We start from the raw sequence: 57,671 nt of genomic DNA on the forward strand, positions 1-57,671 counted from the left end.
GGAACCACTAGCACAGCTAGTGGTTTTCGTGAGACAAGAAAAAAAGATAGGATTTTCATCCTACCTTTTCAAGTTTCTTTTATTGTATCACATCTTAAAGCTGTTCTGCTACTGCTGAAAGAAGATCTTGGATACCATTGGCATCGCTACCACCGGCCATGGCCATATCTGGTTTACCACCACCACGACCTGATACGATTGGTGCAAGAACCTTGATGACATTACCTGCGTGAACATCCTTAGACTTGCTTGCTACAAGGACATTAACTTTTTCGCCAATGTGAGCTGCAAGGACAAGGACGTCAGAGTAGTCTGCTTGTTTCCATTGGTCAGCAAATGTACGAAGGGCACCTGCGTCAGATACTTCCACTTGGCTAGCGATGTAACGAACACCATTAGCTTCTTTAACGTCTTTGAAGACATCACCAGCTGCTGCTGCTGCTGCTTTTTCTTTAAGAGCAGCATTTTCTTTTTGAAGGGCATGCAACTGCTCTTGAAGGCTAGCAACCTTGTTAGGTACTTCTTTCAATTGTGGTGCCTTAAGTGTTGCTGCGATTGCTTTGAGGGCATCTTCTTCTTCACGGTAAGCAAGGTAAGCTTCACGTGATGTCACTGCCAAGATACGACGTGTTCCTGAACCGATACCTTCTTCTTTGACAATCTTGAACATACCGATTTCAGCAGTGTTGGCAACGTGTGTACCACCACAAAGCTCAACAGAGTAATCACCGATTGAAACGACACGAACATTCTTACCATATTTTTCACCAAAGAGGGCCATAGCTCCCATTGATTTAGCAGTGTCAATGTCTGTTTCAATAGTTGTTACTGGAGTGGCTTTCCAGATTTCTTCGTTGACTTGTTCTTCAATAGCACGCAATTCTTCTGGAGTTACAGCCTCAAAGTGAGTGAAGTCGAAACGCAAGAATTCTTGTTCATTAAGAGAACCCGCTTGGACAGCATGATCACCAACAATATTATGAAGGGCAGCATGCAAGAGGTGAGTCGCTGTGTGGTTTTTCATAACACGGTGACGACGTGTGTGGTCAATTTCAAGTTTGTAGTTAGCACCTACAACAAGTTCACCTTCAACCTCAACAGTGTGAAGCGCTTGTCCATTTGGTGCACGTTGAACGTCAACAACACGCGCAACGACTGTACCAGCTGCATCTGAGATCGTACCGTGGTCTGCTACTTGTCCGCCCATTTCAGCGTAGAATGGTGTTTGTTCAAAGACAAGGAGTGCTTGACCAGAATTTACACTATCATGACGAGCATCGTCAGCAACGATTACGCTCAAACGGCTTTCTGCAGTCTCTGCTTCATACAAGAACTCAGATGGTTCAGTGATGTTTGCGAGGGTTTCATTTTGCATACCCATAGAACCACCTTTAACTACGCTAGCACGCGCACGTTCTTGTTGTTCTTTCATGGCTGCTTTAAAACCTTCATGGTCAATCTTGAAGCCTTCATCTTCAGCCAACTCTTCTGTCAATTCCACTGGGAATCCGTAAGTATCATAAAGTTTGAAGATGTCTTTACCTTCAAGCATATCTTTACCAGATTTCTTAAGGTTAGCAAGAAGCTCGTCAAGCATGCTTGAACCTGCATCGATAGTACGTGCAAAGGTTTCTTCTTCACGTTTAACGATTTTTTCGATAAAGTCTTTCTTCTCAAGAACTTCTGGGTAATAGCTTTCCATGATTTGACCAACAGTTGGAACAAGTTTGTACAAGAAAGCATCAGAAATGCCGAGACGACGGCCGTGCATTACGGCACGACGGAGAAGACGACGAAGGACATAACCACGACCTTCATTACCTGGAAGGGCACCATCACCAATGGCAAATGCCAATGAACGGATGTGGTCAGCGATGACCTTGAAGCTCATTGTGTCACCATCTGGATCATAAGTTTTACCAGACATTTTTTCGATTTCACGAATGATAGGCATGAAGAGGTCTGTTTCAAAGTTTGTTTTAGCCCCTTGCATTACGGCTACAAGACGTTCAAGACCCGCGCCCGTATCAATGTTTTTATTAGGAAGTTCCTTATATTCTGAACGTGGAACAGCTGGATCTGCGTTGAATTGTGACAAAACGATGTTCCAAATTTCAATGTAACGGTCGTTTTCAATATCTTCTTCAAGCAAACGGATACCAATATTGTCAGGGTCAAAGTCTTCGCCACGGTCAAAGAAAATCTCAGTGTCTGGTCCTGAAGGGCCAGCACCGATTTCCCAGAAGTTATCTTCAATTGGAATCAAATGACTAGGTTCAACACCGCAAGCAATCCAACGGTTGTATGAATCTTTATCATCTGGATAGTAAGTCATGTAAAGTTTGTCTTTTGGAAAATCAAACCACTCTGGGCTTGTCAAAAGCTCATAACCCCATTCGATGGCTTCATCACGGAAGTAGTCACCAACTGAGAAGTTACCAAGCATTTCAAACATTGTGTGGTGACGAGCTGTCTTACCAACATTTTCGATATCGTTGGTACGGATAGCCTTTTGTGAGTTAGTGATACGTGGATTTTCAGGAATCACAGAGCCATCAAAGTATTTTTTCAAAGTGGCAACCCCTGAGTTAATCCAAAGAAGGGTTGGATCGTTAACTGGAACCAAGTTAGCTGATGGTTCAACAGCGTGACCTTTTGATTTCCAGAAATCAAGCCACATTTGACGAATTTGTGCTGAAGTAAGTTGTTTCATTGTTTCTCCTTAATTAATTGTTTTTTATTTTGAGCTATTCTCGAGCATTTCCACATAGTCAATAGCAACACACAGGGAAATGGCTAAATCGGCGTAAGTATTTTCATAAACAGTAACAGTATAGGTCGATGTCAGATGGAAGAGCTCCTTTTGAATCCTAGCAACTACCTGATTTTGACTATTAAGTAGTTGAAAATCCAAGTCCCAAATATTACCCTCTATTCGCAAACCAAGATTATCGACATCATACTTATCACGAAGAAAGGTTAATTTTTTTCGAATGTAAAAACTCGAACCATCCCGCAAGTCTACTGTAAACTTAGGCAAGAGACTAAGCGGCTCCTTGGTGATATGACTAATCTCACGACCATCCTCACCAAAAATCGTAAAGGTCTTTGGAATCTTAAAGAAGGACCCTTCAACCTGATAGGCAACTCTACCTTGATCATCCTTGATATCAAAGCGTTCGCCACCCAATCGAAACTTCTGTTTGACAAAATAGGTTTTCATACGCCACCTCCAATATTGCCACACATTTCATTCAGAAAATACCCAAAGAATAAAAGACAAGTCCACTAAACGAAGGGCGACGTGAACCGCGGTACCACCTTCATTCAATGAACTTGTCATTCTTATTTGTCTTTAATTGTGAACTTTGAGTAGCAAGTAACCAGATTCGTCCATGGCTCGCAGCGACCGCCATTTTTCTGTATCAGAAGCGATGATTACCAATCTCAAAGGGAAGGCTAAAAATGTCATGATATTAGAACTTTCAGCCACTCTCCATTTTAACGTGTTTTAGGTCTTAGGTCAAGCTGATAATAGCATTATCAACTCTATCTTGTGATTTATTTGCTAGAGCTTGATGATGAACTTGATGAAGCCCCAGAACCAGTCACATACTGGTCAAGAATTGCGCTAAAGGCCTTGTCTACAACTTTAACATTATATTTCTTAAGGACCTTAGCAATCACTGAGTTAGTGAAGTTAGTATCAGATTTCTTACCATTGATGATAACCTTAGTCAAATCATCCTTATAGTTTTTCCAATCTGCATTTTTCTCAGATTTTGAAACAGTTTTGACGATGTAGTAAGTCGCAGCACCAGTTGAGCTGTTTGAAACAGTCACTACGTCAGAGACGGCATTAGCATCTTGTTTGAAGGCTGCTGTCAAAACATCTGCTGGGAAGTCTTGAGAAGCTGAGTTAACCGTCTTAGAAGTCACTTCCAAGCTGTTATCTTTAGCTACTTGTGAGAAATCTGCTCCTTCTGCCTTAGCTTCAGAGTCCACCTTATCTGCCACTGCTTTATCAGTAGTTGAAACCACTTGCACCTCTGTATTTGGTGTGTAGTTATCATAGGCAGCCTTGTAATTTGCTTCCGTCAAATCTTTTTGAGCGGCTTGGTTAACAGCGTACTCAACCAATTTTTGTGTACGGATTTGAGTACGGTATGACTCTTCTGTTTGACCATAGGCTGCAAGTACTTGTGAGAATTGATCTCCGTATTGTTCTGAAGCTTGCTTATAAGCTTTGTCAACGTCTTCTTTGCTGACCTTGCTACCATATTCTTTTTCAAGAGCCTTTTGCAAAGTTGCACTCAAAACACTTTGTTGTGTTTGGCTGCTACCTTTAAGTGAATCAAAAACATCACCAACAGTAACAGTATCACCTTTCATAGATACCAAAGTTGTTTCTTCAGTTGTTTTGTTACCTAGAGAAACATACATAGCACCTGCACCAACGAGAGCTGAAACAGCTACAAGGGCAAGACCTCCAAGGAAGCGACCACCTGAGCTTGGTTTACCAGCATCACGTGTCTTTTTAGTTTTAGCACGCTTAGCTTTTTCTTTCGCTTTTTCACTGGCGAGGGCGATGCTTTCCTCTTCTTCTTTTTGGCGATCAAGATGCTCTTGTTCTGCGTCTTTGTCTGCTACAACCTCTTCAACAGTTTCTTCTGTTGACTCAAGGTTTTCATTTTCTTTAGCCATTCTATCTACTCCTTAAATTGTCAATATCTCTGCTATTATACCACACTTACTTAAATAATGCTTAATCTGGCAAGATAATATTTTCAGAATTTTTCCGAAGCATAAGAAGTCCGTCACTCATAGGAACCAAACTAGCAGTCAATCCAGGGTTATCTAAGGTCGCATCAAAAAGACGATGCAAGCCACGGTAAATCGTACGCTGACCACGACGAACCTCCATGATATCTTTGGCAATATCGCCCCCTTGGAAGATATCATCAAAGACGATGACACCTCCTACCTTGAGATGTTTTAGGATTTCAGGCAGAAAGACGATATATTTAGACTTGGCTGAGTCCATAAAGACAAAATCATAATCAGTGTCCAAATCTTGCAAAACTTCTGCTGCATCTCCTTCAACCAAGGTAATTTGTTTGCGACTGTCATACTTGGCTAGATTTTCCTTGGCAAAGCCAATCATTTCTTCATTACGATCAACCGTTGTAATCTGAGCATCAGGTGCATACTCAGCCATAAGAAGGGCTGAAAAACCAATAGCTGTTCCTACCTCAAGGATTTTCTTAGGCTGCAAGGTCTGCAATAAAAATCGGAAATAAGCAACAACTTCGTGCTGGATAATTGGAATATTTTCCTTACGAGCAAAGGCCTCCAGTTCAGCCAAATGCCCTTTATTTTCCTGAAGATGCGTTCGCATGTAGTCCACAATATCCTTGTTGACTACAGGACGTCGCATGTTGTGATTTGCATTTTTACTATATGATTTAACCATGTGTTTTATTATATAAAAAATCCCTAGCGAGTGCCAGAGATTTTTCTTATCTATAAATCAAATCGTCATCATTAAGCTACTTGACGTAACCCCCTCTTTTTCAAGAGGTAGGAAACGACCAAAGCCACCACGTAAAGAGCGATAAAAACAAGCAAGGTCATCTGGTATGATTTTGCCAATTCGTAGGTTACGGATAAGAGCATTGGCCCCACTAAGGCTGCCATCGCCCAGGCAGTCAAAATATAACCATGAAGGGTAGCCAACTCCTTTGCCCCAAAGATATCGCTAAGGTAGGGAGGAATCAAGGAGAATCCTGCCCCGTAGCAAGTCATCAGAACAGCCATCGCAACCACAAAGACAAGTGGAACTTGCAGGACAATTAGGAGGGCGGCCATAACAATATTAACCACAAAGAGGAGGATAAAGGTCTTCGGACGCCCAATATAATCCGACAAACCTGCCCACAGAAGGCGACCAAAACCATTAAAGATTCCCATAACACCTACAACAACTGCCGCTGATTCCGCTGACATCCCAACCATATCTTGAGCCATTGGAGAAATAGCAGAGACAAGGGCTAAGCCACATGAAATATTGATAAACAAAATAAGCCACAACCAGTAGAAAGTTGACGATTTCAGGGCCTCATTAGCCGTAACTCCCTTGCTCAAATCAGCAGCCTGACGGTTTGGACTCTTGTCAGCCAACAGTTGTGCTTCCTCTACACTTGGTCGTTTAATGAATTGTGAGACAAATAGCATAACAACAAAATAAACGACTCCCAAAATATAAAAGGTCTGCTCAACACCACGTGCCTGAATCAGATATTGAGCAATAGGACTGGTTAGCAGCGAGGCAAAGCCAAAGCCCATAATGGCAAGGCCAGTCGCAAGGCCACGCTTATCAGGAAACCACTTAATAATAGTTGAAACAGGCGTAATATAACCCACACCCAGTCCTAGACCACCAAGAATACCATAACCAAGATAAAGCATCCACAGCTCTCCCTGAGCAATGGCAACTCCTGTCAGAATATTTCCCCCAGCATAGAGAACATCCGACATACTTCCAGTCACTCTAGGACCAAATTTTTCAACCAAACGTCCCATGAAAGCTGCAGAAAGCCCTAGACAAAAGATGGCCAATGAAAAGGCAAAAGAAACTGAAGATTGATCCCAGCCAGTCTGGGCCATAATAGGATTACGATAGATACTCCAAGCATAGGTAGACCCCAACATGAGATGGAGTAAGACACCACACGTTGCTACAAGATAACGATTGGTTGTTTTCACAAAAACCTACTTTCTATTTCTGAACATTGTTCACTTATAAAATATAAAACGTTAGGTTTTTAGTCTATCATGAATATAAACCATGGGCTATAAATATGCTCACCAACGTATTTCCATATCAATTAAAACTTCCATTCTAGTAAATGTTCGTTTTTAGACAAAAAAAGAATCATCCTGATTCAGAATGATTCTCTCATAGTGTGACTTCTTTTTAAGAAAGGTGCACACCTTTTTCAACCAAGGCTTCCAATTCAACAAGACGGTCTTCAAAAACTTTGAAGGCAGCATCTAAGTAGTCGGTATTGGTCATATCAACACCAGCTTTCTTGATGACTTCCAAAGGATAGTCTGAGCTTCCTGCCTTAAGGTAAGTAAGGTAAGCTTCTTTATCTTCTTCAGTACCGTGAACAATTTTTTCAGCCAAGTAGCTTGCCGCAGCAAATCCTGTAGCGTATTGGTAGACATAGTAATTCATGTAGAAATGCGGAATACGTTCCCACTCAAACTGAATTTCGTAGTTATCCTCAGCTTTGAGGTTATAGTATTTCTCATTGAGGTCTGCGTAAAGCTTATTCATGAAGTCCGCTGTCAAAATCTGACCGGATGCATCCGCTTCATGGATAGCATGTTCAAACTCAGCAAATTGGGTTTGACGGAAGACAGTTCCCTTGAAGCCATCCAAATAGTGGTTAAGGATAGCAAAGCGTGTCTTGTCATCTTTAACTTCTTTAAGAAGCGTTTCTGTCAAGATATTTTCATTGGTTGTAGACGCAATTTCTGCCAAGAAGATTGAGTAATCTCCGTAAACATATGGTTGAGTCTGACGTGTGAAAGTTGAATGCAAACTGTGACCAGTCTCGTGAACCAAGGTAAAGAGATTATCCAAAGTGTCTTGCCAGTTCAAAAGCATGAAAGCATTGGTATCGTAGGCACCACCTGAGTATGCACCTGAACGTTTTCCTTTGTTAGGGTGAACGTCAATCCAACGTTCCGTAAAGGCTGCATGAACCCCTTTACTATACTCTTCACCAAAGATTGCCAAGACTTCTTCTGCTTTCTTGAGAGATTCTTCATAAGTAAGAGCAGTTTCAGTCTCAGAAAGTGGTGTATAGACGTCATACATCTTAAGCTCATCAAGTCCCAAGACCTTCTTACGCAAATCTAGGTAACGGTGTAAAAGTGGCAAATGCTTGTTCACTGATTCCAAGAGTGAGTCATAAACACTCTCTGGAATAAAGTTAGCCGCAAGTGCTGCATGACGTGCTGAATTATAGTGACGAACTTTGGCTTGGTAATTGTGAACCTTGACAACGCCTTGGAGTGTTTGTGCATAAGTATGTTGGAACTGCTCATAAGTCCCATACATCGCTTCATAAGCTCCCTTACGAATGTCACGGTCCTTAGATTCCATGAGAGTGATAAAGTTACCATGTGTCAACTCAACCACATCCCCTTGACCATCTGATACCCATGGGAAGAGGATATCAGCATTATCCAAGACATTGAAGGTGTCCGTTGGACCGTTGAAAATATCACCGGCTGCTGCCAAGAGCTCTTCAGCTTCTTGGGAAAGAACGTGGTCCTTGTTTGCCAAAAGGCGTTCGAAATAGTGGTCATAAAGTCCAAGACCTGGCTCTTGTTCTTTAAACTCAGCTAATTTCTTATCATCCAAGGTCATAAATTCAGGCTCAAAGTAAGCAAAGGCTTCACTCAACTGTGAGTAAAGGTTTGAGGCCTTAGCTTGGTACTCTTGGTAAAGCCCTACTGTTGTGTCTTGGTCATTTTTCATTGACGCATACACATAGATTTTCTCCAAGCGACGCATAAGGCTCATATAAAGTTCTGTTGCCTCAAGCAAGTTCTTAGCAGAATCCAAAAGATGACCTGCATAAGCACTAGCCTTCTTCAAATCCTGAACAGTGCTTTCATATTCAGTCTCCCAATCTGCATCTGTCGCAAAAATGGTCGTCAAATCCCATGTGTATTTCTCTTCTAAATGAGTACGATTGTCTGACATAATATTCTCCTTAATTGTGTCTATTCTTTACTATTTTAGCATAAAAGGTGGGAGGGTAGAGAGTTTGTCGATAAGAAAAATGCCTTTTTCGATAATATTGCTTAAAAAGCTTTTCAAAACCTTCAAGTGACTGTCTAATTTGTACAAAACCCTGCTTAGATTCTGGAAATCTCACTTGTGGAAAAAAATCCTGATCAGACAGGCATAACAAATTCATTCCCTTAAGATAGGCTTCTTCCTGCCTTCTCATCCACCTTGGATTTTTCCCCATTAATTCTCGTTGAATCACATGTGAGACCTTCTTTCGCTGAGTTACTTTATAAGTCTCAACCTGCTCTGCTTGATAAGGAAAACGTAAAACTGTCATGAGATTTTCGGTTAGTGGCCAGGCCTTAGTTAAATAATAGACTTTCCCAAAAATATCCTCATAGATGAGATACTTAAGTCTAATTTCCTCTCGCTTCCAATCAAGCTCCCATAGGTGAAATCCTATCTTAGCCGTAAAATAGAGAAAGTCCCGCTGTAGGTCTGTTAAACGTCCATTCAACCAGAGTTCCTCACCCAAAAGCCAACGCACTTCGTAACCTGCTTGGTGATAGGCACATGTCCTCTCTCTCAAACGTTGCTGGGATAAACGAGAACACTGAACTTCTAGAGCCAGGGAATCGCCAACAAATAAATCTGCAATTTGCCCCAACTCGGACAAAACCTTTTCAATACTTACTTTTTCACCATGATTAACCAAAGATTTATATAAGGCTGCCTTAAGCGATAAATGTTGAGCCGATTCATTCTCCGAGAAGAACTGACAATCTTGCAAAGATTTATGAGCAAAATGTGGGCACATTACCTGGCCATGCCTCAATAGGACAACTCCCTGGCATCCAGGACAGCTATAGGATTCCTTACGTTTCAAACAGGTTTCTAGAGCTGAAACGAGGTTTCCCTCCTGATTTTTTGCAATTAACATGACTCTCTCCTTCGTGCACTCTCTTACTTATTCGTAAAAGAATTCACAAAATAAAAAAACATCTAGATTACTCTAGATGCATCCCCCATTCAAACTGAAACTTGCTCCCTGCTGTATGGAAACTTAGGTTTATAGGTGTATTGCTTAACCTAGGATACAAGTGCCACTCAGTCCATTCGATCTCTTTTCAACAATCTCGATACCTAAAGGAAAATCCCCCAACTTTCCTTGGTATCAGGATCTTGAAAACAGTTTCTATCCAACATAACCATTAAAAATAGTCAATGTAGCATAGACAGATGCTCTCACAAACATCTGATCAAATTCCGTCACTGAAGCATCATCCCAATATGCTTTTCACCCTTTTATTCCTCAATCCCACTAAAAACTTAATCCTTGAGTTGATAATGAGATAAAACAATTTTTAGACTTTTACAAGTTAAAGTCTCTATTTACTAACATTGAACCACCAATTTCCTAGGTGCAGTTCAGTACCAACAAACTCAAAATTGTGTTGGCTCAAAATGGTTTCTAGTCAAGAGTATCTTGTGATTGATAGTCAGTCAATCTGAGAAGCTTTCCCTCTAGCTTCTTTACACAGAACGTCATACTGCTTACAAGATACTATTTCCTAGAAGAGTATTGCTAAAAACGCCACTCTCAAAACATACCACCTATCAGTCATTAGGTTTAGTCCACCTTCTGATAGGTATATTAGCAGTTACTGCTTTATTTTCTCTCCCTCTTCGCTTTTGAAGATTAGTCTCTACCGATTCTGCTGTTTTTGAATCTGTCGTTAGCTCTACACGGATTAAAAATACCGCTAGCTCCCGCTACGATGATGCTGATGTTTTAAATCGATTAATCTAATTTTTTTGCTGTTTAAATCTTCTCTTTTTAAATCATCACAATGAAACATTGGAATTTGATAACTTAGAATTCCAGATTCTAAGCTAGTCTTTCTTAATCAGGGAGTCACCCTTCCAAAAAACAAACTCTTCCTAACACAATCTATTATACTTTATTATAATTTTTTGTCAATTAATTTATTTCATATTTTTTGAAAATATTTTTAAACACTCTTTTTAGATAGTTAAAACAGTTCAAAAACACTATAATATAGGCATTTGTGTTACTGTTGAAAAATTAGAAAACATCCTTTGTTTTTTAGTCAAGGTCAATAGAATATGTTAGCTATCAGAAAATTTTATTTTTATTATTTTCGACTAACTTGATTTTACTTAACTAGTCAAAACCAACCGTGAAATGACCTACACCCCAAAAGTTAGACAGAAAAAATCTAACTTCTAGGGTGTTTTTATTATGAAATTGACTTATGAGGATAAAGTCCTTATCTATGAACTTAGAAAGGAAGAAATGATTGATAAAATCCTACATGAATACTGTTCTCAAGATAGAGTTTCTCTCGAATATTCTCTCCCAAATCAAGGGATGCTTCCTAACTGGCTCGCACAATACAAGAAAAAGCTAGAAGAAATGACGGAATTAGAACGTCTTCAAGCAGAAAATGCGGTTCTAAAAAAAATGAGAGAACTCCGAATCGTGGTTTTTGGGTCAATCATAAGAGGATTCAGCGTCTGATGAAGGCTCTTGGTTTAAGTGCTCGAATTCGTCGTAAACGTAAGTATTATTCATACCAAGGAGAGGTTGGTATGAAAGCAGAGAATCTCATTCAACGCCAGTTTGAAGCATCAAAACTAATGGAAAAGTGCTACACAGATGTAACAGGGTTTGCCATTCCGGCAAGCAGCCAAAACTCTATTTATCACCAGTTTTAGATGGTTTTAACAGCGAAATTATAGCCTACAATCTTTCTACTTCGCTGAACTTAGCACAAGTAAAAATGATGTTGGAACAAGCCTTCACAGAGGGCAATTACGAGAACACTATTCTCCATAGTGACCAGGGGTGCAATATCGACATGATTTCTATCATCATTTTTTAGAGGATAAAGAGATTCAGCCATCCATGTCACGTAAGGGCAATAGTCCAGACAACGGCATGATGGAGCCCTTCTTTGGCATTCTTAAGTCTGAGATGTTTCATGGTTACGAGAAGACATTTAAGTCGCTTAACCAATTGGAACAAGCTATTGCAGACTACATTGATTACTATAATAATAAGCGCATTAAGGCAAAACTAAAACGAAAAAGACAATCGCAAGTGACTTCAACCAAACCACACACGATTGCCTCTATACATCGTCTCATTAGAACAATGTATTACCTCATAACGCATAACAAACTTTATGATTATACTTCTATCCAAAATCGGTAAAATTGTTTATGCCATATTGTTGTAACGCCTTATCAAAAAAATCATCAGATAAGATGTTGGTTTAGTGTACACTTTTTACACTAAACTTTAGTTCAAAAAAGACAATTTCCTTAGTTTGACTATGGAAGTCAAACTATTTTTCGGCAAATACCTTGATATACTTGACAAATGGTAGAAAAGGACTTAGTCCTGTGCAATACAGAACTAAATCCTTTGCTTAAATTAATTGTCTAACCTTTTGGGGTCAGTACATTATGATTTAATACCCTCAAAATAGCAACCATTCTCACGATTGTTCAATAGATTTAAACCTTTTCAAGGACAGACTGGATTACCCAAGTTTTGCGACTTCCGATTTGGACAAGGACCCCATCACTCGGTGGGTCAATGGCTAGCACTTTGAAGTTACCTGGAATAGTAAAGGTCTCACCAGGATTGAGGTACTGGTCTGAAGTTGGATTGCCTTGTCCATCAACTTCAAGAACAGGTCCAGGATCAACGATATTGTGTTTGGTTGGTGTGCCTCCAGCTAAATCTTGACTAGTGATGTTATTTCCTACTATAGATGTTACACGGAAAGTTCCTGTGAAGCGAACCGTATCACCAACTTTGAAAGAAGAGTTAGTAGGATTTCCATTTTGAGCCCCTGGTTCGAGGTCTTTAAAATGGATATAACCAGACACTTGACTCTTGTGGAAACTACGTTTGTGATATTTCTCAGGCCCTTGACCTGCATCGTAGTTGTACTCCTCAATGGTCACCTGATCACCACGAACTTCCGCAACCCAAGCGACATGTCCCATGTGACCTGCTCCATTGACACCAGCTGAGAACCAGGCGATACTCCCTACGGCAGGGTTCATGTCAACACGGTGACCGTTGGCACGTGCAATACTGCCCCAAGTGATGGCATTTCCATAACCTACAGGCAGAGTGAAACCATTGGTGTTACTGAGGCGATAGGCTGCAAAGGACGTACACTGACGCCAATACATGGTCCAAGGGTCCACGCCGAAACCACCATATTTCCAAGAGGAAGGGTAGTCATCCCCGAGAACAGCCGCCTGAGCAGAGCTGCCACACGAAACCGAAACAGTCGCTAGACAAGCTAGCGGTAAGAGACAATTTAGTAATTTTTTCTTCATTTTTACCTCCACCTATCTATTCGCAGTTTTTCTGGAAAATGGAGGCCTTGAATATACAATATAAGTGCACAAAAAAGCCAGGAAAATTTCCTAGCTTTTGAGGTATTATCTTAGTGTTTACGTTTGTAAGTTGAGATACCGAACAAAGCCAAAGCTGATGTCACCATAGCTGCACCTGCTGCTACAGAAGCTGCTGTTGATTTTTCACCAGTAGCTGGAAGAGTTGGAGCTTCTTCTTTTACAGGTACTGATGTTGGTATTACAGGTACTGATGTTGATGTTACAGGTTTACCTGGAGTTGGTTCTGCTGGAGTTGTTGGTACTTGAGGTTTTGGTTTCTCAGTTGTTTCTTCAACAGATACAAAGTTTTTGTGGTAAGTAACTTTTGCTGAAACAGTATTTGGAAGAACTGGTTTGTTTGGTTCTTCTGGCAATTCAGGAACAATTACAGATGAATCTGTCGCAAACCAATAAGCGATTGGAACATTAAGGTTATTTCCACCTGCGATAAAGTCCATTGGTTCACCCTTGAAGATTGTTGCAGCAGCACCATAGTAGGCATTCTTCGTACGAGGCGTTCCGTCTGAGTTAATCGCATCCCAACCTTCATCTGTGACTTCACCAGTTGTTGGATCCACTGTTGGATCACTGTTAAAGCGTGAACCGTTAGCCACAAATTCGTTATCGTTTGTTGCATAAGCATAACCATCCTCATGCAAAGTGATAGATGAACCAGGAATTTGAACGTATTCATTACCATTCAAACCAACTTTTTCAATGTGGTTTCCAAGCTCAGTGTTCCAGTGGTTAAGTGAAGAGATACTCAAAACTGAACCGTTCTTAGACAAATCAAGTGGTGTCACAGATGACTCAGAATCAAAGAAGTTCAAGTTCATCTTAACGTGAAGTTTTTTATTAGTGTCGTCAGTTTGTGAACCAATGAAAAGTGTCTTAGTTGGATCGTGGTACAACTTAACAATGGCTGAACCATCTGTACTTGGTGTTTCTACCAAAGTGTAAGTTGCAACAATTTTCTTAACTGGAGTACCATTGAATGATGTTCCGTTTAGGTTGTTGTATGTTACAGTCAATGTTTGACCCGTAGCCATCTTCAACCATACATCTTCAGTGTATTCACCGTCAGCATTGATAGTGTATTGTGTACCGTTAGCTGCACTGAAGTCACTTGGAATGTAACGAGATGTGTTGAATTGTTCAAGGATTTCATCTACTGAATGACCTGATTGGATTGTTTTATCCAAGTAGTCAACAGAACCTGCTGAGTTTTCAACAGTCATAGTAGCATCAGATTCTGTTTTATAAATCAAGCCAGTAGCATTTTCAGCCAAGCCTTTTGTCAAAAGACGAGCTGTTGTTCCACCAGTGTACTCTTTGTATGATTTTTCCCAAGCAGCATAAGCAAGAACGTCTTGGTAGTATTTATCCAATTGTGTCTTGTAATCTGCAAGTTTTTGTTTATATTCTGAAACCGCAGTTGTCAAAGCTGTTGTTTGAACTTTGTTGTCATTGTTAGCAGCTTCAACGCTAGTGTGTTTAATACCTGCTTCTTCTGTAGCTGTGAATCCCCCTGTTGCAACAACATTTGCTTTAGCAGATGTAAGAGCTGCATCAGCTTCTTCACGAGTCAATTTATTTTCAGAAACAACTGTATTTGAAGCTTCTTGAGCATCTCTAGCTGCTTGATCTTGGACAGCTTTAACATCAGCAGAATCTTTTGATGCTGCTGCAGTCATTGTTGCAGCTTTAACAGCGTTATCGAAGTCAGGATTTGAAACTTCAGCAATAGCTTTAGTTGTTGTTTTTACAGTAGTATCTGTTTCAGTAGTAGTTTTTTCTTCTGTTCCAGGTACTGTAGTAACAACTGCTGCATCACCTGTTGTCTTAACAAGATTAGCACTTGATTCTGCAGCCGTATTTGATACGGTTGCATCAGCATCAGTAGTTGCTGTTACATCTTTAGCTTCATCTGCAGCTGCTACACTTGTAGCCGCGAGTCCTGCAAGCAATACGCTTGAATACAATGTTGTTTTAAATGGATTGACTTTCATTTACACTTTCTCCTTCTTGGTTAACATTTTTAACCTAATTCTTCACCGCCTAATATACTACCGTGATTTTTTAAATTTAGCAATAGTTTTCTGAAAAAAATATTATATATTTGCTACACGTTTTTAAAATTTGACACACTTTTGTTATATTTTAATCATTTCTTTACAATTTAGTGTAATTCGTAAGGCTTTTAAAGAGTTTTTACTTAATACTTTCTTATAGCTGTTCATTTATTTCTCATAATAAACCGTTTCAACGATAGAATAGGCTTCCTATTAGAAACAGGTCATCAAGAACTGGCCTCTTCATAACTAAAAACACATAAAAAAACACCTTCAAGACCTTGACTTTAAATGTTTTTCGTCGTATGCTTGAAAAAATGTTAAGAAAGTTGGGGGACTTTTCAATGACAAAAAAAGAAATGAGATTGCTGATCCTTCTTGGGATTAGTATTATTTTAGCGAACCTTGTACTGCGTTTGATTCTTAGGCCTCTGCCTGAGAATATTGGTTATCTCATTAAAACGCTTGGCCTTATGTGTCTATACTATTTCCTCGTACAGAGACGCCTTGGATTAAAGATCAAATCGACTAAAAAGATACGTTGGTCTGAAACCTTAGGGGTTTGTTGGTTTCTTCTTTTGGCAGATTTCTTCTATGTTTCTGCGGTTGCTTTGGGGATCAGTAAAGCACCTCATATGATAGGAACTGCCTTGGTTATTGCCTTAGGAGCCGGTTTTTTTGAGGAATATTTTTTTCGTGGACTTTTCCTTAAACTCGCCTTCCAAGATGGTATTAGATCTTCAAAACAGGTTTTAGGAGTCGTTCTCTTGTCTGCCTTATCTTTTGGTTTGGCCCATCTCGGGAATCTCACTCATCAACCCTTGAATGCTACCCTGTTCCAAGTTTATTATGCGACAGCTATAGGAATATTCTTTGCTGCTATTTACCTACGTACTGGTAGCCTCTGGTGGACTATTATTCTGCACTGTTTGGTTGATTTTGCCAGTGTTCTTCTCTCGCAATCAACACAGGCTGCACCAGCTACAAGTATCTGGAATTTCATTTTCTGGCTACCTTTAATTGCCCTAGGACTCTTCCTCATTCGTCCTAAAAAATTGAAAGCCATTAGATATCTTAATGATTAATATTTCAACCTGCATCCCACAAGTTAGATTTTCAGTGTCTAACCTGTGGATGCAGTTTTTCATTTATCAGAACTGCTTTCTTACAACTTATCTCAATTTCCATAATTACTCCTAAAACGATTTAATCATAGAAATTTCATATCAGGTCTTCATCTATTCCTATCAGAATTTTGCTGATTTTAGACTTCTCATTTTGTTATAATATGACCTACAATCATATTTTTTCAAAGGGGATGCTTATGAATTTTCAACAATGTCGCTATGTTCAGACTATCGCTGAAACAGGGTCTTTTAGTAAGGCTGCTAAAAAACTCTTTTTGACTCAGCCTAATCTCTCAGCATCCATCCGTGACTTAGAGGAAGAACTTGGCGTCCAACTCTTTGAGCGTTCCAATACAGGAGCCAAACTAACTGATGACGGTCATGATTTTCTCAAATACGCCAAACGTATTCTTGGAGAGTTAGATCTCCTAGAGGGACGCTACCGTAAATCATTCAAGAAATCATTCACTGTTGCCAGTCACCACTACGATTTCTTATCACTTCCTATGGCTCACATTGCCCAACGTTTTCGTAGTGATTATCAAGAATTTCAACTGATTGAAACAACGACTAGGAAGATTCTCAAAAGCGTTGAAAGCTTCGAAAGTGACCTGGGGATTATTTATCTAGATGAAGACAACGACCATATCCTAGAACGCAGTTTCCAACACATGGATCTGACTTTCACCCCACTCGGAGAGTTTGAAACTAAGATTTTCTTAGGTCGCCAACATCCCCTAGCTCACAAAAAATCCCTCAACCTCAAAGATTTAGAGGGATACCCACAGGTCCGCTTTCGTCAAGAAAGCTCTGGAATCCATTTTGACGAAGATCCTCTCGAGGTTCTGCCTGACCAACAAGTGATTTACAGTAATGACCGAGGCAGTGTCATGAATTTACTCTGTGCCTCAGATAGTTACGCTTCTGGCCTCGGTATTGTTAATAGTTTCATTAAGGACCAAATTGTTTTACTTCCACTGAAGAACAGTCCAAAGCACACCTTGGGTTTTGTGACCAATAATAAACAGAAACAATCCGCAATTATTCAAGCATTTATCGAGGAAATTCAGGATAGCTTACTACCCCACCACTAAGGAGAAGAAAATGGAATTTCAAACACTTAATAATGGCATCAAAATACCTGTGCTTGGTTTTGGTGTCTGGCAAATTTTCGATCAAAAAGAATGTCAAAAAGCCGTTGAAGATGCTCTTTCTGTAGGCTTTCGATTGATTGATACTGCTAGTCTTTATCGAAATGAGGAAGCCGTGGGACGTGCTATTAAGGCATCTGGTATCCCTCGCGAGGATATTTTCCTGACTAGTAAAGCCTGGATTAGCCAGCTTGGCTACGAAGATACCAAATTAGCCCTAAAAGAAACACTTCGCAAACTAGATACTGACTATCTTGATTTATATTTGATTCATCAACCTTTTGGCGACTTACATGGTGCCTGGCGTGCTATGATTGAGCTTAAGCATGAAGAACTTATTAGAGCCATTGGTGTTTCTAACTTCTCAACAGGGCGTTTGACGGATTTTGCCTTGCAGACACCGGTCATTCCAGCAGTCAATCAAATCGAGTTGCATCCCTATAAACAACACAAACTGATTCAGAAAGCTGATAAGGAATTCGGCACCCTAACGCAAGCCTGGGCTCCTTTTCATAGAGGAGAGGATGGTATTTTTCAGGACCCAACTCTGACTGCTATTGCTGAAAAACATGGCAAGACAGTTGCCCAGGTCATCCTCAGATGGCAAACCCAACAAGGGATTTTGACCATTCCTAAAAGTACCCATATCGAACGGATGAAAGAAAACTTTAATAGCTTCGACTTCCACCTAGACCAAGCAGACCTTGACGCTATCAGTAAACTAGACCGATACCCTGATGCCTATGGTCCTGATGAAAGTGTGGAACGCATTAAGCATTTATTGAAATATAGTGTATAAAAAAACGAGTTCGACTGAACTCGTTTTCTTATACACTAGGTCCTCTTAAGACTTCCCTTAAGAGTAGATGATTTCCGGTTTTAAGGAAGCAAAACTTCCAAGCACTCAACAAAGATGTGTTTCAAGCGCTTTACTCACAACCGAAGATTAGTAAAAAACAGTTTCCCAATTCAAAAAATTGATAAACTATTTTTTATGATATTTTACCCAATCACACTTCCGTTTGGAACCGATGAATCTACTGTCAAGACAGTGAGTTTGCCGTCATGTTCTGCGGAAAGAATCATACCTTGGCTGACATATTTCTTCATCATCTTACGTGGTTTGAGATTAGCCACGACTTGAAGTTTCTTGCCGACCAATTCTTGTTCGTTTGGATAGAATTTAGCAATACCTGAGAGGATTTGACGATCTTCACCGTCACCAGCGTCAAGACGGAAGCGAAGCAATTTGTCTGAACCTTCGACTTTTTCTACTTCTTTAACTTCAGCGACACGGATTTCAACCTTGTCAAAGTCATCAAATTTGATTTGGTCTTTTTCAGACTTAAGTTCAACCTCTTCTGGGTTCCATTCCTTCTCTTGAGGTTTGCCTGCGTTCATTTGAGATTGGATGTAGGCAATTTCCTCGTCCATATCCAGACGTGGGAAGATTGGAGTTCCTTTTGAAATGACTGTCACATTTTCTGGGAATCCTGAAAGTTCAAGATTTTCAAGGTCAAACGCTCCTGACAATCCGAGCTGTTCCATAATGGCATTTGAAGTGGTCATCATGAATGGTTGAATGAGGTGGGCAACCACACGAAGACTAGCAGCCAAGTGAGCCATAACAGCTGCCAATTGTTCCTTGTCACCATCTTCTTTTGCAAGGACCCATGGAGCTGTTTCATCAATATACTTATTGGTACGTGAAATGATATTCCAAACGGCGTCCAAGGCACGTGGGAAATCTACAGCGTTCATTTGTTTGTGGAACTCTTCGATATTTTCAGCCACAACCTTAGCCAAATCAGCATCAAAGTCTGTAACGTTCTCAACATAGGCAGGCACTTGACCACCGAAATACTTGTTAATCATGGCAACTGTACGGTTGAGGAGGTTTCCAAGGTCGTTAGCCAATTCGTAGTTAATACGAGCCACATAGTCTTCTGGAGTGAAGGTGCCATCTGAACCGACTGGAAGACTACGCATGAGGTAGTAACGGAGTGGATCAAGACCAAAACGCTCTACCAACATTTCTGGATAAATCACGTTTCCTTTAGACTTAGACATCTTACCATCTTTCATGACGAACCAACCGTGGGCAATCAAACGTTCTGGCAATTTAATGTCCAACATCATGAGGAGGATTGGCCAGTAGATGGAGTGGAAGCGAAGGATGTCTTTTCCGACCATGTGGAAGACAGTTCCGTTCCAGAACTTGTCAAAGTTAGCATGCTCATCCTGACCATAACCAAGAGCAGTCACATAGTTGAGAAGAGCATCCATCCAGACGTAGACCACGTGTTTAGGATTGGATGGGACTTTAACCCCCCAAGTGAAGGTTGTGCGTGACACGGCTAAGTCTTCCAAACCTGGCTCGATGAAGTTTTTAAGCATTTCATTAAGGCGACCATCCGGAGTGATGAAATCAGGATGCGATTTGAAAAATTCTACCAAGCGGTCTTGGTATTTACTGAGACGAAGGAAGTAAGATTCTTCAGATACCCATTCTACTTGGTGTCCTGATGGAGCAATACCTCCCGTTACATTTCCATCTTCATCACGGAAAACTTCCGACAGCTGACTTTCTGTAAAGAATTCCTCATCTGAGACTGAGTACCAACCAGAGTATTCACCCAAGTAAATATCATCTTGAGCAAGTAAGCGCTCAAAAACTTGTGCCACTACTTTTTCATGGTAATCATCAGTCGTACGGATGAATTTATCGTATGAGATATCCAAAAGTTGCCAGAGGTCCTTAACACCAACAGCCATGCCGTCCACATACTCTTGTGGAGTGATTCCTGCTTCTTCAGCCTTTTGTTGAATCTTTTGACCGTGCTCATCAAGCCCAGTAAGGTAGAAGACATCATAGTTCATCATACGTTTGTAACGTGCCAAGACGTCACAAGCAATGGTTGTATAGGCAGAACCAATATGCAATTTACCAGATGGGTAGTAGATAGGTGTTGTGATGTAGAATGTTTTTGTCATTTTAATTTCCTTTCATGTGTTAACAAATGGGCTAACACTGATGATATAACATCTTATTATAGCACGTTTTGGACACTAAAAAAACCAGCTAAGCTGGTTTTAAACATTACTAGTTTTGGAAGCGCTTTTTATCAGCTCTGACATCACGTTCATAGTCATAGTCTAATTTTTTCACGTCATCCTTTGAAAGACGTTTAAAGCTTCTTTCTTCTGTAAGTTTGCCTTTCTTATTATAAGTTGTGACGATCAATTTATCACCCTTAACCTTGTATCGAACGGTTTCTTCAAGAGACTCTTTGTAGGATTTAACGTAAATCTTTTTACTTTCATCGTTATCAGCCTTAGTTCGGTATTCACTTATTTTGTATTGATTATCTACCGCTTGGTCAATGACTTTAGTGTATTCAGATAGTGACATGGTTGGTTTAAGCGTTCCAGACCAAGCATCTGGACGGTATGATTCGTCAGTATCATAGTCTGTAAAGTCAACCAGATTGTTCCCGCCAGCTAAGGTATAAAAATAAAATTTAACATTATTACCTTTGACTTTAACAAAATCATGAGCCTCTAGACCACTTTTCTTGAAAGATTCCATACCATCAACCATTTTCTTCTTATCTTTATGGTAAAAGCGATAAGTTTCAAGCAGATAGGTTCCTTCAGGTATTTTACCACCTTGCAGGTGCATAAACGCATAGCCACCAAATGAAAGCGCCACTAGGACAATCGCCCCCAGTACAGAAGCAATAATAATTTTAGCTTTCTTAGACAAGCCTGTCTTAGCAGGAGCAACTTGTGAAACGGGTTGTGTTACTTGGTCACTCAACTGAGCTTGCTGTGGATTAACATCCTCGTCCCTAGACTCTTGGAAAATAAATTCCCCATTAGCTTTTGCTTGTTGGATTTCTTCCTCTGTCGGCTTACGATTATTGATCGTTTCGAAATAATCTAACCACTCTTTTTCGTTCATAAAAGTCCCCTTTTTCATTGATATTTCCATTCTACCAGAAAAAAGACTCCAAAGCTATTTGACTATTTTCATATAAAGAAAAGCGATACCAGAATGGAGTTTTAGCTCTTCTTCTTGTACCACTTTACTCATTTACATCATTGGCTGATTAAATTTTATCACTAGATTTTTTACTACTATCACTTGAATCTGATTTTGATCCACTATTCTTACCGTCATTATATCCGCCATAGGTGTCACCATAGTCATTACCATTACCATAACCATAGCCGTAATCGTAGCCATAACCATAACCGTAGTCACTATATTCGTCATACTTGTCACTAATCTCTTTTAGGTCTTTCTTGTAATCCTTAACGGCATCATCATAATCATCCTTACGTTCTTCACCATCTTCCCGGCTCATTAGCTTATAGGTAGTAGTCATTTTTAACTTACCCTTTTTATCATAAATATTAAGCGTAAATTCATCGCCATGTTTTACGTAAGTGCGTGTTTCTTTAAGAGTATCTTTATATTCACTAACTGCTGTTTTTACAGTTTTCTTAACATCATCTTTTGAGTAGAAAGAATACTCTTTAGACATTTTTTTCATATAATCAGTGACAATATCTTTAACATCATCTGCACTAAGTACTTGACTTTGAGTTCTGTTCCAAGGATCAAATTTCTGAGGAATCGATTTCTCATTTTGAATTAGACTAATTGAAGATTTCCCATCGCTTTCTAAATAATTGTAATGATTAGATTGATTTTTCTTTACAACTAAAAAATCTAACAATTTTGTGTCTTCATCCTTGTATTCTTTAATGCCGTCGACCATTCTATTCTTATCTTCATTGTAATAAGAAAAACTTACTACCTCATATGTTCCATCCGCAATCTTACCTGATTGGTAGCGCCATAGTGAGTAGCCCCCAACAATAAGTAAAATCGCTGCTAAGGAACCAAAGACTGATGCCAAAATAATCTTAGTTTTCTTAGACATACCTTTTTTAGCAGGTACGACTTGTTGGAAGGTTGCTGTTGTTTGGGCAAACTGAGGCTGCTGCGTCATCGTTATCACAGGTTCAGCTGGCTTAATCGGTCTTTGCTCCGTCACCTGTCCATTTGAGCCAAAGACATTAGGTCGTTCAAGGATAAACTCGCCTGCTGCCTGAGCTTGAGCTAACTCTGCGGGAGTTGGTTTGCGACCGTTGACTAATTCAAAGTACTCAATCCACTCTTGCTGGTTCATAATAATCTCCTTTTTTATTGGTCTACCGTTCTATTGTACCAAAATAAATGGTGAAATAGTATTTGACAATTATCATAAAGACTGTAAGGTTTTTTAATAAAACATTAGGTTATGATTCCCGATAGTAAAGAGGAACTTGCTCGGTAAGCGGTTCAACGCCAGATGGCATAATCCCCATAATGCTCCCTGTATTTATAATGCTTCAAGGCATACTCATAATCCCAATCATAACCACTTTTGACCTCTTTGGCTTCCTCTGAGCTCAATCGTTTAAAAGTTCTACGCGACTCAATATGTCCATCATTAGCATAAACAGTCAGAACGAGACCATTAGGGAGCTTTTCATAAGTTCTTTTTTGCTTCAACATTTTTTTATAATCGTCTATACACCTTTGGACAGATACTTCTTTTACTCTTGAATACTCCTCTCCCTTTTTAGAAATCTTATCAATATGAGACATCACTAGAGCTTTATATTCAGAGACTGTTAAATCCTGTTTTAAAGTCCCTGTACGTGGGTCAAAAGTCTGTGGGAACTTTTCATCGTGCTCAAATGGTGAGACAGAAGGTTCCCCATCCCCATAAAAAACATAATAAAATTGAGATTTCATATTCTCAACTACTATAAAATCCTCATATAAGCTATCATTATTCTCTCCCCGCTTAGTCCGATTTATCAATTCATTGGAATATGCCGATTTAGTCTCGTATTTTATCATCTAATAAGTACCGTCTGGAATATAGTTCTCTTGATACTTCCAAAATCTTCCCTCTCCTATGGCTATCAAGACTGTCGCAACAAATCCAAGCAATACAATGATAGCAATCTTCCATTTTTTTGCTTTAGTCATACCTCTCCCCCCTTACTGGCCTGTTATTCAATACTATTTTACCAAAACTAGGGGAAAAGCTAATGACATGACTGTAAAGGAAAAAGAGGCTGAGAATACCACTCTCAAACCTCTTTTTAGCTATTTATTTTTTAAGATCCTCAGCACCAATAACTGGGTATTCGGTCAATCCTGACGCTGCTTCTTCTTCAACCTTGTTTGCTTCCTCTGTTTTTTCCTCAAAGTCAAGCTTAGGTGCATCTTTTTCATAGGCATTAATGATATCAGCTACAACTGGGTGACGTACGACATCGCTAGCAGAGAAGTGAACAAAATCAATAGCCTTAATTCCCTTCAATTTCTCCATAGCATCGACAAGGCCTGATTTAACACGACGTGGCAAGTCAATCTGACTCATGTCCCCATTGACAATCATCTTAGAATTAAAACCAAGACGGGTCAAGAACATCTTCATTTGCATGATGGTTGTATTTTGTGCCTCATCAAGGATAACAAAGGCATCCTCGAGGGTACGACCACGCATATAAGCGAGGGGGGCAATCTCAATAATTTCACGTTCCATAAGGCGGGTCGTCTGCTCCTTACCGAGAATTTGATAAAGGGCATCATAAACAGGGCGAAGGTACGGATCCACCTTTTCCTTGAGATCACCAGGCAAGAAACCAAGGCTCTCACCCGCCTCAACCGCCGGACGTGTCAGAACAATACGTTTAACTTGACCACGTTTAAGGGCTGTAACCGCAAGGGTAACCGCTAAAAAGGTCTTCCCTGTACCAGCTGGACCAATTCCAAAGACCACATCATGGTTTTTAATGCTATCAACATAAACCTTTTGTCCTAAAGTCTTTACTCGGATAGGCTTACCACTGTTGTCCTTGATAATCTCTTCTTCATATAAAGCAACAAACTTGTCAATCGAACCATCTTGAGCCATGGTTAAGGCTGCGACAACATCTGAAGTGTTGACTAGCATTCCACGCTCCACCAAAACAAGGAGAGCTTGAATGGTCAAGCGAGCCAATTCAACACTTTCCTCGTCATCTCCAAGGATCTGCACACGCTCTGTTCGAGCATGAATGATAACATTTAGGTTTTCTTCAATAAGTTTTAGATGGCGCTCATTGGTCCCAAAAAGTGACAAGACATCATCTGGGTGATTTAGGGTAATTTCAACAGAATACTCTTGCAAATAGAGTTCCTCTTTCTTTCGTCTTTTTCTCCATTATATCAAAAAAATCACGCCAAGCGTGACTTTTTGTAATTCTTAATTATGCGTTAAATGACACGTGAACGTGGTCATAGTGGTTTTCAGTAATGCTACCACGGTCAGGCATTTGGTTCCAAGTGTTTGCTGGTCCGTAGATATTATCTACTGGTGCGTAGAATTGTTGTCTGTAGATGATATATGAGATACCTGCATTTGAGATATTGTCTACTGCATATTGAGCGACTTGATTACCAACTTCTGAACCAACTGGAACCATAACGTCAACGGCAAGTCCTTGACCATGGTCTTGTGGATCACCTTCACGGTAACCACCGATATCAGTAAGACCGAATTGTGCTGCTACATCTTGACGGAAAGCTTCAGCTTGTGGTTGAAGGTGTGGATCCGTTGGAAGTGTATTTGTTGATGCAGGTTGTACTGCTGGTGCCTCTGAAGCTACTGGTGCTTCTGATGCTACTTCTGATGTTGCTGCTGGTTCTACCGCTGGCTGTTCTGCTGGTGCTTCTGAAGCAGCTTCTGATGTTGCTGCTGGTTCTGCCGCTGGCTGTTCTGCTGGCGCTTCTGAAGTCGCTGGTGCTTCTGAAGACGCTTCTGATGTTGCTGCTGGTTCTACCGCTGGAGCTTCTTCTTTTACTTCAGGTTGTGCTGGTGTTTCAGCAGCTGGAGTAGTTTCTGCTTCAGGTGTAGCCTCTGCTGACGCAGTGACATGATCAATAGCATCAGCAACTGGTTGTTCAGTTTCTGCGTATGCTGGTGCTTCTGATGCTGATGCGATAGCTTCTGTTACTTCTGAAACAGCTTGAGTTGACTCTTCTGTAGCAGGTGCTTGAGTAGCTGTTGTGCTTACTGTTTCAACTGGAGCTGTCAAATCCGCTGCAACTACAGATTGACCATTTACAGTCACTTCGTTAGTTGTCAAATTAGCTTCTGCAACCACAGGTGTAGTTGATGTTTCTGAAGCTGGAGTTTCAACTTTAACAGAGACAGCTTGATTATCAGCATTGTATGTTGTTGTCAAGACTGTCCCAGGGTAAATCAAATCAATGTTTGTGATTTGATTGATGTTAGCCAAAACATTCACATCGATACCCATTGCTTCAGCGATACTTCCCAAAGTATCACCGTATTGAACTGTATAAGTTTGTTGGTTATCACTTACAGCGATATCTGCTTTGATTTGATCTACTGAACGTGCCACCCAGTTTGAAGTTTCATCGGCATGTACATGACTTGCAGCAAAAAGTGAAAGTGCTGCGGTCGAGTAAAGAAGTGCCTTTGTTGTTTTAGATTTTGATAACATGTATAATTCATTCCTTTTTTAACAATTTTAACATATACAATAATACCACACTTTTTGTCAAAAGAGGGGTGATTTACTGCACTTTAAAGCAATTACTAACTAGTTGTAACAAGCCTAATTTATTGAAAAAAAGCTGAGATATTTGTAAAAAATTGTAACAATTCATACCAATTCAAATGGTAATTACTTTTTAAAGAAAATGCTAAAAGTCATTATGCTTATCGTAGACTTAGTCGCTATTAATGAGCCAGATAATCTTCCCAAATCTGGTCAAACTGCCCCAAATTAAAGGAAAAACTAGCTTGATCTTCCAAGTAACGACTAACTTCTTCGAAGTCATCAGTATGCTTCGGGAAGGTTGAATCTTCAAAAGCCAAGTCAGCCAAGATTGCTACTGGTTCATTGGATTTCGGATTACGCTGGGCCATCAACCAAGTATAAAAGGATTTTCTCATGCCTTCTCCTAACCGATTAATTCTGTTCCAAACTGGTCTTGTTTGACTTTTTTAGCCTTCATCAGACCACCTAAAGCTTTCTTAAATTGTCCCTTAGAAATACCGAAGGTTGCCTTGATATCTGCTGGTGATGACTTGTCATTAAGCGTCATAAAGCCACCATTGCTCTCTAAATAAGTCAAAATCATCTGAGCATCATTTTCAAGCATTTCAAAAGAACGTGGTTTAAGAGAAAGATTGAGGGTACGGTCAACTTCTCTGAACCCAATCACACGCGCTTCAAGGACCTGACCTAAGCGTGGCTCAGCATAACGTTCTGAGGGATGGATGAAACCAAGCATGTTATTCTCTGGTAGATAAACAAAGGTTCCTGAGAGTTTGAGACGGTAGGCAATGGCTGGCCATTTTTGGTTTTGCATATTATCGTAAGCGGGACCAGCCATACGTTGAAAGACCTCAGGTTCAGCAGGAAGCCCCCAAATACGGTCTTTTTTATCCACATCGAGTTTGATATAGAGCTTGTCACCTTTCTTAGGCCAAAGCTCTTTGAGTTCCGGTAAAACATCAAGAGAGACAACAATCTCCTTATCTGGAATTCCCACATCTACAAAGACACCCAAATCCTTACGAACTTCAGTGACCTCTCCCCAATCGTAAGAATCACGAGTTGCTTTGATTTCCTTTTGAGTCAGACGTGATTTTTGCTTGCTATCTGTATAGGCGAAACCTGTCACCATGTCACCAATGGCGTGTTCCCCTTCTTCTTTAGACAAGGCAAAGGTCACACCGTCCTTTTGAACAAAATAAAATTTGTCATTTTCATCTGTTACTAGGGCAGTAATAATTGTTCCAAGTAATGTATTCATCTTTTTCCTCTAAAAAGAGAGTCGGACAAGGAAGCTAACATAGTCCATGCTCTTTTGCTTCTGTCCCACTCTCCTTATTTTTCTATTGATTAAACAGTAAGGAGTTCTTTTTCCTTTTCTGCTGTCATGCTGTCAATCTTCTTAACAGCGTCATCAGTTGCTTTTTGGATATCTTTTTCCAAAGCTTTCAATTGATCTTCTGTGATTTCTTTGTCTTTTTCTTGCTTCTTAGCTTCATCCATTGCATCACGGCGGATGTTACGGATAGCGATTTTAGCATTTTCACCGACTTTTTTCACTTCTTTAGCTAACTCTTTACGTGTTTCTTCTGTAAGTGCTGGGATAACCAAGCGCACAACAGAACCATCGTTAGCTGGGTTAATACCAAGATCAGATTCGTTGATTGCACGTTCGATATCAGCAATTGAACCTTTATCAAATGGTGAAATCAAAAGAACACGTGCTTCAGGAACAGTGATTGAAGCCAATTGGTTAAGTGGTGTTGGAGCACCATAGTATTCTACAGTGATACGGTCAAGAAGTGATGCATTGGCACGGCCTGCACGGATAGATCCAAATTCACGGGCCAATGACTCGTGTGAGTGGGTGAAACGTTCTTTTGCTTTTTCAATAATTGCGTTTGTCATAAATTCTCTCTTTCTTATTTGTGTGATTCTGCTTTGTTAGATACAGTTGTTCCAATTTGTTCACCAAAGATAACACGTTTGATGTTTCCTGGTTCATTCATATTGAAGACAACAAGGTCAATGTCATTATCCATTGAAAGGGTAGAAGCTGTGGCATCCATAATTTTCAAGCCACGTTTAATAACTTCCACGTGTGTCAATTCGTCAAACTTAACGGCATCAGCGTTTTTACGAGGGTCGTCATTGTAGACACCATCAACACCGTTTTTAGCCATAAGAATAGCATCAGCTTCGATTTCAGCTGCACGGAGAGCCGCTGTTGTATCTGTTGAGAAGTATGGTGAACCAATACCTGCTGCAAAGATAACAATACGACCTTTTTCAAGGTGACGAAGGGCACGACCACGAATATAAGGCTCTGCCACAGATTTCATATCAATCGCTGTTTGAACACGTGTATCAACACCGAGTTGTTTCAAACTATCTGCCATAACAAGGGCATTCATAGTTGTTCCAAGCATTCCAGTGTAGTCTGCTTGAACACGATCCATTCCTGCTTCAGCTGCAGGTTCACCACGCCAAAGGTTACCACCACCGATAACTAGAGCAATTTGAATACCTGAATCCGCTACCTCAGCAATTTCCTTAGCCATAGCCTGGACAGTTGGAAGATCAATCCCAACACCTCGTTCACCAGCTAGAGCTTCACCTGAAAGCTTAATGAGGACACGTTTGTATTTTGGTTCTGCCATGATTTCTCCCTATTAACTATTTTGTTTTATGATTTGATTCTTAGCTGAGATTTATCTTTCCTAAGTCGTCAATTACCAGCCCTTTAAGGTGGTTAAAGGGCTCATTCGAGCATCTCCTTTTTATGATTAGGATAAGAAAATGGTTTCTTTTTTTGCAAAGGAAACACTAAATCTTCATCCTTACTATTTTATCATAAATTAGGGTTTTCACCTAGTCAAATATTTAAAAAAATATCCTTACAAGATGACCGTAAAAGTGATGGTGTCATTTTTATAAGAGGCAAAGATACGACCTTTAAATAATTTGACCATGCTTTGAGCCATAGAGAGGCCAATACCAAAACCTTTATGTTCCTTGTTATTATGGGATTCTTCAATACGATAAAAACGCTCAAAAAACTTACTATAGTCAACAGCCTTACCATCTTTATAGGTGTTCGATACTTCTAGACGAGCCCGTTTTCGTGTCCTTCCAATCTGATGGAGCCTTACGGTTACTGTCCCTTCTGGATCACAATACTTGTTAGCATTATCCACAAGGAGGGTTACAAGTTCAAAGAGAGACTTCTCCTCTGCTTTCACATGAATATCCGGTGTGATGTCCATAACGAAAGATTTACCATCTCGGACAACAGGCCCCTTAAAGTCCTCTGCTGCATCCTCAGTAATATAGGAAAAATCTACATCTTGAAGAACAATATCCGGCTGCTCCTCCAGACGAGATAGGGCTACAAGAGAATTGATTAGAGTGGTCAAACGTGCCACCTGGTCGTTCGTCGACTTGGTCCATTCGTTCTCTCCAGTCATGAGTTCTTGTAACTCCGTATTGGCAGAAATAATGGCCAATGGTGTCTTTAATTCATGACTAGCATTGGTAATAAAACGTCGCTGCTTTTCGTAGTTTCGAATGAAGGGACGAATGACAATTCCTGATAAGGCACTGACAATGATGACAAAAAAGATAAAGCCAAACATTGATAAAAGGATAGAAAGACTTAACAAGGCTTGGGAAGAATTATAATAAGAGGTCGTGTCTAGAAAGACCACAAGGATCTTATTTTTGCTGACTTTACTAACCTGATAACTGAGATTGATATTTTTTTCTCTAATGGTTCCAAGAGTGCTCGTCATTCGGCTAGCTGCACGGGCATAAGTAGCGGCCTCTTCATCATTTATCAAGGAAGTATGACTGGTATCCTGACTGACCACTTCATCACCAGACAAGCTCACGCTGAAAAAACGAAAACTATCTGATGGAATTTCACGCCCTTGATTGATCTCAATTTTTTTAGTTTTTCCAAAACTACCATTATTTTCTGTGAGTGTATTGAGAACCTTACTAATTTCCTGCTCCGTCTGAAAGGACCTCACAGTATTGATGATTCCCACCGTAAAGACCAAGATAAAGAGGATAGCCAGGGAAGCAATCGTAATAAATTGAAGTCGTAAACGTCTAAACATGAGCTACTCCTCTCTAATTGGCGAGAAGGCAAAAGTCGCCGCCTTTTTCACCAAGAATGCTGATGTCAGCCTGGATGGCTTGCAATTTCTGACGCAGATAGGAAATATAGACCCAGACAATCGACTCGTCCACATCTTCCTCATCCTCCCAAATGGTCTTAAAAAGGTGCTCAGTCGTTAATTTCTTGGCAGGATTAAGCATAAAGTGGGCCATTAACTTGGTCTCTCTGCTTGAAAGTCGAATGGCGTTCCCAGCTACCAACTCCTGCTCCTCTTGGTCCAAACGAACAGAACCAAGAGTCAAAATTTTGGCAGTGAAGCTCTCACTCACACGACGCTCTAATGAGCGCAAACGCGCCAAAAGTTCCTTAAGGGAAATAGGCTTGGTCAAGTAATCGTCTGCCCCAGCATCAAGCCCGGTCACACGATCATCAATTTCAGCCATAGCTGTCAACATAATGACATGCGTCCTGTCCCCAGAGGAGCGAATCTCTTTCAGGGCCTCGATACCTGTTTTAATGGGCATCATAATATCCATGATCATCACTTGATAGGCATTTTGTGCAGCTAAATCAACAGCCTCTTGACCGTTAAAGGCCTGATCCACCTCATAACCTTGATGCTCTAGGGCTGCCTTATAAACTCGAGAAAGAGCCTCTTCATCCTCAGCTAGTAGAATTTTCAAAGCCATTCTAGTCCCCTCCTTCTTGAATTAAGTTACGGATGGTCTGCATGGTCAAATCACATGAAGCTAATTCATCCGCACAGCGCTTAAGCTCACGGGTAATCATTTCTGGATTCTTGATGTCGTGCTTGTACTTCATCTGATGCTCCAAACTGGCCCACGAATCCTGAGCGATGGTCCGAAGCTGAACCTCAACAAAATAGGTTCCTCTCTCATTTCCTAGCACATCTGGAAACTCGGTTTCGATTTCCAAAATGAGGTGGTAAGAACGATAGCCATTGGGCTTAGCATTTAAAATATAATCTTTCTCGTTATAGATAGAAACGCCAGGGATAGCCTTGATGACATCGATAGTTTTATAAATATCATCAACAAAGCCACAAACGATTCGAATTCCAATACTGTCACGAATTTCCTTGAGAGCAGATTGGCTGGTTTCAGGCAAATTTTTCCTAAGACACTTTTCACGCATAGAATCGCTTTCTTTGATTCGTGAAATAAAATGTTCATAGAGTTTAAAGCCTGTTTCTTTTTTGCTAGTAATATTAGCCGCAATAATCGGGTCTGTTATTTCTTGTAAAATCTTGGGGAGATACTGAGCATATTCCCCATAAATACTTGGAGTTGACATATAAACCTCCTCTAATAGCGTTTCCTAATTATAGCATAGTTAGACTTAAAAATAAGGAATGAGCCAGACAAGAAGGACTCTAAAGCTAAGAAAAAAATCCAGCCGAAGCCAGATTCATTTTGCTTATCTAAGTTAAATAGCACAAGGCTATGCATCAAGTGATTTGACAAAAGGCCAGTTGCCTAGTTTGTGTGTTTCGTAGGTCAAAACCTTATAACCACATTGTTTGTAGCCATTTTTTTCATAGAAAGGTACATTGTAATCACGATTGGTAATCAAGCCAAGGCTGTGACCTCCTGTACTACGTACAAAAGGTTCAACCCCTTCAAGCAAAAAGAGACTTCCTATCCCTTTTCTTTGATAATATGGAGTCACCGCCAACATCATCAGGTACCAGTCGTATTCTGCAGAATCTTCCAGATGTCTTTCGGACTCTTCAACAAAGTTAAAATACTTGAACAACTTAGTGATGCTTATAAAACTGAAAAGCTTGGTCGCCCCATTTTGAAGATAATTAAGCATAGAAATCGTCTGATGCTGTAAAATAGCTGCCGCAACAATGCGACCGTCCTTTTCAGCCACCAAACATGAGTCCTGTTTAATCGCCAAACGCACCAACACTTCCTGCAAGGCTAAGACAAATTCCTTATATTGTTCAGGATTCTTTAAATTACTGGCAATCATTGAAAGATAGGGGTAATCTTCAAAGGCATCTGCACATACTTGTGCAACTTCCTGAACTTCGTCTAGTCTTGCTTTGCGATATTGCATCATAATCTCCTAATCTGTCTGTTTTTTTCAGTATAACACAAAACGCATGACTGACAGTCATACGTGCTATAGATTTTTGTAAAATCTTATAATTTTATAAGAAAAGTTTAGGCAACTTCTTCTGTAAATTGACTATTATAAAGATCAGCATAGAAACCATCTGCTGCCATGAGCTCATCATGATTGCCCTGTTCAATAATGTTACCATCTTTCATCACAAGGATAAGGTCAGCATTTCGAATGGTTGATAAGCGGTGAGCAATGACAAAGGAAGTCCGACCTTCCATAAGCTTGTCCATGGCTTTTTGAATCAATTCTTCTGTTCGGGTGTCAACTGATGATGTCGCTTCATCCAAGATAAGAAGAGGGGCGTCCTTAAGAAGCGCACGCGCAATGGTCAAGAGCTGTTTCTGACCAACTGATAAGGTCACAGAATCATCCAAATAAGTATCATACCCCTTTGGAAGTGTGGTGATGAAGTGGTGAACACCGACAGCCTTAGCTGCAGCAATAACTTGCTCATCAGAAATATTCTCTTGGTTGTAAATCAAATTATCACGAATAGTACCTTCAAAGAGCCAAGTGTCTTGAAGCACCATAGAGAATTGATCATGAACAGTTTCACGTTTCATGTCGTTAGTATCCACACCGTCAATGGTGATACGACCTTGGTCGATGTTATAGAACTTCATAAGCAGGTTAACAATAGTCGTCTTACCAGCACCCGTTGGACCAACAATCGCAATCTTTTGACCTGGTTTAGCAAGAGCTGAAAAGTCATGAATAATAGTCTTTTCAGGAGTATAACCAAAGGAAACATGGTCAAAGACTACTTGACCTTTAGTATCTGTCAACTCAGCTGTCTTAGCTGACTCGTTGTCCATATCTTTTTCTTCCAAAAATTCAAAGATACGGCCAATGGCTGCAGTGGCTGATTGGAGTTGTGTAATCCCTTGGGCAATTTGAGAAAGAGGTTGGGAGAAGATACGAACATAGGTCATGAAGGCTACCACATCACCAATCGTCAAGCTACCATCAATAACTTTGATGGCACCCACAAGACAGACCATAACATAACCAAAGTTCCCAATGAAAATCATAAGTGGCATCATAATACCTGAGATAAACTGTGATTGCCACATCGATTTATAGAGTTTATCATTAAGTCCCTTGAAAGCTTGACTGCTCTCTTGAGCAGCATTGTAACTCGTTACGACTGCTTGACCTGTGTAGATTTCTTCAATATAACCATTAATATTAGCCAAATTTTCTTGTTGGCGTTTGAAAAGGGGTTGTGAGAAGCCCATGATGAAGGCTACTAGAACAAACCCTATCAAGACTGAACCAATCGCAGTGAAAGCCATAGTGACATTTGAGTAGAACATCATAATAATGGCTGCCACCAAGAGAACACTTGAAGTAATCAAGGTACCTAACCCTTGGCTAAGCGATTGTCCCAAAAGGTCAACGTCATTGGTCACACGAGAGAGGGTATCCCCTTGAGAGTGACTATCGAAATAATTAAGAGGGACACTGTTGATTTTCTTTTGGATAGCTGTACGGAAACGTTGTGAAAAGCGTTGTGTAACTGTCGCAACCGTAAAGCTTTGTAGGTAACCCACAATGGCTGAAATGGCATAGAGAACAGCCAAGGTCATAGCAATACTTGCTACCTTGTCCAAATCAATGCCTGGAATCGTTCCCATTTTAGTAGGTGTAATCCCTTCAGTAATAGTATTGGTAATTTCTTTAAGCTTATCTGGTCCAATAACTGTAATGACCGCTGAAATAATTGCTCCAAAAATCGCAAGGACAAACGGAATTTGGAAACCTTTAATATAGGGTTTTAAGCGTTTATAGGATGATGTTTTTGGCTTATTTTCCATTTTCTAACTCCTCCTTAGACAATTGTGAATAGGCAATTTCTTGGTAAACCTCATTATTTGCCAAGAGTTCCTTGTGAGTTCCTTGACCAACGACCTTACCTTGATCAAGTACCAAGATTTGGTCCGCATCCATAATAGTAGAAATACGTTGGGCAACAATCAACTTGGTCATATCTTGTGTTTTTTCAGCCAATTCTTGACGTAACTTACGATCGGTCTTATAGTCCAAGGCTGAGAAGGAATCATCGAAAATCAAGATTTCAGGCTTACGTGCCAAAGCACGCGCAATAGCCAAACGTTGCTTCTGTCCACCTGAGAAGTTAGACCCAGCTTGGGCAACTTCTGCTTTAAGTTGACCTTCTTTATTTTCAACAAAGTCTTTTCCTTGAGCCAATTCAAGGGCTTCCCAAATCTTAGCATCATCAAGAGGACTGTTATTGCTCGTTCCCATCGTCATATTTGACGTGATATCACCTGAGAAAAGCACAGCCTTCTGTGGAATATAACCGACTATATTGTGCAAGGTTTCATGGTCATAATGTCGCACATCGACACCGTCAACCTTGATCGTTCCTTGCGTGGCATCATAAAAACGTGGGATAAGGTTGACAAGCGTTGATTTACCAGATCCAGTCGAACCAATAAATGCCACCGTGTCACCTTTTTTAGCTTTGAAGCTAACATGCTCCAAAACAGGCTCTGAAGTTTCAGAATAACGGAAGGAAACATCATCAAATTCGACAGCGCCCACTTCTTTAGGTTTTTCAGAACTATTTTCAGGGTAAGAGACTGAAGATTGGGTATCTAGAACTTCATTGATACGACCAGCTGCTACAACTGCACGTGGAAGAAGGAAGAAAACAACAATCATCATCATGAATCCCATAACAACCTGCATGGCATAAGATGAATAAACCACCATGTCTGAAAAGAGATGGACCTTATTTTCCATGGCACCAGCAATCTTAGTTGGATCTGTTGGAATCTTAACATCTTCAATCAAATGCGCACCAATCCAATAAATAGCTAGTGTCAAACCACTTGATACAGCAGTCATCACCGGTGTCAGTAAGGCAAAAGAACGACCGATAAAGAGATTGTTTTGGGTCAAATCAGTATTGGCCTTTTCAAATTTATCCTCTTGATAACTTTCGGCGTTATAGGCACGCACCACACGAATTCCTGTAAGAGATTCACGCGTTACGCTATTCAGTTTATCGGTCAGAGTTTGAATCAAGCGTTGCTTAGGCATAACCATAATCAAGAGGAAAAGCATGAGAATGGCAATCACTGCCACAGCGACAAGCAAGGCAAGGAGCCAATTTCCATTTTTATCGGCAATCTTTGTAATCGCCCAAATGGCCATGATAGGCCCCTGTGTAATAACCTGTAACCCCATGGTAAGTACCATCTGCAATTGGGTAATATCATTTGTCGTACGGGTCAAAAGACTAGGAATTGAGAATTTCTTGATCTCTGCATCCGAAAAATCTAGAACCTGATGGAAGATATCATCACGAATACGGGTGGTAAAACTTGCCGCTGTTCTGGCAGCTAAGAAACCAACCACTACAGAGGCCATAAACCCTGCAAATGACATTAAAAGCATTCGCATCCCTGGGGCATCCGTATTCCAGGCAAAAATATCCGACGCTTTAGTTCCCTTAGTTGATAAGAGTGTCGTAATATCAGACATATAGTCTGGAATTTTCAAGTTTAGATAGACGTTCAAGCAAACAAAAATCACCGCTAAGACAATCATGATTAACTCTTTTGTCGTCAAACGTTTAAAAATTTTAAACATAAGTTACTCCTTATTTTTTTCTAAATTCATACGAATTTGGTGAAAGACACGAAAGGCTGTTTCAGCATCTTCTTTAGAAATACCTTCTAACAGCTGTTCATGGATGGCCTCTCGAAAATGTTTGACATCTCGAGCTTTCTTTTTACCTAAGTCTGTCAGATGAACATACTTGTAGCGTTTATCCTTGTCCGATGTCACCAACTCAACAAAACCATTTTTTTCCATTCGTTTGACCAAATTACTAGCCACTGATTTAGAAATACATAGTCTTTTTTCAATGTCCTTGATAAAAATTTCCTTATCTTGATTATCAGACAAATACTTGACGGCAAATCCTTGTGGGCCAGCTAAATGCTCAACCCCATGGACCTTTCCTAACTCTTGCACGCGAGATTCCATAGTATTGATGAATTCTCTGAATTCACTAAAAGTATCTTTTCCATGCATCACAAGTCCCTCCTTGAATAATTCTCATGGAAACTATTTTAGTTCTTATGAGAACTAATGTCAAGAAAAAAGTTCTTATGAGAACTAAAAAGAGTGAGAAAGAAAATTTCTTTCCACTCTCACTCCCATAACTATGATTATTAAGGCTTTGAACTCAAAAACCTAGCCCACTTGGGCTAGGCTATCTAAATAATAATCCCCTCCAAATGATCCAATTCATGTTGAATAATTTGGGCTGGCATGCCAGAAAAACTTAACTGTTTAGGCATCCATTGTTCATCTAAATAAGCAACCCCAATCGACTCATAACGTTTTGTTGGACGACTTCCCTCTAATGACAAACAAGACTCCTCTGTTTGAAAAGGTGAGGACTTGCTGACTAAAACTGGATTAAACATGACTAGATTAACAAAACCGATATTGACGATAATAACACGCTTTTTAACGCCAATCATATTGGCAGCCATACCCACACAGGCATCCTTATGAAACTCCAGTGTATCACGTAAATCTTTAGCCAAGTAGAGGTCTTCTTTAGTCGCTTCTGTCGATTTTTGTCCAAGGAAAAAGACATCCTTTACGATAGTTTTTATCATCTATTTACTCCCTTTTCTTATCTAAAATATGAAATCATATCTACTTTTTTTATCAAAGACGAAGATTTTCAATTTCATATTAATCACCTTGACCTATTATATCAAAAGGCCTACCCTCTAGTAAAACAGACAAAAAAAGAAACCCGCAGGCTTCTTTTTAGTCATCTTTCTTCACTCTATACAAATAACCAATAAACGCCAAAAGACTAATAGTTGAAACACCCATTGCCAATTTGGCAACTGGGGTATAGCTATAGGTCAAAACGACACCATGCTTACCTGGTGGTAGGACTAGATTAGTTGGATTCTTTTCCTTAGCTAAGTAAGTAGTTACTCGCTTTCCATCAATCCTCGCTTCTTGTCCTTTATAGTAGAAAACTGGTAGTGACAAGACTTTAGCTTCTTTTGACTCGTTGTTTACCTTAAGCATTAGTTCATTTGAGGTACGACTAATCGTTGACTTAATTTCCTGATTATCCAAGAACAGGTGTTTGTCAAAAACAAAGCCAAAGGGCACCTCTTTATTAGTATAATCACCATTTATATTTTTGTAAGTTCCCTTAGCTAGCATTTCTCTCGTGACTTTTGTATTGCTTGGCAATATATTCTTGGCTTTAGTCATCTTATCTTGGACAGTAACAATCTGAAACATATTCAGACAAAGACCCATCAAGACAAGCATCGTCACTGCCTTCATAGACATATTTTCCAAGATATTCGCCAAGGCTAAACTGAAGAAAAGCAAGGCAAAACTCCATAATCTCCAAGGAAATTGAAGGTTGGACACTGGACTCTCCTGTAATAACTGCCAAGGAAAACTATTCAAAGTTAAAAAAGCCAAAACAAGAGAAATAAAAAGGTAAATTCTAGCTTCCTTATCCTTCACAAAACGCTTAGCAAAGATTAGGCTTAGCACTAGACCCAGGAGATAGAGAAGATTTACTGATGGAGTCCTTAAATCACTTTTTAGAATCAACTCCCAGTTGTCTGCCAGACTTAAGGCAGTCTTGGATAGGAGCGGTTTAAAAGTCGTTCGTAGGGTGACATACTTGAATTGCTCTATCATAGGAACAAAGAAAGCTAGAGACATACTAAGAGTGACAAGAGTGGCCTTAAGAAATCCTAGAATACGTTCTTTTTTATTATCCCAAATCCCAAAACTAGCTACCACTGCTATGAAAATCATAAGAGAAGCCAAAAGGACAGACAAGACATGGGAATAGACTAAACCAAGCATGCCAAGAGTCAAAACCCACCATTTCTTATAATCTCCAAATGTTATCAAACGAACGCCAACGAAAACTAGGGGTAAAAAAATCATAGCCAGCGTTTCGCCAACGGCTGCCCGGTAATAAGAATTGTGCAAGAAATAACCCGAAAAAAGATAAAAGGTAGCAAATATCATCACCTGTTTATCAGAATAGTTCAATAAACGTAATCCGTAAAAACTAAGTAAACAGGTTACAAAGCGAACAAGAAATTGAAAACTCATCCAGGCTACAAAGACTGACTGAGTCAGCTTATAGATTATGAAAATAGGATAATAGGTTAACCAGGGATAAAAGGTATTGATTAATTGTCCGGTCCCTCCGTTAGTTGTAAAATTGATAGAACTCTTCCAGACAGTATCCAAGGATAACAGTCGGTTAATGTGAAAGACAATATCATCACCATAAAGCTTGTCCCTAAAAAAGAACATAGGCAGTATCGACACTATGCTGATCAAGAAACTTATTAGAATGACTGTCTGATTAGTATACTTCTTTTCTTTTGCCCCATAGGGATCCTTTCCAAGACTCACGATTATTCCTCTCGTATTCTAATTCATCAAAATCTACTCTAGAAAGAGATTTCTTACTAGCTCATTATACCAAAAAAGGACAAATCTCCTCTTCCTCCTAAGTCTGTCTAAACAAAAAAAGAAACCCGCAGGCTTCTTTTTTTATTTTATCGAGAGGCTATTGGTAATAGTCTATCAATTAAACGATACCTTGTGCTGACATAGCATCTGCAACTTTAAGGAATCCAGCGATGTTGGCACCTACAACAAGGTTACCTTCATGACCAAATTCTTTAGCAGCTGCTGCAGCATTTTCGTAGATACCTTTCATGATATCGTAGAGTTTAGCATCAACTTCTTCGAATGTCCATTGTGTACGTCCGCTGTTTTGTGCCATTTCAAGAGCTGATACAGCAACACCACCAGCGTTAGCAGCTTTGGCAGGACCAAATGATACACCAGCTTTAAGGAAGACATCAATAGCTCCCAAAGTTGAAGGCATGTTAGCACCTTCTGAAACAGCCAATACACCATTTGCTACAAGTGTTTCTGCATCTGTTTCATCCAATTCATTTTGAGTTGCACATGGGAATGCCAAGTCAGCTTTAACTGACCAAACTGTCTTTTCACCACCAGCAGGTGTGAAGGTTGCGTTTGGACGTGCTTCTGCATATTTAACGATACGTTCACGTTTAACTTCTTTGATTTCTTTCAACAAGTCAACGTCGATTCCGTCTGGATCATAAACAAAACCAGATGAGTCAGAACATGTTACCGCTTTAGCACCGAGGCTTTGCAATTTTTCGATAGCGTAGATGGCAACGTTACCAGCACCTGAAACAACTGCTGTTTTACCGTTAAAGTTTTCACCACGTGCATTAAGCATTTGTTCTGCAAAGTAAACAGCACCGTAACCAGTTGCTTCTGTACGAGCAAGTGATCCACCCCAGTTCAAACCTTTACCAGTAAGAACACCTGTGTACTCGTTACGAAGGCGTTTGTATTGGCCGTAGAGGTAACCAATTTCACGCCCACCAACACCGATATCACCTGCAGGTACGTCTGTATCTGCACCAATGTGTTTGCTCAATTCAGTCATGAAGCTTTGGCAGAAACGCATGATTTCGTTATCTGATTTACCTTTAGGATCAAAGTTTGATCCACCTTTACCACCACCGATTGGTTGACCAGTCAATGAGTTTTTAAAGATTTGTTCGAAACCAAGGAATTTGATGATTGATTGGTTTACTGATGGGTGGAAACGAAGACCACCTTTGTAAGGACCAATAGCTGATGAGAATTGTACACGGAAACCACGGTTTACTTGTACTTGTCCTTTATCGTCAACCCATGGCACACGGAATGAAACGATACGTTCTGGTTCAACCAAACGTTCCAAAAGGTTTTCTTCAATATATTTAGGATATTTATCGAAGACAGGAACAAGTGAATCGAAAACTTCTTCAACTGCTTGAAGGAACTCAGCCTCATGGCCATTTTGAGCTTTCACTTTTTCAAAAACGCTAGCAACGTACTCTTTACCTGTTGTCATATCAATGTTTCCTTTCAAATAATTACCTTAGTAATTTAATTACATGAATAGTATAAATTTTCAGAATCTTCTTGTCAAGTATTTTCTGCTATTTTTTTGATTTTTATGTTAGGTTTTATGACATAGCAAGTGACCTCTCTTTTTTAGGCTCATTCTAAAAAGCTATCAATTCAGCAATGTAAGCGGATTCTATTTTTCTAGTTTTTCTCCAAACTTTTTTAAACTTTTTTTGAACTTTAAGGCTAAAATGGGTTAAAAAATAATTTAGTAAATTTACTATTTTTACATTTACAAAGATTCCCAACTATGTTATCATGAATTTAGTAATTTTACTAAATCTCAAAAAGGATCATTTTTATGAAAAGAAAACAATTATCTGGAAAGCGCATCGGCATTGTTTTTGGAACTTTCGCTCCAATGCACGTTGGACACGTTGACCTCATTATCAAGGCAAAACGCGCTAATGACAATGTTCTCGTCATCGTAAGTGGCAGCAACACACAAGAAGATCGTGGGACACGCGCAAGCCTATCACTCAATCGACGTTTCCGTTATGTTCGAGAAGTCTTCTATGATGATGAATTAGTCGTTGTGGATAAACTAGACGAAGCTGGGATGCCAGCCTATCCAGAGGGCTTTAATCGTGTCAAAGAGCTTATCGCTAAGAATACGGATGAGCCTGAAAAGATTACCTTCTATGTTGGAGAACCAGAGTATGTGACTGAGCTCAATCGCTATTACCCTCAAGCCCAGGTAGAACTCATTGAACGTTCTATTATCAATATCTCTGCTACTGAGATTCGCGACAATCCGATGGAAAATTGGCGTTTTATCACCAAGCCTTTCCGTCGCCACTTTACTCGCAAGGTCCTTGTTGTGGGCTCTGCTAGCGGTGGAAAGACTACTCTTGTTAAGGATTTGGCTCGCACTTACAATGCTCCCTGCTCTCTGGAATATGCTAGGGAATATCAAGAAAAGTATAATGTACGAGATGACGAGTTAGATACCAACGACTATGTTCACCTCCTAACAGATCAATATGCCCAGACCTCTGATATCATTGACAAAGGGCAACACTCAGGACTTATCTTTGCGGACACCAATTCCACAGTCACTAAGGTCTATATTGACTACTATTTGAAAGAAAACATCTCCCAAGAAGAGTTCGACATGTTGGATCGCCTCTATCAGGTAACTCAGGCCCGTGAAAAGTGGGATTTGATTTTTGTGATCCTGCCAAAATCAAACTATGTAGATGATGGTTTCCGTGACATGACTATGGCTGATAATCAAACACGTGACTGGTTTACCCAGCACCTCCTAGACCTCCTATCACCATTCAAGGATAAAATCGTTATTTTAGGGGAAAATAGCAATAGCGACAGCTTCTTTTCAGATAACTACCATCACGCCAAGAAGGCAATCAAAGAGCGTTTACACATCGAGATTTAGAAGACTGATGTAAAGCAATCATCATTTGCACTTACAATAAATAAAGGAGGAAACCTATGACTAAAACCTTCGAAAACTCTGGTAGTGAAAAGGAATTTTTGGACATCTATAGGCGAGAGGAAGTGGATAAGTACGTTAAGCCCTCAGTGACCGTTGACTCTGTCATCTTCCGCTATTATGAAGGAAGAGTCCAAACCTTACTTATCAAGCGAAAAAACCATCCCTTCATGGGGAAATACGCCCTCAGTGGTGGCTTCGTTCAGGAGCAAGAAGATCTCAATCTAGCTGTATGTCGCGAAGTACAGGAAGAAACATCTGTTAAACTCAATCCTGACCACATTGAGCAACTCATTACAGTGGGAACACCTTATCGGGATCCTCGAATATGGACCATTACAGTGGCTTATCTCTGTTTTATGACCTTTAATGACATTCAAGTGGAAAAGGCTGCCGACGATGCCGCGTCTACGCATTGGTTAGACATCGCCATGGTAGACGGTCGACTGCAACTTGTTGATGGCGATAAGACACTGTCACATGATGACCTCGCCTTTGACCACTGGGAAATCCTCTTAACAGCTATGGAACGTATCAAGGGACGACTCGAATACTATCCAACTATCCTTTCCATTATGCCCGAAGAAAACACCTTGACCACCTACCGTCAACTTTTTGGTACCTTTAATGAAGACTACCTCAAGATGGATTCCACAAATTTCTTGCGCCGCTTTAAACACCTCTTCCAAAAAACCGGTCGTCAGGTAGCTACGAGAACCAGAAAGGCTGCCACCTACACTTATCACATCAAGCCACTCTAAATTAGGTCTTTGTTTGACAATTTGATACTTACATAGTAGTATTAAGAAAAATTAATAAGAGGTATCCTATGAAAAGTTTTACATTGATTAGTGGAATTCTCATTACACTCTTGGGTGTCTTTTTCTTCGCTAATCCTACAAACCTTCTTGCCATCGTTGGTTGGCTGTTTGCCCTGGTGATGCTCATATCTGGTGTTTCAAGTCTCATGGTTTATTTTAAACGAGATAACGAAAACCGCTCCTTCTTCCAACTGCTTCAGAGTATCATTTCCATTGTTTTTGGGATTATTTTGCTATCAACATCAGCCTGGGTGCTCTCAGGTGTAGCTGTAACCATTATCGCTTGGTGGCTTCTTGTCTCAGCCTTTACACAAGGTTTTCAAGCTCATCGCCAACGTCAATTCGGCTTCTCAGGACAACCTGCCCTGTCAATCGCCTTAATTTGTCTGGTATTTGGGCTCTTGCTCTTTAGTGCTCCGTTTTTCTCAGCCTTTCTTATTGGGCGCTTGGTAGCTTCCTTAATTATCTTTACGGGTGTTTCAGTCCTTTCCTTTTCATTCCGCTTGTGGTAAGAAGAAACCAAACACTACATAAACATAAAAAAGCCTTGCAAATGCAGGGCTTTTGTCATACTTTGATTACTAAAGAGCTTATCCCTCTAGCTCACTCAAATACTCATAGCGTTCATACTTTTCAAGTAGGGTTTCGTTAGCAGCATCCAAATCACGTTGAAGGGTAGCTAACTGTCCATAATCGCTAGCATTTTCAAGCATAGCTGCTTCAATCTCTTCGATCTTAGCTTCAAGGTCAGCAATCTCATCCTCGATGGTCGCCCACTCTTGTTTTTCAAAGTAGCTCATGCGTTTTTTGTCTTCTTTGACTTTCTCGACTTTAACGCTAGCTTGCTCTTTTTCCTTCTCTAGGAGGGCTGATTGCTCTTGTAAGAAGGCTTTTTCATCAAGGTAGTCAGTGTAGTTACCAAAGAACTCTCGCACGCCACCCTCTTCAAAGGCTAGAATCTTATTAGCTACCTTGTCCAAGAAATAGCGGTCGTGACTTACGGTAACGACAGGGCCGCCAAAACCATTAAGGAAGTTTTCCAAAACCGTCAAAGTTGCAATGTCCAAATCATTCGTCGGCTCATCCAAGAGCAGAACGTTAGGCTTTTCAATCAGAATCTTAAGTAGATAAAGACGTTTCTTTTCCCCACCAGAGAGCTTGGCAATCTGTGTCCCATGGGTAGAACGAGGGAAAAGGAATTGCTCCAAGAGCTCTGTAATACTGGTTGTTCCAACCGTTGTCTTAACTTCATCTGCAACTTCTTGCAAGTAGTTAATGACACGCTTGCTCTCATCCATATCTTTAATTTGCTGTGAGAAATAACCAATACGTACCGTCTCACCAATATCTAGGACACCAGCTGTAGGCACAAGGTCACCATTAATCAGATTGAGCAAGGTCGATTTCCCGACACCATTATCCCCAACAATACCGATACGATCACGATTTTGCATGATAAGATTGAAATCACTGAGAATTTGCTTGCCATCTTCATAAGCGAAATCGACATGCTCGAAGTTCACTACCTTCTTACCAATACGGCTGGTCTCAAAGTTAATTTCAAGATCGTCATTATTGACCGTTTGATGAACCTCACCCTTAAGATCCTTAAAGCGATTGATACGAGCCTGTTGTTTGGTTGCACGTGCCTGTGGTTGCGTTCGCATCCATGCCAACTCCTGCTTATAGAGTTGCTTTTTCTTGTGAAGGGCTGCTGCATTTCGTTCATCTTGTTCGGCCTTTAGACGCACATAGTCTTGATAATTCCCTTGATATTCAATCAGATTAGCCTGGTCTAACTCAAAGATACGTGTGGCTACATTGTCCAAGAAATAACGGTCGTGGGTAATAAAGAGTACCGTTTTTTTAGAAGACTTGAGAAAATTCGTCAACCAAGCAATAGTATCAATATCCAAATGGTTGGTTGGCTCATCCAAGAGCAGGAGATCTGCATCATTCAAGAGAACCTGAGCCAACTGCACACGACGACGAAGACCACCTGAGAGGTCCCCGACCTTTTGCGAGAGGTCTGACAATCCCAACTTAGATAAGACTGTCTTGACCTCGCTCTCAATGGACCAAGCATCTAGACTATCCATCTCAGCCATAACCTTCTCCAAGCGAGCCTGATTCTCCTCAGAATAATCTGACATAAGGGTTTCATATTCACGAATCAAAGCCATCTCACGAAGGTCTGATGACAAGACCGTATCAAGCACTGTCTTGCTATCATCAAATTCTGGCTCCTGAGTCAAATAAGCAATCTTATAGCCATTAGCCTTAGTGAAAGGTGACACATCACCATCAAAACCAATACGCTCAGAGACAACATCTAGCAAGGTTGTCTTACCTGTCCCATTGACACCAATAATCCCAATACGATCCAAATCATGGATAATAAATGAAATCTCTTTAAAAACAGTCTTGTCTCCAACGGACTTGGTTAATTTTTCAACAATAAAATCTGACATCTTACTTCCTTCTTACAAATAACACCGCTACGGATCCTACGCATGCTCTGTAGCGGTGTGTCATTTTTATAACGTCCGTAGACTTATTTCATAGCTTGAACAAAGGCCATAATAGCTTCCTTGTCATTAGCTAGTTTCCCATCAACGATGGCATTTTCAATGGCTTTAAGTGCACGTCCAAGGTCCGGACCAGGTTTGAATCCTAGCTCCTTCATCAGCGTGCCACCATTCACAACGATTTCGTGCTTATCATGGATGAGCAACTGACCATCCAAATCGGCAATACGCTCATAATCAACGTCCAAGCCCTGGGCCTGCCTCAAAGTCTCAGCCGCCTCTAAGAGCTCTTTACCATACTGATAAACATCTTGTTTAGTCACGGCTCTCTCCAAACGGAAATTGAAAATCTCAATCAAGGACTGAACTGTCTTTTGGAAATTAACAGACGTCTTCCATTTTTTAAGGAAAGAGCGTGGATTATCATGCTTGAGAGCCAAAAGAGTTGCCGCCCAAGCCTGTTCAGAACTTGTAAATCTAAAGTCCTCCACATAGTCTGCCACAAAAGACTGCCATTCTTCAGCAGTTTCTTGAAAATCCGGAAGGTACTGATAAGCCTTAGTCGCTAGAAGCGCCTTGATTCCTTTTTTCCAATGTGGTGCCAAAAGCAACTTATCGAACTCGATGAAACTTCGCTCAATCGAAATCTTTTCCAGAAGCGGGCCATGGCTGGTCATAGCCTGAAAAGTTTTTTCTTCGATATCAAAGTCTAAACTCGCGGCAAAACGTAGCCCTCGCATGATACGAAGGGCATCCTCGTTAAAGCGTTCCTCAGCCTTACCAACAGCCCTCAAAACACGGTTGTCCAAATCAGCAAGACCATCGAACTTATCGATAATCTCAGCATTTTCATTGAGAGCAAAAGCATTGACTGTAAAATCACGACGTTTGAGGTCTTCTTCCAATGAACGCACAAAGGACACGCTAGACGGACGACGGTAATCTACATAGACGTCCTCTGTTCGGAAGGTCGTCACCTCATACTCACCGCCATTTTCCAAAACCAAAACGGTCCCATGCTCAATACCGATATCCACCGTACGCTCGAAGATCTGCTTGGTCTCCTCAGGATATGAAGATGAAGCGATATCTACATCATGAATGGGACGGTTAAGAAGGGCATCACGTACCGAACCACCAACAAAGTAAGCCTCAAAACCCGCAGCCTTAATCTTCTCTAATATTGGTAAAGCCTTCTGAAACTCAGAAGGCAAATAACTTAATCTCATAGTAAATGTTCCAAACCATAAACAAGCTGAGCACGTTTAACCACTTCTTTAATACCGAGGTTAACGCCACCCATAAAGGAAATACGATCATAAGAATCATGACGCAAGGTCAAGCCTTCTCCTTGGCCACCAAAGATAACCTCTTGGTGAGCCACAAGTCCGGGCAAACGTACACTGTGAATACGGAAACCATCAAACTCAGCACCACGTGCTCCAGCAAGTGTTTCCACCTCATCCTCAGCACCTTGACGTTTTGTTTCGCGAACCTCACGGATAAGTTCAGCTGTTTTCACCGCTGTACCTGAAGGCGCATCTTTTTTCTTGTCATGGTGAAGCTCAATGATTTCAAGATCTGGGAAATATTTACTAGCTTCTGCCGCAAACTTCATAAGAAGGATAGCACCAATAGCAAAGTTAGGTGCAATCAAACCACCAATAGACTTGTCTTTAGAAAGGTCTGTCAATTCCTGAATTTGTGCTTCAGTAAATCCTGTGGTACCCACAACTGGTGCAAAACCATTCTCCAAAGCAAAACGAGTATTTTCATAGGCAACAGCTGGCATAGTGAAATCCACCCAGACATCTGCGTCAAAGCCAACCAAACCCGCTTTATCTGTGAAGACAGGAACACCGTCCACTTCTTTTTCTGTCGCAAATGGGTCAAGCAAGGCAGCCAAAGTCAATTCGTCATCTCCCTTGACCATTTCAACCGCAGTTGAACCCATTCTTCCTTTAAATCCAGCAACAATAACTTTAATAGACATGTTATTTTCCCTCTCTATTGATCTTAATCATAGACAAGCCCATCCCAGATGGATAGTACTTATTTGGTAAATTTAGGTGTTAGACCTAGTACTAGCGCTCCTTCACCCAAGTGTGTCGCAATTACAGCACATAAGGATACCACTGTTGAAACGCTAATTCCCTCTGCTTCTAGCTGCCTTTTAAAATCTTCAGCTTTTTCAGGAGCATTCGTGTGAAGAATACTAAGTTCCATTTCACGATTTTCCTCAGCTAGAGCAACCAAACGTTTCACAGCTTTCTTCTCTGTACGCACCTTTTCAAAAACAACGATTTTTCCTTCGTCATTAAAATTCAAAATAGGTTTGATAGACAAAAGATTTCCTAAAATCGCCGAACCATTCGACAAACGGCCACCCTTAACCAGATGATTAAGATCATCCACAAGAATATAAGCCGTCGTTTGATCAACTTGTTCCTCAAGCTTCTTCAAAATGCTCTCAAAAGACATCCCTTGGGCTGACCAATGCAAAACGTTTCTCACCATGGCTCCCATAGGAGCTGCTGTGATTTTTGTATCAGGAAAAGCAATCTTCAACTTGGCATGGTCCTCAATCAAAATCTGACTATTGGCCCAAAAACCAGAGATTCCTGAAGAAAGGAAAAGCCCAATGACATGGGTATAACCTTTCTCCTCCAACTCCGTAAGCAAGTTATCCAAGTCAGCTAGATTAGGTTGCGACGTCTTGAGCAGTTCCTCAGAGTTTGCCATTTGCGCATAAAACTGATTGACATCCAAGTTTTTTCCTTCAACAAAAGGCTGCCCCTCAATGATGACCGGAATATCTAAAACATAAACATCAGCATGGCCCTGAATTTCAGCAGGGAGATTAACCGATGAATCCGTAATAACTGCAAGAGACATCTTAGAACTCCAAATTGATACCTGGACGATCCAAGGCAATTTCAGTTACTTCATAAGTCAAACGTTGAAGCGTATCCAAGAGCGGTGCAGCCAAGGCTTCTGCTTCTTCTTGTGAGAAGTCTTTTGGTTCATTGACGATACGGTTTTGAATGTGGTCCATTTGAGAAACAATCCCTGAGATAACAAACTCATCACGGACAATCATAAATTGCAAAACAGCTACAACAGACGTATTGTTAGCTTCTTCATCTTTATTGTGCAACTGGAAAGTTACTTCAACATTTGTTTTAGGAACACCATTCTCTTTTTCCCACTCATGGTTACGAACATCATAGTGGTAACGGTTAACAAATACTTTTTCGCGAATTAAATCCATTAGTCATATTCTCCTTGATACAATTACTCTTTATTATAGCATAAATATGCTTTATTATGGGAATATTATTGACAGAAAAATGAGTATTTAGACTGATTTTGACAGCGATAATAATCACTAGAAAAGTAGGAGCTTTGATTTAGGACTAAGACTACTAAAATAAGGCTCCTTCATCAGAAGAGAGCCCTTATATTGCCAGCTAACAGTCTCTTAAAGAATGTTTCTGCTGTCCCTTTTCATCAAAATTCTCAGGAGCTAGCCAATTCTCAAATCGTTTCTTAAGTGCTGGCCACTCACTCTCAATAATCGAGAACCAGTCCGTATCACGGCTACGTCCCTTATAGATAGCATGGTTACGAAAACGCCCCTCATAGGTGAACCCTAAACGCATGGCAGCATTGGCAGAAGGACGGTTAAGACTATCACATTTCCACTCATAACGACGATAGTTAAGATCTTCAAAGACATATTTCATAAGCAGGTATTGAGCTTCTGTGGCTGCTCTAGTCTTTTGTAAAGCAGGTGCCAAAATCACTCGACCCATCTCAACACTACGATTTTTCGGCGTAATAGCCATAAGTGAAAAGGTTCCTAGAACCTTACCTGAAGCCTTATCCCTGATAGCAAAGAAATAAGGATTCTGGGATTGCTCATAATCCTCCAAACACTGACGTACAGCTTCTTCAGATTCAAAAGGATCCGCATACATATAGGTCCAATCAGAAAGAATCTGATTAGTAAAGTAAAAGTCTAAAATGTCCTCATAATGCTCTGCCACCGTCAAATGTTCAACGCTACAATAACGACCTTCTAATAGGGCAACATCTGGCATCTTACCTGGACTAGCATCCGCTAGACTTGGCCCCACTTCTTGTTGGTAGTGATTTAAAGGCATAGGATTCTCCTTTTTTCATAAAGAAAAGCCTACACAAAAGTGCAGACTTTAGCTTAATTATTTAGCAACTGGGTATACAGATACTTGTTTTTTGTCGCGACCTTTACGTTCGAAACGTACAACACCTTCAACTTTAGCGAAGAGTGTATCGTCACCACCACGGCCTACGTTTACACCTGGGTAGATGTGTGTACCGCGTTGACGGTAAAGGATTGATCCACCTGATACAGTTTGTCCATCAGCTGCTTTAGCACCAAGACGTTTAGCTTGTGAATCACGACCATTGGAAGTAGAACCCCCACCTTTTTTGTGGGCGAAAAGTTGCAAGTTTTCAAGAGTTTTCAACATAAGATTGTGTCCTTTCTTAGTGATTAGTCGCTAACTTACGCGTTGATAGCGTTGATAACAACTTTTGTATAAGGTTGACGGTGACCTTGTTTACGGTGGCTACCTTTTTTAGGTTTGTATTTGAAAGTAACAACTTTCTTTTGTTTACCTTGTTTTTCGATAGTTCCGACAACAGTAGCTCCCTCAACAACTGGAGTACCTACTACAGTTTTATCACCACCGACAAGAACAACTTCGTTAAAAGTTACTTCTGATCCTGCTTCAGCGTTGATTTTTTCAACGTAGATTGCTTGACCTACTTCAACTTTAACTTGTTTTCCACCAGTTTTGATGATTGCGTATGTGCTCATGATGCACCTCCTATTAAGATTTTTAATGTGTCTGAGGTTTCCCTCTGTGAAGACTCGCCTAGTACTGCGGGGACGAACCCACTTGCAAACAGTAGTCGTGCGGTTGCACAGGACGTGCATTTAGTCAACGTTACAATTCTATCATTTTTTCCCTCTAATGACAAGAGAAAAAGTTATTTTGATTATTCTTATTCTGCTCATTGATATTTAGCCAAGTAATGATTCCCCTACTCAACCCTTATACCATATTTTCCTAAGAAGGTCTTAGCTAGATCCTGCTCTAAATCAGCTAAACAAAGGCTCCTATCCGTTGTCAAAATTTGATAGCGTTCAGTCCCCTCGAAATAGAAGTGATTCAATAACTGATAGCCATTTCGCTCATAAAATGCCAAACGTTTTAAGCGCTGATTACGATTAGAAGCATCCTTCTCATCCATGGGTTCAATCGTAAGAACACACGGTCGTACCCCTGCTTCTTTCTTAATTTGTGCCAAAATCTGACTGCCATATCCCTGAGATTGTTTACTTTCCTCAACTGCAAGAAAAAGTAGGTAGACCAGGTTGTCAGTATAAATGGCATAGGTCAAGCCAACGAAGACTTCTTGATCAAAATAGGCCAAGAAAGATTGTCCTCTTTTCAAGCTGTTCCAAGACAATTGCCAGAGTGGGAGACGCTCCTCCACAGGAAAAGCCGCTTCATAAAGTGAAGCGACCTTCTTAAATGTTGGTGTCAGAGGATAAATGTTACGAACCTCTAATGTCATTTTCCTAACCAATAACCTTCTTATAATCTTCTGGTGTTGCTACATGAGCGTGCTCACGTTGGCGATCAAGCAAGTGACTAAGGAAGTCACGGTTGCCCAAGGCTTCTTTAAGCGTTTGCTTAAATTGCCCAGCATTCATTGGTGAGAAGATGTTACTTGGCGCGGTATATTCAGGACCATGGCTAGTGTTCGTAAAGGCAAGGATAAGCAAGTTATTTTCAAAGGCAGCACGTGTCGCTGACAAGATTTCATTTTGATGGTTAATATCCAAGTAGAAATCAGCTTCCTTATAAAGACGCTTAACCTGCTCTGTCGTAATATTAGGATAGAGACTAACATTACTATATTTAGCCAAATCCATCAAGCGACTTGACATTTCTGTGATTGCCCCAACATGATAGTGCATTGTAGGCACTTCACTGACAATGCTTTCCAAATGTTCAATCTGGTCTGAGTTGGTCAAGATAAGCGCTTGATTTTGGAAGTTGTTCTGACGGGCAAATGGATACATGAAGCCAAGGAAGGCCACGCGAGAAGCTTGCTCTGGACTAACCAACTTTAGAAGATTCGTATAAGCTGTGTAATCTTGTACAACAATCTTAGTCTGACGATGGTTGCTCTCAAGAAGCAGACGCATATTCCCAGGAACTGAATCAGTGATAGGTTCTTGCCAGAAGAGAACATCTTGACCAGAATTTGGAAGATTCATAGTTGTCAAGAAAGGTGTCGCCAATGAGTTGTATAGAATACGACTCAAATCATAACCAGCTTCTTTAAGATAGAAGACGACAAATTCAGATTTGTTTTTGAAAATGTAGACCTTGTCTTTCCAATTCAAGATAACGTCTTTAGTCAAATGGTTGATGACGATAACTTCCTTGTTGTCTGGAGTGAAATAGCTCGTAATGGTCGCTTCTTGCTTAACATTGTAGGTTGTTTGTGAGAAACGGTAGCCCTTGTTATTGTAGCGTTCAGTCACGCGCAAGCGTCCTGACTCATCATACCAGTCCACTGCTTTAACCAGACGTTGGTGAGCAGGATGCGCATAATGAATATGACCACGTTTCTTATCAAAACGGAAGATTTCCGCATTGCTATTCGTTCCTATAATTTCCCAGTAGTCAGGCACAGGGACCTGATTAAAGTAAAGTGCAGAACCTTGAACCTTGTCAAAACCAGTGAAATAAAGGTAGGGTGAGGTCACATCACTAGGCAGAAAGCCATCATCTGAAAGACAAACTGTTGTATTTACATAGCCAGCGACAATCAGTGAGTAATGGAGATCCCAACTACCCTGACTATAGTTTTCAAATAAATTAATCATGACTAGTCATCTCCTTTACTAAGTTAAGCCACTTCTGCTCGATTTCCTCTGTCAAAAAGCCTTTGGCAATATCATAAGAGACTTGATGAACATGATCCAAATCTGAGCGATTGAAGAAGGCTACAATTTTCTCTGCCAAGGCAGCCACGATAGCAGGCTCATCATCTTTTTCAAAACGAGGAATGAGGTACCCATTTTCATTATCCTTGATAAAGGTTTGGTTCCCATAACGAACATCAAAACCAATCATACCTAGACCAGATCCCACGGCTTCTAGAAGTGTCAAACCAAACCCTTCACTCTTAGAACCTGATAGGTAAAGTTCGTAGTCCTTGTAGACTTCTGTTAAGTCTTGGTGACCTTTAAGGTGGATATAATCCTGAGCTTGATTTTCCTCGATAATGGCCTTAAGTTTGGCTTCTTCAGCACCTGTTCCATAGATATCAAAGTTTACTTGCGGCAGACTTTCTTTAGCCTTAACGACAGCCTTGGCCAACCAGTCCACGTGTTTTTCATTGGCCAAACGTGAGGCTGTGATGATTGAGAATGGTTTACGCTCTCCTTCAGGCTTTCTCAGTTTATCCACACTTCCCACAGGGATGGTTACGATATGAGGTGTAAATGGTGTGTATTTATTGAACTGGTCTAGCATAATGCTGCGTTGACGCTCTGTCGCTGTGATAAAGAAATCAACCTTATCTGCATTGCTGAATTGGTACTCGTAGAAGTTATTCCATAAAATAGTCTTGTCTGTCACAGCATTTTCACTAAAGTGCTCTGCATGAACCACAACCCCAAGCTTAGCAGGTTTGGTGTTACGGAAAACAGCTTGTCCCGTACCAGTTGCACGGTCCAAGATGACGGTATCTTGGTCAGTTAGACCAAGTTGAGACATGAAGTAGGCGATAAATTCATGCTTAGATGACAAAATCTTATCTGGAAAACGGAAGACACTATCCTTACCATCAACAATTTCATCATAAGCAACACTACCATCCTCATTGAAGAAACGGCGTTGATAGAGGTGAGCCTTATTGTCTACCGGTGTGTAGTACTCCGTGAACATCTTAGTATAAGAGTAAAAGTCTTTACGGATTAAGCAACCACGCGATACTTTTTCCACACGGTGAACGATGTCTTCACCCTCTTTACGCAAGTAGGCTGCATAGAAGATATCTTCCTTGGCACAAAAGAGCTTAACCACTTTACCATTAATCTCACGACGCGTGATGTCATAAGGAATTTCCTTTTCCAAATCCTTGACCGTATAGGTCGTTGGAGCAATTTTTAGGTCTGTAAAATAGCTGTAGAGCCAGATGATATCTTCATCCGCAAACCCCATGTTACGGGTCAAATCAGAAAGATTGTCCTGCAAGAACATATCCATAAAGACAAATTTGGCCTTAATACCTGTGTTTTTGAAAATTGTAGAACGATAGGCCTGGGCGTACTCAACACCACTTGATGCCCAACCGATTCCTAAATTGATGTTATAAACAGTCATGTATTTTCCTTTCTGGGTAAAAGTTCAACATCGACATTTCTTTTTCGACATACCTAACTCTAGTAGCAGCTAAGCACTACTATGTTAGTACTGTATCCTCCTAGACTAGAGCAAGTCTTCGATAAGTGTATCCACTTCGTCTTGCGCCTCTTCAATAGGTGTGATTTCAGTCACCATGATTCCTGCAACCGCACGTTCAACCAAGGCGTCAACATCCATACGACGTTCATATTGTTCGACATTTTTGATTTTTGGATTAGTCTTTGGACGGTCAGGTGCAAAGATAGTACAGCAATCCTCAAAAGGTTGGATGGAGATGTCAAAGGTATCAATTTTTTGTGCCAAATCAATGATTTCCAACTTGTCCATAGTGACAACTGGACGAATCACTGGCGTACATGTGACAGCATTAATCGCCTGCATAGACTCCATAGTCTGACTGGCAACCTGACCAAGACTCTCACCGTTGATAATCACAAGGCCTCGGCGTTCTTCACGAATGCGGTCAGTAATACGCATCATGAAACGACGGGTCAAGGTCATCAAATAAGCTTCTGGCGCTTTTTCTTTGATTTCCTCTTGAATTTCAGTAAATGGTACTTCGATGAACTGAATATTACCACCAAATTTAGTCAACTTACGGGTCAAATCTTGAGCCTTTTTAAGAGCTCCAGGGCTAGTGTAAGGAGGACTTGCAAAGTGGACAGCTTCAATATCTACGCCACGTTTAAGGGCAAGATAGCCTGCCACTGGCGAATCAATCCCACCTGAAAGCATGAGCATTCCTTTACCAGCAGTACCTACAGGTAGACCGCCTGCTCCTTTGATTTCCTCGTGAGAAATATAAGCCGCCTCAGCACGAATTTCTACCTTAAGGTTGACATCTGGTCCCTTCATCTGAGCCTTAATGTCAGGCAATACATCAAAAACTGCATTTCCTAAAGTAAGATTGAGCTCACGACTGTCGAGAACAAAGTCATGGTCACTACGTTTAGCAGTTACTTTAAAAGTAAGACCATCACGATAGAGTCCAGTCATAATGTCTTGAACAGCTTTTTTCAAAACCTCGACATCTTTTTCAAACTTGTAAACAGGACTAAAGGCTTGAATACCAAAAATTTGCTTCAAAGACTCTGCTACTGGCTCGTAGTCTGTATCATTGAGGTAGATATGTCCACGGTCTCGATCAAAAGTCACTTTAACTTCTGGATAGATGGATAGGACATCTTTAATATTATTTCTAAGTTTATTGATAAAGCGCATACGGTTCTTGCCCTTAGTAGACAATTCACCATAGCGAACCATAATTTCTGAATATGTTAGTGTCATTCCTTTTCCTTTTAAATGTGAATTTAGTTTTATTGTTTAATCGATTAAATCTTGCTATCTCACTTTTTGTGTCTTGGCGTAGACCTGCTTGAAAATCGTGAGGAACTGTTCCACCTGTCCCATATCATTGTCATCATCAAGACTGATACGAACAGCTGTTTGAGCTAACTTAGTCGGTACACCCATAGAAATAAGGGTTCCCGCTGGTTTACCCGCCTTAGATGAACATGCTGATGTCGTTGAAATATAGATTTGATGCTCTTCAAAAGCGTGGACAATAACTTCACCTCGAACACCCTTGATTCCAAAGGTCAAAATATTGGGAGCAAAGTCTTCACCCTCACCTGAGAAAATAGTAATATCCTCGTACTTAGCCAATTCGTCAAAGATAATCTTTTTCATCTTGGCAATTTTAGGAAGAGAAAATTCCTCTTTGTCAGTGACCAAGCGCAAGGCCTTGGCCATACTCGCAATCCCAGCAACATTTTCAGTAGTTGAACGAAAATCTTTTTCTTGACCACCACCGGTTAAGAGTGGCGTAATCTTTTTCCCTGCCTTTTTGTAGACAAAACCGACACCACGAACAGCATGAAACTTGTGACCAGAAAAAGTTGCAAAATCTACACGATCAGTTAAATAGGACGATACTGGAATCTTTCCAATAGCCTGGACAGCATCCACATGGAAAGATATGGTAGGCTCATTAGCCAAGAGATCTGAGATGGCTTGAATAGGTTGGATTGATCCGATTTCATTATTAACAGCCATAACCGAAACCAAGATCGTGTCAGGGCGTAATAATTCAGCAAGAGCTTCAACATCCACAAACCCTTGCTCATTTACTGGTGCATAAGACACCTCGAAACCATGCTCTGAAAGCCATTTGGCAGATTCTTTTACCGCAGGGTGTTCAATATCAGAAACAATGATGTGTTTGCCGTAAGGCTCTTTTTCGAAAGCTACACCTTTGATGACCCAGTTATCACCTTCGGTTCCTCCAGACGTAAAGAAAATCTCATCGGCTGATTTTCCAATGAGTTCCGCAACTTGCTTACGAGAAGCCTCCAAAATACGTGTCGCAGATGTTCCTAATTGGTGTAGGCTGGATGGGTTCCCAAAAATTTTAGTAGCCACTTCTTGATAGGTTCTAAGTGCCTCTGGATAAGGCACCGTCGTGGCTGAATTATCAAAATAAATCATGATTTTTCCTCGATTTTTATTTACTATTTATTATAGCATAATTTTTTTAGCAATTTTTGCGAGAAAATCATATAATAGAAAGTACGAAATATTTTTAAGGAGAGCATCATGTCTGAAAATTACTCACGCCGTAATCATTCATCAAAAGAAGAAAAAAAATCTGCCCCAAATGTGACTGAACACGTTACAAAAGGCTTCACTGCCTTCCAAAAAGTCCTTACTGCCGTCGGGACAATTTTGTCAATCATCGTGGCTTCAATCACCATCATGAATTTCACAGCCTCTAAAAATAAGGACACTTCTGATTCATCAGCCAATCAATCAACTGTAGTCATCAAAGAAGGCAATAATAAGACTCAAGAATCAAGTGCTACCTCATCTAGTTATGGCAATGCGACTGATTCAGAAACAGAAACAAGTAGCCAAGCAGGAACTAACACCTATTCGTCATCTGCAGATACAACAAAGGGTGGCAATACGACTACCTCTTCATCAGTAGCTACTGCAGATACAACATCTGGCAATGCGACTACTGGTGGCGCAACAACTGGTGATGCCGCTTCTAACTAAAACATATAAAAGGCTAGGAAACCCTGCCTTTTTTCTATAATCCTATGAACTATACAGAAACTCTAAATTTTATCCATTCTTTCAAGGGCAATGGCCGTCGCCCTCAACTCGAACGTATGCGTTGGCTCTTGAAACAAGCCGGAAATCCTCAGACTCACTTTCCAACGGTGCATATAGTCGGGACCAACGGTAAGGGATCAACAACTAGCTACCTACAAAATATCCTAATAAAGTCAGGCTATCAGGTCGGGACTTTCACCTCCCCTTATATCACTCGCTTCAACGAACGTATTAGCATTAACGGCACAGAAATCCCTGATAAAGATTTGATTAGCCTTGTTGCGAAAGCTCAGGTTCTACTCGATGATTTAGAAGAGCACACTGCTTTTGAGCGACCAACGGAATTTGAATTGGTCACCTTACTCATGTTCCTCTACTTTGACCTTAAACAGGTTGATATGGCTATCATTGAAGCTGGAATTGGTGGACGCCTTGATTCGACCAATGTTCTTTCGCCAGAGCTTGTCATCTGTACTTCGATTGGCTTTGATCACACTGAGACCTTGGGCGATAGCCTTTTGGACATTGCCAATCATAAGGCAGGCGTCATGCGAGAAAACACACCTATCTTACTTGGTCGTGTCTCTGCAGAAGTTGAACATTTCTTCAACCAAAAATCACATGACCTACAAGCTCCTTTAGCCATCATTGATAGGGAAATTCAGCTGCTTCCGAAAGAC

51 protein-coding genes, 1 pseudogene and 1 other annotated feature (1 of these 53 running past the window's edge) are annotated in these 57,671 nt (G+C 40.4%); of the genes and pseudogenes, 9 read left to right on the forward strand and 43 right to left on the reverse strand.

Going from position 1 to position 57,671, the window contains the following annotated elements; all coding sequences use genetic code 11:
* Nucleotides 1–94: 94 nt before the first annotated feature.
* The 7 genes from alaS to HMPREF2571_RS06085 all read right to left on the reverse strand — a co-directional run bounded on the left by alaS (nt 95) and on the right by HMPREF2571_RS06085 (nt 9,752).
* Complete coding sequence (alaS, locus tag HMPREF2571_RS06055; RefSeq protein WP_070847438.1) at nt 95–2,713, reverse strand: alanine--tRNA ligase; 2,619 nt, start codon at nt 2,711–2,713, stop codon at nt 95–97.
* Nucleotides 2,714–2,737: 24 nt separating this feature from the next.
* On the reverse strand, nt 2,738–3,223 hold the full coding sequence (locus HMPREF2571_RS06060) for an LURP-one-related/scramblase family protein (RefSeq protein ID WP_013990151.1): 486 nt from the start codon (nt 3,221–3,223) through the stop codon (nt 2,738–2,740).
* A 338-nt stretch (nt 3,224–3,561) separates the two neighbouring features.
* Nucleotides 3,562–4,704 carry a peptidyl-prolyl cis-trans isomerase gene (locus tag HMPREF2571_RS06065; protein ID WP_002886735.1) on the reverse strand — a complete coding sequence of 381 codons (1,143 nt, stop codon included), beginning with the start codon at nt 4,702–4,704 and terminating at the stop codon, nt 3,562–3,564.
* Nucleotides 4,705–4,765: 61 nt separating this feature from the next.
* Nucleotides 4,766–5,473 (reverse strand): O-methyltransferase, encoded by a 708-nt coding sequence (locus tag HMPREF2571_RS06070; RefSeq protein WP_013990149.1) that lies wholly within the window; start codon nt 5,471–5,473, stop codon nt 4,766–4,768.
* 71 nt (nt 5,474–5,544) lie between these two features.
* Nucleotides 5,545–6,765, reverse strand: coding sequence for an L-lactate MFS transporter (locus tag HMPREF2571_RS06075; protein WP_013990148.1), 1,221 nt, complete (start codon nt 6,763–6,765; stop codon nt 5,545–5,547).
* Nucleotides 6,766–6,976: 211 nt separating this feature from the next.
* A complete protein-coding gene (gene pepF / locus HMPREF2571_RS06080) occupies nt 6,977–8,782 on the reverse strand; it encodes an oligoendopeptidase F (RefSeq protein ID WP_013990147.1) in 1,806 nt (601 codons plus the stop codon).
* A 10-nt stretch (nt 8,783–8,792) separates the two neighbouring features.
* Nucleotides 8,793–9,752, reverse strand: coding sequence for a competence protein CoiA (locus HMPREF2571_RS06085; protein WP_013990146.1), 960 nt, complete (start codon nt 9,750–9,752; stop codon nt 8,793–8,795).
* A 1,323-nt stretch (nt 9,753–11,075) separates the two neighbouring features.
* On the opposite strand from HMPREF2571_RS06085, the pseudogene HMPREF2571_RS10550 reads away from it, so the two are divergent.
* Nucleotides 11,076–11,918: pseudogene (locus HMPREF2571_RS10550) on the forward strand (IS3 family transposase); the annotation flags it as partial.
* Nucleotides 11,919–12,355: 437 nt separating this feature from the next.
* Here HMPREF2571_RS10550 and HMPREF2571_RS06100 read toward each other — a convergent pair.
* Both HMPREF2571_RS06100 and HMPREF2571_RS06105 read right to left on the reverse strand, forming a co-directional pair.
* Nucleotides 12,356–13,195 (reverse strand): CHAP domain-containing protein, encoded by an 840-nt coding sequence (locus tag HMPREF2571_RS06100; protein WP_013990143.1) that lies wholly within the window; start codon nt 13,193–13,195, stop codon nt 12,356–12,358.
* Nucleotides 13,196–13,305: 110 nt separating this feature from the next.
* A complete protein-coding gene (locus HMPREF2571_RS06105; RefSeq protein WP_013990142.1) occupies nt 13,306–15,264 on the reverse strand; it encodes a GbpC/Spa domain-containing protein in 1,959 nt (652 codons plus the stop codon).
* A 407-nt stretch (nt 15,265–15,671) separates the two neighbouring features.
* Here HMPREF2571_RS06105 and HMPREF2571_RS06110 point away from each other — a divergent pair, with 407 nt between their 5' ends.
* From HMPREF2571_RS06110 to HMPREF2571_RS06120, 3 genes are all read left to right on the forward strand, one after another.
* A complete protein-coding gene (locus tag HMPREF2571_RS06110) occupies nt 15,672–16,412 on the forward strand; it encodes a CPBP family intramembrane glutamic endopeptidase (RefSeq protein ID WP_002886723.1) in 741 nt (246 codons plus the stop codon).
* A 239-nt stretch (nt 16,413–16,651) separates the two neighbouring features.
* Nucleotides 16,652–17,548 carry a LysR family transcriptional regulator gene (locus tag HMPREF2571_RS06115; protein ID WP_002885507.1) on the forward strand — a complete coding sequence of 299 codons (897 nt, stop codon included), beginning with the start codon at nt 16,652–16,654 and terminating at the stop codon, nt 17,546–17,548.
* A 10-nt stretch (nt 17,549–17,558) separates the two neighbouring features.
* A complete protein-coding gene (locus HMPREF2571_RS06120) occupies nt 17,559–18,404 on the forward strand; it encodes an aldo/keto reductase (protein ID WP_002886720.1) in 846 nt (281 codons plus the stop codon).
* A gap of 203 nt (nt 18,405–18,607) precedes the next feature.
* Here the strand turns inward: HMPREF2571_RS06120 and metG are convergent, their stop codons facing one another.
* From metG to gdhA, 21 genes are all read right to left on the reverse strand, one after another.
* A complete protein-coding gene (metG, locus tag HMPREF2571_RS06125; RefSeq protein WP_013990140.1) occupies nt 18,608–20,599 on the reverse strand; it encodes a methionine--tRNA ligase in 1,992 nt (663 codons plus the stop codon).
* 109 nt (nt 20,600–20,708) lie between these two features.
* The gene (locus HMPREF2571_RS06130) at nt 20,709–21,587 is read right to left on the reverse strand and encodes a flagellar basal body-associated FliL family protein (RefSeq protein WP_014633530.1); all 879 of its coding nucleotides are present in this window, start codon (nt 21,585–21,587) and stop codon (nt 20,709–20,711) included.
* A 130-nt stretch (nt 21,588–21,717) separates the two neighbouring features.
* On the reverse strand, nt 21,718–22,806 hold the full coding sequence (locus HMPREF2571_RS06135; RefSeq protein WP_045772170.1) for a zinc ribbon domain-containing protein: 1,089 nt from the start codon (nt 22,804–22,806) through the stop codon (nt 21,718–21,720).
* 152 nt (nt 22,807–22,958) lie between these two features.
* Nucleotides 22,959–23,525 carry a hypothetical protein gene (locus HMPREF2571_RS06140; protein ID WP_080936865.1) on the reverse strand — a complete coding sequence of 189 codons (567 nt, stop codon included), beginning with the start codon at nt 23,523–23,525 and terminating at the stop codon, nt 22,959–22,961.
* Nucleotides 23,526–23,657, reverse strand: a complete 132-nt coding sequence (locus HMPREF2571_RS10845) for a hypothetical protein (protein WP_002886713.1) — start codon at nt 23,655–23,657, stop codon at nt 23,526–23,528. It lies immediately after the preceding gene.
* A gap of 124 nt (nt 23,658–23,781) precedes the next feature.
* Nucleotides 23,782–24,846, reverse strand: a complete 1,065-nt coding sequence (locus tag HMPREF2571_RS06145; RefSeq protein WP_002886712.1) for a PhoH family protein — start codon at nt 24,844–24,846, stop codon at nt 23,782–23,784.
* A 79-nt stretch (nt 24,847–24,925) separates the two neighbouring features.
* Nucleotides 24,926–26,185 (reverse strand): LysM peptidoglycan-binding domain-containing protein, encoded by a 1,260-nt coding sequence (locus HMPREF2571_RS06150; protein ID WP_002886711.1) that lies wholly within the window; start codon nt 26,183–26,185, stop codon nt 24,926–24,928.
* Between the two features lie 239 nt (nt 26,186–26,424).
* Nucleotides 26,425–26,640, reverse strand: a complete 216-nt coding sequence (locus HMPREF2571_RS06155) for a YozE family protein (protein WP_002885591.1) — start codon at nt 26,638–26,640, stop codon at nt 26,425–26,427.
* Between the two features lie 8 nt (nt 26,641–26,648).
* A complete protein-coding gene (gene cvfB / locus HMPREF2571_RS06160) occupies nt 26,649–27,506 on the reverse strand; it encodes an RNA-binding virulence regulatory protein CvfB (protein ID WP_002886710.1) in 858 nt (285 codons plus the stop codon).
* A gap of 89 nt (nt 27,507–27,595) precedes the next feature.
* Complete coding sequence (gene frr, locus HMPREF2571_RS06165; protein ID WP_002886708.1) at nt 27,596–28,153, reverse strand: ribosome recycling factor; 558 nt, start codon at nt 28,151–28,153, stop codon at nt 27,596–27,598.
* Nucleotides 28,154–28,167: 14 nt separating this feature from the next.
* Complete coding sequence (gene pyrH, locus HMPREF2571_RS06170; RefSeq protein WP_002885551.1) at nt 28,168–28,905, reverse strand: UMP kinase; 738 nt, start codon at nt 28,903–28,905, stop codon at nt 28,168–28,170.
* Between the two features lie 237 nt (nt 28,906–29,142).
* Nucleotides 29,143–30,366 carry a sensor histidine kinase gene (locus tag HMPREF2571_RS06175; RefSeq protein WP_045769266.1) on the reverse strand — a complete coding sequence of 408 codons (1,224 nt, stop codon included), beginning with the start codon at nt 30,364–30,366 and terminating at the stop codon, nt 29,143–29,145.
* 13 nt (nt 30,367–30,379) lie between these two features.
* Nucleotides 30,380–31,057, reverse strand: a complete 678-nt coding sequence (locus tag HMPREF2571_RS06180) for a response regulator transcription factor (protein WP_038675394.1) — start codon at nt 31,055–31,057, stop codon at nt 30,380–30,382.
* 1 nt (nt 31,058) lies between these two features.
* The gene (locus HMPREF2571_RS06185; protein ID WP_045769267.1) at nt 31,059–31,682 is read right to left on the reverse strand and encodes a GTP pyrophosphokinase; all 624 of its coding nucleotides are present in this window, start codon (nt 31,680–31,682) and stop codon (nt 31,059–31,061) included.
* Between the two features lie 147 nt (nt 31,683–31,829).
* Complete coding sequence (locus HMPREF2571_RS06190) at nt 31,830–32,453, reverse strand: GNAT family N-acetyltransferase (RefSeq protein WP_045769268.1); 624 nt, start codon at nt 32,451–32,453, stop codon at nt 31,830–31,832.
* Nucleotides 32,454–32,560: 107 nt separating this feature from the next.
* Nucleotides 32,561–34,339 (reverse strand): ABC transporter ATP-binding protein, encoded by a 1,779-nt coding sequence (locus tag HMPREF2571_RS06195; protein ID WP_045769269.1) that lies wholly within the window; start codon nt 34,337–34,339, stop codon nt 32,561–32,563.
* On the reverse strand, nt 34,329–36,143 hold the full coding sequence (locus HMPREF2571_RS06200) for an ABC transporter ATP-binding protein (RefSeq protein WP_070847443.1): 1,815 nt from the start codon (nt 36,141–36,143) through the stop codon (nt 34,329–34,331). The genes HMPREF2571_RS06195 and HMPREF2571_RS06200 overlap by 11 nt, the downstream gene beginning before the upstream one ends.
* Before the next feature lie 3 nt (nt 36,144–36,146).
* A complete protein-coding gene (locus HMPREF2571_RS06205) occupies nt 36,147–36,590 on the reverse strand; it encodes a MarR family winged helix-turn-helix transcriptional regulator (RefSeq protein WP_002885568.1) in 444 nt (147 codons plus the stop codon).
* A 185-nt stretch (nt 36,591–36,775) separates the two neighbouring features.
* Nucleotides 36,776–37,186, reverse strand: a complete 411-nt coding sequence (locus HMPREF2571_RS06210; RefSeq protein WP_013990127.1) for a peptide deformylase — start codon at nt 37,184–37,186, stop codon at nt 36,776–36,778.
* Nucleotides 37,187–37,343: 157 nt separating this feature from the next.
* A complete protein-coding gene (locus HMPREF2571_RS06215; RefSeq protein ID WP_256315032.1) occupies nt 37,344–38,591 on the reverse strand; it encodes a YfhO family protein in 1,248 nt (415 codons plus the stop codon).
* Between the two features lie 574 nt (nt 38,592–39,165).
* Nucleotides 39,166–40,518 carry an NADP-specific glutamate dehydrogenase gene (gene gdhA, locus HMPREF2571_RS06220; protein WP_002885547.1) on the reverse strand — a complete coding sequence of 451 codons (1,353 nt, stop codon included), beginning with the start codon at nt 40,516–40,518 and terminating at the stop codon, nt 39,166–39,168.
* Between the two features lie 357 nt (nt 40,519–40,875).
* Between gdhA and HMPREF2571_RS06225 the strand changes: the two genes are divergently transcribed.
* From HMPREF2571_RS06225 to HMPREF2571_RS06235, 3 genes are all read left to right on the forward strand, one after another.
* Nucleotides 40,876–41,970, forward strand: coding sequence for an AAA family ATPase (locus HMPREF2571_RS06225; protein ID WP_013990125.1), 1,095 nt, complete (start codon nt 40,876–40,878; stop codon nt 41,968–41,970).
* 56 nt (nt 41,971–42,026) lie between these two features.
* Entirely contained in the window at nt 42,027–42,788 is a 762-nt protein-coding gene (locus HMPREF2571_RS06230) for an NUDIX domain-containing protein (protein ID WP_013990124.1), read from the forward strand.
* Between the two features lie 68 nt (nt 42,789–42,856).
* A complete protein-coding gene (locus HMPREF2571_RS06235) occupies nt 42,857–43,360 on the forward strand; it encodes an HdeD family acid-resistance protein (RefSeq protein WP_013990123.1) in 504 nt (167 codons plus the stop codon).
* A 78-nt stretch (nt 43,361–43,438) separates the two neighbouring features.
* Here HMPREF2571_RS06235 and HMPREF2571_RS06240 read toward each other — a convergent pair whose 3' ends face one another.
* The 13 genes from HMPREF2571_RS06240 to HMPREF2571_RS06300 all read right to left on the reverse strand — a co-directional run bounded on the left by HMPREF2571_RS06240 (nt 43,439) and on the right by HMPREF2571_RS06300 (nt 56,361).
* Nucleotides 43,439–45,319: an ABC-F family ATP-binding cassette domain-containing protein gene (locus HMPREF2571_RS06240; protein ID WP_070847445.1), complete on the reverse strand. Its 1,881-nt coding sequence runs from the start codon at nt 45,317–45,319 to the stop codon at nt 43,439–43,441.
* Nucleotides 45,320–45,402: 83 nt separating this feature from the next.
* Complete coding sequence (locus tag HMPREF2571_RS06245) at nt 45,403–46,605, reverse strand: CCA tRNA nucleotidyltransferase (protein ID WP_013990120.1); 1,203 nt, start codon at nt 46,603–46,605, stop codon at nt 45,403–45,405.
* A complete protein-coding gene (gene dapB / locus HMPREF2571_RS06250; RefSeq protein WP_013990119.1) occupies nt 46,602–47,369 on the reverse strand; it encodes a 4-hydroxy-tetrahydrodipicolinate reductase in 768 nt (255 codons plus the stop codon). The genes HMPREF2571_RS06245 and dapB overlap by 4 nt, the downstream gene beginning before the upstream one ends.
* Nucleotides 47,370–47,428: 59 nt before the next feature.
* Nucleotides 47,429–48,271 carry a DegV family protein gene (locus tag HMPREF2571_RS06255; RefSeq protein WP_013990118.1) on the reverse strand — a complete coding sequence of 281 codons (843 nt, stop codon included), beginning with the start codon at nt 48,269–48,271 and terminating at the stop codon, nt 47,429–47,431.
* Between the two features lies 1 nt (nt 48,272).
* Nucleotides 48,273–48,647 (reverse strand): DUF1149 family protein, encoded by a 375-nt coding sequence (locus HMPREF2571_RS06260; protein ID WP_002885550.1) that lies wholly within the window; start codon nt 48,645–48,647, stop codon nt 48,273–48,275.
* A 199-nt stretch (nt 48,648–48,846) separates the two neighbouring features.
* On the reverse strand, nt 48,847–49,542 hold the full coding sequence (locus HMPREF2571_RS06265; protein ID WP_013990117.1) for a GNAT family N-acetyltransferase: 696 nt from the start codon (nt 49,540–49,542) through the stop codon (nt 48,847–48,849).
* Between the two features lie 57 nt (nt 49,543–49,599).
* Nucleotides 49,600–49,890, reverse strand: coding sequence for a 50S ribosomal protein L27 (rpmA, locus tag HMPREF2571_RS06270; RefSeq protein WP_002885483.1), 291 nt, complete (start codon nt 49,888–49,890; stop codon nt 49,600–49,602).
* A 35-nt stretch (nt 49,891–49,925) separates the two neighbouring features.
* A complete protein-coding gene (rplU, locus tag HMPREF2571_RS06275) occupies nt 49,926–50,240 on the reverse strand; it encodes a 50S ribosomal protein L21 (protein ID WP_002885597.1) in 315 nt (104 codons plus the stop codon).
* A 40-nt stretch (nt 50,241–50,280) separates the two neighbouring features.
* Nucleotides 50,281–50,355, reverse strand: a sequence feature (ribosomal protein L21 leader region).
* Between the two features lie 112 nt (nt 50,356–50,467).
* Nucleotides 50,468–51,004 carry a GNAT family N-acetyltransferase gene (locus HMPREF2571_RS06280; protein WP_013990116.1) on the reverse strand — a complete coding sequence of 179 codons (537 nt, stop codon included), beginning with the start codon at nt 51,002–51,004 and terminating at the stop codon, nt 50,468–50,470.
* Between the two features lie 4 nt (nt 51,005–51,008).
* Complete coding sequence (gene gtfB / locus HMPREF2571_RS06285) at nt 51,009–52,328, reverse strand: accessory Sec system glycosylation chaperone GtfB (RefSeq protein WP_013990115.1); 1,320 nt, start codon at nt 52,326–52,328, stop codon at nt 51,009–51,011.
* Nucleotides 52,321–53,832 (reverse strand): accessory Sec system glycosyltransferase GtfA, encoded by a 1,512-nt coding sequence (gene gtfA, locus HMPREF2571_RS06290; RefSeq protein WP_070847447.1) that lies wholly within the window; start codon nt 53,830–53,832, stop codon nt 52,321–52,323. The genes gtfB and gtfA overlap by 8 nt, the downstream gene beginning before the upstream one ends.
* A gap of 105 nt (nt 53,833–53,937) precedes the next feature.
* The gene (thiI, locus tag HMPREF2571_RS06295) at nt 53,938–55,161 is read right to left on the reverse strand and encodes a tRNA uracil 4-sulfurtransferase ThiI (RefSeq protein WP_013990113.1); all 1,224 of its coding nucleotides are present in this window, start codon (nt 55,159–55,161) and stop codon (nt 53,938–53,940) included.
* A 54-nt stretch (nt 55,162–55,215) separates the two neighbouring features.
* Nucleotides 55,216–56,361 carry a cysteine desulfurase family protein gene (locus tag HMPREF2571_RS06300; RefSeq protein ID WP_013990112.1) on the reverse strand — a complete coding sequence of 382 codons (1,146 nt, stop codon included), beginning with the start codon at nt 56,359–56,361 and terminating at the stop codon, nt 55,216–55,218.
* Between the two features lie 108 nt (nt 56,362–56,469).
* Here HMPREF2571_RS06300 and HMPREF2571_RS06305 point away from each other — a divergent pair, with 108 nt between their 5' ends.
* Nucleotides 56,470–56,931: a DUF6556 family protein gene (locus HMPREF2571_RS06305; RefSeq protein WP_013990111.1), complete on the forward strand. Its 462-nt coding sequence runs from the start codon at nt 56,470–56,472 to the stop codon at nt 56,929–56,931.
* Nucleotides 56,932–56,975: 44 nt separating this feature from the next.
* Nucleotides 56,976–57,671: the 5' portion of a bifunctional folylpolyglutamate synthase/dihydrofolate synthase gene (locus tag HMPREF2571_RS06310; RefSeq protein ID WP_070847449.1), read on the forward strand. 549 nt of this gene lie beyond the right edge of the window; 696 of the gene's 1,245 nt are visible here — the first part of the coding sequence; it begins with the start codon at nt 56,976–56,978; its stop codon lies beyond the right edge, outside the window.

This window comes from Streptococcus sp. HMSC068F04 (genome assembly GCF_001837455.1).
Taxonomy (GTDB): Bacteria; Bacillota; Bacilli; order Lactobacillales; family Streptococcaceae; genus Streptococcus; species Streptococcus salivarius_D.

What these genes read in the sequence shown, in the direction of transcription:
- alaS (WP_070847438.1), bottom strand. Translation starts at nt 2,713, where the DNA reads ATGAAACAACTTACTTCAGCACAAATTCGTCAAATGTGGCTTGATTTC.
- HMPREF2571_RS06060 (WP_013990151.1), bottom strand. Translation starts at nt 3,223, where the DNA reads ATGAAAACCTATTTTGTCAAACAGAAGTTTCGATTGGGTGGCGAACGC.
- HMPREF2571_RS06065 (WP_002886735.1), bottom strand. Translation starts at nt 4,704, where the DNA reads ATGGCTAAAGAAAATGAAAACCTTGAGTCAACAGAAGAAACTGTTGAA.
- HMPREF2571_RS06070 (WP_013990149.1), bottom strand. Translation starts at nt 5,473, where the DNA reads ATGGTTAAATCATATAGTAAAAATGCAAATCACAACATGCGACGTCCT.
- pepF (WP_013990147.1), bottom strand. Translation starts at nt 8,782, where the DNA reads ATGTCAGACAATCGTACTCATTTAGAAGAGAAATACACATGGGATTTG.
- HMPREF2571_RS06085 (WP_013990146.1), bottom strand. Translation starts at nt 9,752, where the DNA reads ATGTTAATTGCAAAAAATCAGGAGGGAAACCTCGTTTCAGCTCTAGAA.
- HMPREF2571_RS06100 (WP_013990143.1), bottom strand. Translation starts at nt 13,195, where the DNA reads ATGAAGAAAAAATTACTAAATTGTCTCTTACCGCTAGCTTGTCTAGCG.
- HMPREF2571_RS06105 (WP_013990142.1), bottom strand. Translation starts at nt 15,264, where the DNA reads ATGAAAGTCAATCCATTTAAAACAACATTGTATTCAAGCGTATTGCTT.
- HMPREF2571_RS06110 (WP_002886723.1), top strand. Translation starts at nt 15,672, where the DNA reads ATGACAAAAAAAGAAATGAGATTGCTGATCCTTCTTGGGATTAGTATT.
- HMPREF2571_RS06115 (WP_002885507.1), top strand. Translation starts at nt 16,652, where the DNA reads ATGAATTTTCAACAATGTCGCTATGTTCAGACTATCGCTGAAACAGGG.
- HMPREF2571_RS06120 (WP_002886720.1), top strand. Translation starts at nt 17,559, where the DNA reads ATGGAATTTCAAACACTTAATAATGGCATCAAAATACCTGTGCTTGGT.
- metG (WP_013990140.1), bottom strand. Translation starts at nt 20,599, where the DNA reads ATGACAAAAACATTCTACATCACAACACCTATCTACTACCCATCTGGT.
- HMPREF2571_RS06130 (WP_014633530.1), bottom strand. Translation starts at nt 21,587, where the DNA reads ATGAAAAAGGGGACTTTTATGAACGAAAAAGAGTGGTTAGATTATTTC.
- HMPREF2571_RS06135 (WP_045772170.1), bottom strand. Translation starts at nt 22,806, where the DNA reads ATGAACCAGCAAGAGTGGATTGAGTACTTTGAATTAGTCAACGGTCGC.
- HMPREF2571_RS06140 (WP_080936865.1), bottom strand. Translation starts at nt 23,525, where the DNA reads ATGATAAAATACGAGACTAAATCGGCATATTCCAATGAATTGATAAAT.
- HMPREF2571_RS10845 (WP_002886713.1), bottom strand. Translation starts at nt 23,657, where the DNA reads ATGACTAAAGCAAAAAAATGGAAGATTGCTATCATTGTATTGCTTGGA.
- HMPREF2571_RS06150 (WP_002886711.1), bottom strand. Translation starts at nt 26,185, where the DNA reads ATGTTATCAAAATCTAAAACAACAAAGGCACTTCTTTACTCGACCGCA.
- HMPREF2571_RS06155 (WP_002885591.1), bottom strand. Translation starts at nt 26,640, where the DNA reads ATGAGAAAATCCTTTTATACTTGGTTGATGGCCCAGCGTAATCCGAAA.
- cvfB (WP_002886710.1), bottom strand. Translation starts at nt 27,506, where the DNA reads ATGAATACATTACTTGGAACAATTATTACTGCCCTAGTAACAGATGAA.
- frr (WP_002886708.1), bottom strand. Translation starts at nt 28,153, where the DNA reads ATGACAAACGCAATTATTGAAAAAGCAAAAGAACGTTTCACCCACTCA.
- pyrH (WP_002885551.1), bottom strand. Translation starts at nt 28,905, where the DNA reads ATGGCAGAACCAAAATACAAACGTGTCCTCATTAAGCTTTCAGGTGAA.
- HMPREF2571_RS06175 (WP_045769266.1), bottom strand. Translation starts at nt 30,366, where the DNA reads ATGTTTAGACGTTTACGACTTCAATTTATTACGATTGCTTCCCTGGCT.
- HMPREF2571_RS06180 (WP_038675394.1), bottom strand. Translation starts at nt 31,057, where the DNA reads ATGGCTTTGAAAATTCTACTAGCTGAGGATGAAGAGGCTCTTTCTCGA.
- HMPREF2571_RS06185 (WP_045769267.1), bottom strand. Translation starts at nt 31,682, where the DNA reads ATGTCAACTCCAAGTATTTATGGGGAATATGCTCAGTATCTCCCCAAG.
- HMPREF2571_RS06190 (WP_045769268.1), bottom strand. Translation starts at nt 32,453, where the DNA reads ATGCAATATCGCAAAGCAAGACTAGACGAAGTTCAGGAAGTTGCACAA.
- HMPREF2571_RS06195 (WP_045769269.1), bottom strand. Translation starts at nt 34,339, where the DNA reads ATGGAAAATAAGCCAAAAACATCATCCTATAAACGCTTAAAACCCTAT.
- HMPREF2571_RS06200 (WP_070847443.1), bottom strand. Translation starts at nt 36,143, where the DNA reads ATGTTTAAAATTTTTAAACGTTTGACGACAAAAGAGTTAATCATGATT.
- HMPREF2571_RS06205 (WP_002885568.1), bottom strand. Translation starts at nt 36,590, where the DNA reads ATGCATGGAAAAGATACTTTTAGTGAATTCAGAGAATTCATCAATACT.
- HMPREF2571_RS06210 (WP_013990127.1), bottom strand. Translation starts at nt 37,186, where the DNA reads ATGATAAAAACTATCGTAAAGGATGTCTTTTTCCTTGGACAAAAATCG.
- HMPREF2571_RS06215 (WP_256315032.1), bottom strand. Translation starts at nt 38,591, where the DNA reads ATGATATTTGCTACCTTTTATCTTTTTTCGGGTTATTTCTTGCACAAT.
- gdhA (WP_002885547.1), bottom strand. Translation starts at nt 40,518, where the DNA reads ATGACAACAGGTAAAGAGTACGTTGCTAGCGTTTTTGAAAAAGTGAAA.
- HMPREF2571_RS06225 (WP_013990125.1), top strand. Translation starts at nt 40,876, where the DNA reads ATGAAAAGAAAACAATTATCTGGAAAGCGCATCGGCATTGTTTTTGGA.
- HMPREF2571_RS06230 (WP_013990124.1), top strand. Translation starts at nt 42,027, where the DNA reads ATGACTAAAACCTTCGAAAACTCTGGTAGTGAAAAGGAATTTTTGGAC.
- HMPREF2571_RS06235 (WP_013990123.1), top strand. Translation starts at nt 42,857, where the DNA reads ATGAAAAGTTTTACATTGATTAGTGGAATTCTCATTACACTCTTGGGT.
- HMPREF2571_RS06240 (WP_070847445.1), bottom strand. Translation starts at nt 45,319, where the DNA reads ATGTCAGATTTTATTGTTGAAAAATTAACCAAGTCCGTTGGAGACAAG.
- HMPREF2571_RS06245 (WP_013990120.1), bottom strand. Translation starts at nt 46,605, where the DNA reads ATGAGATTAAGTTATTTGCCTTCTGAGTTTCAGAAGGCTTTACCAATA.
- dapB (WP_013990119.1), bottom strand. Translation starts at nt 47,369, where the DNA reads ATGTCTATTAAAGTTATTGTTGCTGGATTTAAAGGAAGAATGGGTTCA.
- HMPREF2571_RS06255 (WP_013990118.1), bottom strand. Translation starts at nt 48,271, where the DNA reads ATGTCTCTTGCAGTTATTACGGATTCATCGGTTAATCTCCCTGCTGAA.
- HMPREF2571_RS06260 (WP_002885550.1), bottom strand. Translation starts at nt 48,647, where the DNA reads ATGGATTTAATTCGCGAAAAAGTATTTGTTAACCGTTACCACTATGAT.
- HMPREF2571_RS06265 (WP_013990117.1), bottom strand. Translation starts at nt 49,542, where the DNA reads ATGCCTTTAAATCACTACCAACAAGAAGTGGGGCCAAGTCTAGCGGAT.
- rpmA (WP_002885483.1), bottom strand. Translation starts at nt 49,890, where the DNA reads ATGTTGAAAACTCTTGAAAACTTGCAACTTTTCGCCCACAAAAAAGGT.
- rplU (WP_002885597.1), bottom strand. Translation starts at nt 50,240, where the DNA reads ATGAGCACATACGCAATCATCAAAACTGGTGGAAAACAAGTTAAAGTT.
- HMPREF2571_RS06280 (WP_013990116.1), bottom strand. Translation starts at nt 51,004, where the DNA reads ATGACATTAGAGGTTCGTAACATTTATCCTCTGACACCAACATTTAAG.
- gtfB (WP_013990115.1), bottom strand. Translation starts at nt 52,328, where the DNA reads ATGATTAATTTATTTGAAAACTATAGTCAGGGTAGTTGGGATCTCCAT.
- gtfA (WP_070847447.1), bottom strand. Translation starts at nt 53,832, where the DNA reads ATGACTGTTTATAACATCAATTTAGGAATCGGTTGGGCATCAAGTGGT.
- thiI (WP_013990113.1), bottom strand. Translation starts at nt 55,161, where the DNA reads ATGACACTAACATATTCAGAAATTATGGTTCGCTATGGTGAATTGTCT.
- HMPREF2571_RS06300 (WP_013990112.1), bottom strand. Translation starts at nt 56,361, where the DNA reads ATGATTTATTTTGATAATTCAGCCACGACGGTGCCTTATCCAGAGGCA.
- HMPREF2571_RS06305 (WP_013990111.1), top strand. Translation starts at nt 56,470, where the DNA reads ATGTCTGAAAATTACTCACGCCGTAATCATTCATCAAAAGAAGAAAAA.